Genomic DNA, 54,918 nt, shown 5'->3' with positions numbered 1-54,918 from the left:
CTGCCCGGCCACCCAATCCGTCTGAGGTGATCTCGGTCTGCATTCCCCGGACCAGATCCCCAGTGTCGCGGGGTGCCGTGCGCCGCATGTCGTCCACCACGTCGTTGGTTTCGTCGCGGACCGCCGCGCGTAGACCGTCCTGAACCTTGCCGGGTAGCTGCTTGAGGCGTTTCGACAGCAACCCCATGCCGTCCACGGTGACGGTTTGCCTGCGGGCCATCAGCGTGCCCGCCTCAGGTCGCGGCGCAGCTCGGCGAGGTCACCGGCGATGGCGAGCAGCGACCACATCACCGACCGGGCCACGTTGTCGGCGGCAGCACAGTCCGAGGCGAGGCGACGGCATTCGCTCGCAGCCGGCATCTCCCGCGTCGGCTCACCCATCGGCGGCACGCTCGGTGTTGGCCTTCGCTCGGGGTGCCCGCCGCTTGGCCGTGGCTGGCTTCTCCTGTGCTTCGATGGCGGCCGGCGACTTCACCTCCGCCTCCACGACTGGTACCGGGTCCGGGGCGGGCAGGTCGACGCGCATCGGCGTCCACAGGTCCGGGTTGTCGACCACCGCCGGGTGCGTCGAATGGGCGGTGGTGCGGCCACGGCGCAGCCGATACCGCTGACCGTCGCAGGCCAGCGTGCCGGAACGGGTGGCAACCATGACGTCAGGCATGTGTGTCTCCTCGAAGTCGGCGGACAGCCGCCGTGTCGGCGTGCAGACCGGACCGGCGCCACCGCTGGTATGTGCGGCGGTCGCGGGCGTACTGGTCGCGGCCGTTGACGCGCCGGTACTGGTCGTCGCTGTCGGCTTTGCCGGCAACCGGGTGCATGTGTTCGATCAGCACGTCGGGCAGGTAGCGGATGCAGTCGGCGGCGCGGCCGAGGTCCAACACGCTGTTGTCGCAATACAGGTGCTCGACGGGTGCGGGCACCATGCGGTCGAGCGTGCGGATGATGTCGGCGGTCATCGCCCACTGGGTGGGCAGGCGTTCACCCTGGTAGCCGTCGTCGCCGTACACGATCCCGGTGCCGAGGTCCGCCAACTCATGCAGATAGCGGTCCACCCAGCCCGGGGTACGCGGCAGATGGTCATCGCCCGCGAAACCCACCACGGGGTAGTCGCGTATCTCAGTGGTGGCCACCAAGTCGAGCTTGTGCACCATCGGCCGCCACGTCGGCGACTCGCCCAGCCACCACAGTTTGCCGTCGCCCTCCCGGTCGGCCGCATGCCGACGGTAGATGTCGATCGTCGGATCGTCACAGTCGACCGCGAACAGCAGCGCCGCGTGTTCCCACGCGCCGGTCGCATCCCACGCGTCGAGCAGGCGAGGCACCGACTGCGGCCGGTTACGCGACGGCACGATCACCAGCAGGTCAGCCACGGGCCGACTCCGGATGCCACACGAAATGTGGGTGGTCCACCTGCGGGCGGCGGAACCCCTGCCGGATCTTCTCCGGCCGCTGCCACGCCGACACATGCTCCGACCACAGATAGTGGTACATCACCTTGTCGACGTATTCCTCCGTGTGCACGTACGGGCGAACCTGCTTCACCCACGGCCGGTCCTCCGCCCGGCCCCGCCGGTGACGGCGGCGGAAGTCACCGCGCAACGCCAGATCACGCCGCAGCGGATCAATGTGGGTGAAATCCCGGTACAGGCCGTTCGCGTCGCGGTACCAGCGGCGATACCGCAGACTGTGATCCACCACCTCGCGTAGCTGACCCTCAACGAAGTAGTCGACCTTGAAACCGACGTGATCCGGCTCCGACTCCAACGCCCGCACGATCTCGGCCACGTAGTAGTCCGGAACCATGTCGTCGTCGTCGACAAAGCACACGTAGTCGGTGCCGGCCGCCTCCACCAGCGCCTGCCGGATCTCACCCAACGTCGGTGAGCCGTTGTTCCACCAGCCGAGCACCCGCACCCGCCCACCGAACGGGTCAAGCTGCGGCAGCAGCACATCCAACAGCCGCCGGAACAGCACCTCACGCTGCCCGATCGTCGGAATCAGAATCGACCACGACGGCCCGCTCACTGACCCTCCACGTCGACCAGATCGCAGTCAGCCCGCAAATAGGCGGGCTCCGACGGCACCACCGTGGCTTTCACCCGGTACACCTCGCCGTCGCCGCGCAGCTCGTCACCACGCCGCACATCCGCAGCAGGCTGCATGTACACGGCCAAGGTGAGCAGCGCACCCGCCTGCATCGCCGCGACCCGCTCCGCCGCAGTCGGCTGCGACACCCGGGCACGCACCGAACCCACCTGGGCGCGGGTCGACGTCTGCCCACCCGCCCCATCGGGGGCGGTGGTGGTGCGCCACACCGCGAACGTGCGTGGCAGCTCGTGCAACCCAACCGGTGTCACCATCCGGGCACACCCTCAACGTCGGCACCGCCGTACGGGGACACCAACGTCACCGACACGAACGAACTACCGGCCGCCGCCTTCCGCACCGACCGTTCCTCCGACGTGGTCAGGTACACGTCCTCGCCGCCCTCACGGCCGGTCCGGTCGTACGACTTCGCCGAGTCGCCGAGGGTGCGCTGGTTCAACGCCTCCGGGTTGGTGAACGCCCGGAACGCCGCCGCGACGCAGATGTTCTGCACCCGGTGCGGCACATCCACCACGGCATCTCCGGCGTCGTTGAGCCATGTGCGGCCGGCGACGTCACGGATCAGTTCGGATGCCTCAGCCAGCAGCCCCTCAGCCCGGTCCGCTTCCCCGCCGGTCGGCGTGTAGCCGATCTTCTTGCCCAACTGCCCCAGTGTGGCCAGGGGCGGACGGTCGGCCATCGTTCACCCCTCCCCGTCGTCCCCGGCATCGTCCGGGGGTGGCGGTTCAGCCAGCCGGGGTTCCTCCCACGGGATCGGGTCACCGCCGGATGCGTCGGGCACCAGATCGGCACCCGGGTCACGCCCTGCGGCACGACTGCGACGCAACTCGTCGGTGAGATCCCGACTGTCGCCGCCGGCCGCAGGGCCAACCTCGGTCACGAACCCTCGCTGATCTTCACCGCGCGGTGCATCGACACCGTCGACTCCGGGTCGGTCGGGTCGTCCGGGTCTTCCACGGCGGCGGTACCCACCCACGTGTTGACCAGCGACCGGTCAGTGGTGTTCGTGTAGTCGTAGTCCATGAGCCAGCGAACGGAGATGCCCCCGAAGCTGGCGGACGCACCCAACTGCTCGGCCTCGGCGAGCCCCCGGGTGGTGCCGAACGACACGCCCTGCGGGACGCGGGGTGCCCGCGCGGCGAGCACGAACGCGGTCCGGTGGTAGGCGTACGCCTCTTCCTCGTCCAGCGCCGAACTGGGCACCACGTTGAAACCGGCGATACGGCCGATGGTGGCCTCCCGCAGCGCATCCGACGCGTCCGGGCCGGTCGAGTCGAAGCGGGTGAACCGGTCGGAGTTGAGGATCTGCTCTTCCACCGCCGAACCGACCAGCAGCGTCCGGTTCGACCGGGGCACATGCTGGTCGTTGAGCAGCCGCCGCGCCCGCGTGGCCACCTTGTACCAGTCGGTGTCCGACATGTCGAGCAGGTCGGCGTCGGTCGGGTCGATGGTCATGCCGGCCGGGTAGTCGGCGGCGGTGATCTCGTCCACGATCTCGTCTTCGACGCCCTCGGCGACGGCCCGGATCTGCGGCATCAGCACCTGGGCGCCGAAGTCGGAGATGTCCAGCGTGAACTCTTCGTCGGTGATCGCCGCACCGTTGTACACGTCGGTGTCGAGCTTGACGTCCACGCCGTACTCGGCGGAGCTGTCGTTGACGATCGGCGTGCCGGCACGCAGCACCCGCTTGCGGGCGGTCCGCCGGGCCGGCACCCGCAGGGTGACGGTGTCGTTGAGGACACCGGTGAACTCGCCCGGGTTGACCGCGTCGGTCCACACGGTGCGGGCAACCACCAGCTCCCGGTACAGCAGGCCGATCGCCGTGCGGGCGATCGTGGTGGGCTTCAGGAACGTGTTCGCCACGTCGCTTCCTTCCTACGCGCGGCCGGGTGTTCCGTCCGCCGCTCGGTTAAAGTCGCGGCACCTTCGCCGCGAGCTTCATGGGGTCGGTTTCTTCCTCGCCGCCGGCCGGCACGGCGGCACCGGAACGCAGGGCCTCACGCGGGCGTCCCCGGGCTGCGCCCTGGTCGCCACCGGCCCGGCCGTTGCCGCCGCTGTCGTCGCTGCCGCCGCCGGATCCGCTGCCGGCGTCGCCGGCCGTGCCGAACGCCGACAGCAGGTCGTCTGCGTCGGCTTCCAACTCTTCGCGGGTGGCGCCGGTGAGCCGCTTCGCCTGGGCGGGCGTCAGCTTCTTGGCTGCCGCCACCTCCGTCACCAGTGCGCGACGTTCGGCGTCGGCGGCCTTCTGCTCCATCGCCGCCAGCTTTTCCATGACCTTGTCCATGTCGGACTTGCTGGTGTCGCTGGCCTGCTTGAGCTTGTCCAGCTCGGCGCGAGTGGTCTTGCTGTTGTCCTCGTGCTTGCGCGCGAGGGCCTTCCACTTTTCGGCTTCCGCCTGCCAGTCTTTGCCGCCCGTGCCGGCCGGTTCGCCCTGGTTGTCGGTGCCGTCGTTGTCCGCCATCGCGGTTCCCCTGTCGGGTCTGCCGGCCCCTGTCGGGCCGGTGGTCTATTGGCCGCCGAGGTGGCGGCGGAACGCGTTCAACGCGTCATTTGAGGTGCCCCGACGCAGATCACCGGTGTCCGCTGCCTGCCGCTGCGCGTTCTGCCACGCCTCAGCGAGTGCCGTGTTGCGGGCCAGCGCCTGCGAACCCTCGTAGAACGGTTCGGCCGAGCAGCCGCAGTGGTCGTGTGCCTCGAACCGGGCTGACCGGTCAGATTTGAACGCCGGACCACGCGAAGCGATCATGGCGCAGAACGCGCACGGGGAACCCGACGTGACCCGCTGCCAGCCGCGTGCCTGACGATCCGCGCGCACCGACTCGACCAGCGTGCGCCGACCGCCCCGCAACACCAGATTGGTGACCGCGCCGGCCACCCGCACCAGCCCGTTCCGGCTCGCCTGTACCGGCGTTTGCCCCGCCTGCAACGCGTTCGTCGCGCCCGCAAGGCCGGTCAGCCGCAGCGTCTCCCGCACCAGAGTCGGCGGCGGCGCATCCACCAGGCGTGCCGCCGCCGACCCTCCCACCCCTTCCGCCGCACGGAAGCGTTCAAAATAGGCCGCCGCCAGCCCAGCCGAGTCGCCGTGACGTTGCCGGATCAGGATTTCCGCCGCCGCCGCGAACCTGACGAACGTGGCCTCCACATCGCCGGTGTCGAACAGCGTCCACAGCCGGGTCAGATCCGCCAGCACATCGGCCCGCAGCGCAAGCTGTGCCTGCCGGTGCGCCTGGGTGAGTTGCGCGCCGACGGTCGTGCGGGCCACCTACGCCGCCACACCCGGCGGCAGGATCAGCCCGCCAGCCGAGACACGCTCACCGCCCCCGGCGGCCTGCCGCTCCAACAACGCCGTCAGATTCCCCAACGCGTCGCCCTGCGCGGCCACCGCCTTCCAACGGCGCACCGTCTGCTGCGTCACCCCCGGCACCCGATCCCACAACTCCTGCTGCGGGATACCGAGCATCTGCGCCAACTTGCCCAGCCCGTCAACGATCGCCCCGAACGCCCGCGCCGACGTGTCCCGCCACACCACCTGAATGTCGTCCGGCACGTCGACACCGAGCAGGTCACCGATCGCCTGGGCGGTCTGCTCGTGCGACTCACCCAACCCGGTCTTCCGCAGCTCCACCTTCCGGTCGCGGCCCGCCTCGGCCGCAGCCAACGCCTCCGCCGACAGGTTGACCAGTTCGCCGATCAGCTCGTGCACGGGCGTCTGCGACAGGGTGGCCGCGTACTTGAGAACCGCCTCGCGGGACCGCAGATAGCCGTCAAGGGTGGTTTCGCTGAACTCGCCGAGCTTGACGTCCTCCGGGTTTTCCTCGAACGTCCACATCTGCGACGCGCCAGCCCGCATCTTGTCGGTGCGGTTCTCCGGCGTCCAACCCACAATCCACCGCTGCCGGAACGCGCTGTACCACTCGGCCGACTTGAGGGTGAACGTGGTGACGTCGGCCTGATCCTGCAACGTCATCAGCGGCGCCACCTGACCGGCCACCACCTGCGTTGCCCGGCCACCCCGCGCATCCGGCACCAGCGGCGGCGCCTCGTCCTCTTCGTCCAGATCCTCGGCGTCCCGATACCGGATCACCGGGCAGTACGACAGGCCGTGCTCTGCCGCCTCGGCCGCCAACTCCCAGCCGCCCCTGTCCGGGTCACGCTTGAGCGTGTGAACGTGCGTGTCGTCGTACAGCCGCCACAAGCCACCCCGCCGCCGCTCCAACGCGAACAGCGGCCAATCCGGATCGTCGCCGTACACCGCCGTCATCGCACGCGGCGACACCGGCCGCACCACCGGCACCGGACGGCCAGCAGTCACCACCATGTACGCGGTGCCGTACGTGAACGTCGCCCGATACAAACCGGCCTGCCCCCGGTCCAACCGGTTGGCCTGCCACACATCCCACACCGGCAGCGACACATCCTGCTGGTCGCCGGACTCGTCAACCTCCGTCGTCCGCAACCCGTCCAGGTACAGCGACTCCGTCAGGCTGTTCAACACGATGGCGACCAGATTGATGCGGGCGATCCGGGCCATCTCCCGCACCTCCGGCGGGGCGTCGGCGGGAATCACCAGCGGCAGCGGCTGCTTGCCGGTGGCGTACCGGCGCAACACGTCCAGTTCGACGCGCTCACGTTCCTGAATCCCGTACGCCTCGTTGACGACAGACAGCAGGTCGGCGGCAGCCAGCATCAGAACACCGCCCTTCCACGCTTACCGGCGGCACGCTGCCGCACCTTGCCGCTGTTCAACGCGATCCGCCAACCCATCCGGGCGCCCACCATGCACACCGCCAGGTCGACCAGCTTGTGGGAGTCGCGGGTGACCTTCCCCAACGAGACACCCCACGGGTTGGTGCGCCGCCGGGCCGCATGCGTGTGCATCCGCAGCGCCGCCGACCCGTCATGCGTCAACGTGCCGTGCTCGTCGATGTCGGCCGCGCACTGCATCGCCGCCAACGTGAACTGCTGGTTGCGGCGCACCCCACCCGGCGTTTTGATCCGCATGTCGAACAACACCGAATGGCCGACCTTCTGCCCGCCAGTCGCCCACACCCGCAGCTTCCGGCCGAAATCGCGGTGCCAACCGTCGATGATCGGCATCCAGTACAGCGACTCGTCTTCGTCGTCGCGGGCCGGGCTCGGGTCCACCCCGAACCACACCACCCGGAACCGGTCGAACGCGGCCCGCACCGTCGCATCCACCTCATGGCGCGGTGCCAGCCACCCTTTGCCCCGGTCGCCGTGCGGACGCTGCCACACACCGAGCACAAACACATGCCCGTCCGACACCCGACACGCCACCAGGCCGGTCGCGTCCGTCGACTTCGAGCAGTCCAGGAACATGACGATCTGCTCGGCGTCCGGGATCACCACATCGGCGCGGGCCAGATCATCGAAGCGGCGCGGATCAATCCACGCGTCCTCGGCCACCGCCAGGCCGTTCATGTAGAAGCGGATGCTGTCGGCTTCGCTGGTCGACGGGTCCAACACCTCATCGCTGAGCCGTTCCAGGTCCGCCCACGGCGCATCCATGTACGCGGCCCGCAGCCCAGCCATGCGCGACTCGTCGTCGTACAGGTCGGTGTCGGGTGGCGCTTCGATGGAGTCGTACAGGATGTCAACGCGGCCCTTGGTGTGCCCGCCCACCTGCGACTGCCACGCGTTGTACGACCGCTCACCCTCCGAGTCGTTGCCCGGAACATGCGCGTTCGTCATCTCGCACACCCGCGCCTGCAACTCCGCCGGACTCTTGCCGACGTTCCGCCGCGCCACCGCCGCGATCTTGTGACCGCCCGACGACGCCGTCATGTGGTGCGACTCGTTCAGCAGGATCGCGGTTGCCGGGTCACCCTCGGCTGTCTTCTCCGACGCGGTCAGGATCTCCATGCGCCCGCCGCCGTCGGTCAGGATCGTCCGCGTCTCCCCGCAGTCGATGCCGTAGAAGTCGCGGGTTTCCCTCGGCAGCATGGCGTTGGCGACCCGCAGCACATCCTTCGACTGCGCCTCCGAGTTCGACGCGATCTGCACCAGCGGCATCATGTGCCGCTCGCCCGTCCACCGCTGCGACTCTTCATCCCACACCAGGTGGGAAGGGCCGATCAGCTCGATGTTGCACCAGGCGCCGCCGAAAGGATCCTTGCCGGTGCCCTTCGCCCCACGCTTCACCCCACGCCGGTACAGCCACCGCCCCGTCTCCGGGTCGAACGCGTACCAGAGGTGCAGGAACCGGCGCTGGCCGGGCGTGAACTGCCACGGCTTGCCGGTCAGATAGTGGATCAGCCCCGGCTCGCCGGTCTGCTCGTACGTCCGCCACTCCGCCCACCCGATGACCTGCGGGCCGATCGACGGCGGCAGATCAGACAGGTCGCGCGGCCACGGCAGCGAACACCACGCCCTGGTGCCGTTCCACCGGTCCACGTAGTAGCCGGCAGGCAACTCCGCCGACACCGGCACATCGGGCAGGTCACCCGTAGAGGCTTCGGTAGTCATCGAGCTTCGTCACCCCCGCGCCCGCCGCGCCCGCCGGGCTGGCCGCCGGCTTCGGGTCGACATACCGGATCCGCAGATCACGGCGCGCGTCCAGCGTGGTGCCCAGCAGCTTTTCCCGGATCCGCAACTCCGTCGCCGAACCACCCTCCACGAACCGGGCATGCACCTCGGCCGTGTCCACCGCGAAATCCCAATCCGACGCCGTCCACAACACGCAATGCGGCATCTGGCACAGCGTCTCCCACCACGACTTCGTACGCGCAGGCCACGACACCCGAACCGGCGTCCCGTCCTCCGTCGACCGGTACCGGGTCGGCAACTTCGGCCGCTCACCCTGGTACGGGACGTTCGGAATTTCAGTCCAGTCATGCGTCGGCGGCATCCGGTTACGGCGCTGCCCCTCCGGCTTCGGCTTCCGACCAGCAACACCCATTACCGACGGTCACCTCCCGGCCCATCTCGATTCATACGCTGGCTGAGGCGCTAACCCCCGCCGCGCAGGGCCCCCCGGGGAGGGGGGCAGCCCCCACCCCGGTCGGTGACGGTCGGTTACCGCAAGCCTGGGTGGCGGCCGGTGGTGGGTCGCAGTCGTTTGGGTCGTGCGGCGTTGGCTGCTGCTGCGCCTTGCTGTCCGGTGCGGTGTGCGTGGCATGGCTGGCAGACGCCGCGCAGGTTGTTGTCGCTGTGGTCGGTTGGGTCGCCGATGTGGTCGACTTCTTGGCTGGCTGCGCCTCGGCAGTGGGTGCGGAGTTTGCAGGTGGGGTCGCGTCGGAGGATGCGTGGGCGGATGCGTGTGGCCCAGCCGGGGGGTAGGGGTGTGGTGCGCCAGGGGGTGTGTTTGGTGTGGGGGGTCATGGTGTGTGCACCCCCGGGTTCCCCCGGTCCCCTGGGGGTGTTGTGGTTCGGGTATGCGTACGGCCCGCCTGGGGAGGTTGGCGGGCCGTGCGGGTTGTGCGTTCGCATCTCGTCTCGGCTACGTAGGCCGCCGAGCGGGCCGGTGGGCGCAGTTCACCCGCTGCGCCAGTGTCACGTCATCGTATACCGGCCTCGATCATGGCGGCTACCTGCGCTGCGTCGTGTAGCCGGTAGTAGGTGTTGCCGGTGCGGGGGCCGGGGATGTGGATGGCGGGTAGCCGTCCGTGGAGGCGGTGGCCGGGTCGGCGGGATAGGTATGCCCAGTTGCGGATGCTGCCTGCGGTGACGCGCCGTTCGGGGCTGGTGAGTAGCGGGGCGAGTTGTCCGGCGGTGCCGTATTCGTAGCCGTCGTGGTCGCGGGGCAGAGCAGCCGGGGCGAGGGTCAGCCGCACAGGCACCTGCCTACGGCGCGCAGGCAGCCCCGGCAGCGCAGGGTGTAGCCGTCATGGTCGTACGCGCCGAGGTACGTCCTCCACCGCCCGCAGCCGCAGCGAGGCAGGGCGGACCGCTGCGTCAGTTCGTCGGCCAGTTCCTGGGTGGTCGCCTGCGACAGGTCGGTCATGCGCTGGCCTCCACGGTGGTCGCTTCCAGGTTGAGTGTGCCGACCAGCAGGGCACCCGGCCAGATGTGGGGTGTCCCCCTGAATTTGGTGACGGCGGGGCAGGGGCAGGTGTTGCCGGTGCAGCGGCAGCCGGCGGTGCAGATGATCGGCCAGGCGGCCCGGTTGGGGTTGCTGGTGCGGGCGCGCAGCATTCGGGTGCCGCAGCCGGGGCATTTCGGGTTGCCGGGTAGCGGCCACCAGTCGTCGCCGAGCCGGAGTGCGCGGCGGATGGCGGTGTCGGCCTGGTGGATGTGGTGGCTGACGTCGTGGGCGGTGGCCGGGTCGAGGTGGTCGATGACGTTGGTGAGTGCGGCGAGTGCCGGGCCGATGGGCATTCCGGTGTGGCGGAGCGCGGATGTGGCTAGCCATCGGGCGTTGTCGACGTGTTCGCGGACTTGTTCGGCGAGGTGGTTGCGGCGGGTGGTGGTGTCGGCGGTGTCGGCTACGGGGTCGCTGTGTCCACCGCCGCCACGGTGGCCGTAGGTGGTGGAGCGTAGGCCGTCGTTGGTGTCGCTGCTGTTGGTGTCGCGCCAGACAGCCCAGGATCGGCGCAGCGACCAGCAGTTGGCGGCGGCGGCCAGGTTGTGGGGGTGGTCGTTCATCGCGTGCTCCCAGCTTGTACGCGGTCAGGCTAGTTGTGTGGCGGCGTGGGTGCCTGCGACGGCCGGTCCGGGGTTTCGTTGCGGGCTGCGTGGAGTGCGGTGTCGAGCTGGTCGCGCATCTGGGTGAGTTCGGCAACCAGTTGACGGACCGCTTCGAGGCGACGCAGCTCGGTGGTGCGCCGGACGTTGGTGTGCGGCGGCCGGTAGGTGGTCCAGATGAGTGCGATGAACAGTGCCCAGAAGCCGCAGCCGGCGAAGAGGGTGACGATGTCGGCGGTGGTCACTGGTTGCTCCCGGTGGTGGCTGCGGTCAGGGCGGTGTTGAGGTTGTCTACCTGGGCGTTGACGCGGTCGAGGTCGTCGCCGAGGTGGCGGCGGGCGGCTGCGTTGAAGTGTTCGACGACCAGGGCGGTGTGCCGGCCGCACAAGACGACGTCGGCGGTTTCGTCCAGCGCCTCGCCGCTGCACTGGTTGCCGCTGGTGTTGAGGTATCGGCAGGTGATGATGCGGGGCTGGCCGGGCCGGTTGCGGCCGGGGCTGGTGGTGTCGGGGTCGGGTCGGGTGCTGAGCTTGCGGAGCATCTGTCCCATGGGGTTTCTCCTGGTGAAATGGCTATCGGCGAAATCGGGAATGGCTATCCGATCGGTGGTGCGATCGGTTGTCCGATGCGGCCTGGTGGCACGTCGGATCGGTGGGCGTCGCGGTGTGAGTTCGGCGTGAGTCACGGTGTGACTGGTTGCCAGATGGCAAACGCCTAGCAAGTGCCATGGCAACCGCCATCGGGGGTGTCACGACACCGGCCATCGCGGAGGGCATCTCCGTGGGCTGCGGGTGTCGGACCAGAGCGTGCGGCCGGACCGAGCCGGGCACCGAGAGATGCCCGGCCGCCGTGCCAGGGTCCGCGTGTCCGTGCCAGGGTCGCGGATTGACCCTGGCACGGCTGTTTTCGCAGGTCAGAGGCTGTGCGGGCGTGGGGTGTGCCAGGGTGCCAGGGTCTTTCCCTATCTTGGCCACCACTTCACCGCACTGTTTTTCTTCCTTAGGGTTACCTAACGAAGATGTTTTTTTCTGATTTTGTATGGCCAAGATGTAGTCAAAGACCCTGGCACACCCTGGTACGTGCAGGTCAGAGGCCGTTTTGGACCCTGGCACGACCCTGGCACGACCCTGGCACGGACCCTGGCACCCGGGCATAACGGACAGGATTCGGGTGTGGTGGAGGCTCACGCCCCACCGCCAAGCCACTTGTTCTTCGCGGCGAACGAGTCGGATTCCTGCGGTGCGAGCCCGTAGACCCACTGCTTCCGCTCGCCGTTGACCTTCTCCCGGCGGACGTCGATGGTGCCGTTGCCAGACGAGCGGAGATCGCGGGCGAACACCGACTTGTGTCCCACCCGGTCACGGCCTTCCTCTTCGGCGCACCACTCCCGAAAGGCGGCGTACAGGTCGTCGAGCAGGATCGGCTTGGCCTGCGGGTCGAGCACCGCCCGGTCGTCGATGAAGCCGTCGACCGGGGAGGTGTTGCGGCGGATCTCCCGGTCAGCGGCGATGCTGCTGGCGGGTTGGAGTAGCCGGCCGCGCCGGGTGAGCCGGTCGAGTCCGTCGAGCGCCCAGTTGAGGATGCCGGGCAGTTCCTCCATCAGGTTGCGGGTGAGGTTCGGGTCTTCCTTGCCGTAGAAGGATGTGCGGAACCGGATGTGGATCATCCGTCCGGCGAGCGCCCCGGAGGCGTCGTTGAACTTCGGCTCATCATTGCCGATGATCATGAACCGGACGCCCAGCTTGCCGTGCCACGTCTCCCGGTTCTTCCGGTTGACGTCCCGGGAGTCTTCGCCGCTGATCTTCTTCAACACCTCGACGGCTTCGCCAACCTCCCGAAAGTTCCAGTTGACGTCGGACAGCACCGCCAGCGACTTGCCGATCAGCGGCTGCTCACCGAACGTGCCGGCGAGGCTGGACAGGCTGGGTGCGGCCACCGCGTCGGGACCAAGCAGCGCCTCGGTGATCCGGGCGATGGTGCCCTTGCCGGACCGTCTCGCCCCGTACAGGTGGGCCATCTTCTGCAAGTCGGTACGGCCGGAAATCAGGTACCCGGTCCACTCCTGAAGGAACTGCCGGGCCTCTCCGTCGTCGGGGAGCACCTGGGCGAGAAACGCGAGCCATCGCGGGCAGGTGGCGCGCGGATCATAGGCGAACGGCAGGGACGTCAGGTTGAACCGGCGCGGGCTGTGCGGTTCCAGCCGTCGGGTGCTGGGGGCGACGACACCGTTGGTGACCGCCACGCACCGTTCGTCGTCTTCCTCCCACGGGCGGGCGAGCACCGCCGAACCGATGGCGTCACGCAGGTTGGCGATCTTCCCGGTGGTGGGTGCCCACCGCTTCACGTCGTCGCCGTTGTCGTAGACGGCGTTCTCCGTCTGTAGGTACAGCCACTGGTCGATGGTGGCGTCACGCTGAATGTCCCAGCGGCTGTCGCACCAGCGGTAGAAGTCGCCGCGCCACCAGGCGAGGTGGGGTGTGTCGTCGGTGTGCGGCAGGTGTTCGGTGAGTGCGCGGGCCACCGCCATCGGGTCGGCAGGGGACGGCAGCAGGCGGCCGGACGCCATCGCGGCGTCGACCCGCTCGGCGGCTTCCTGCCGGTGCCGCTCGGCGGCGGCAGCCTTCGCCTTCTCCTTCTGCGCCTTCCGTTCCTCCCGCACGATCGTGTCGAAGTCGAGCTTCGTCAGCTTCGGCAGCACCTTGCGGATGGCGTCGCGCCACTCCAACCGGGCGGCGGCGGGAAGCGCCGACACGCGCCGGATGACGTCCCGGGCGCGGTTCATCTTCTCGTCTTCGGGGGCGTCGGCGATGGCCGACATCTCGGTGTACAGGTCGAGCTGCTGTTCCTGCTCACTCACAGCGGCACCCCCTCGGCGTGGAAGCCACCTTCGATGGCGCGGCGGATGTCCCGTTCGGTCTGCTCGGCGCGGCGTCCGGCGTCGGTGAGCGCGGCCACCGCGTCGGCGGCGCTGATCGCACCCGCCGCCACCATCCGGGCCACACCCCGGGCGGAGCCGTACAGCACCACCCGCCTGCGGCCGGACGGCGCCCGGTCGACGGCGGCCAGGTGCGCGGCCAGCAGCCGATCCGGGCGTTTGATGTCGCCGCTGCTGGTGGTCGACGGGGTGGCCCCACCGGCAGGCAGCACAACAGCCGGCGGCGGCTGGCATGCCTCCACCAACGCGGGGGGCATCTCGGCGAGTGGGCCACGCTCCACCCAGACGTACGGGCGGCCGGTGCGCGGGTGAACCGACGGCGGGGCGACCGCGTAGCCGCCGTCACCGCGAACGTCGACACCCTGCCCGATGCGGGACTGGCTGCACGGCAGGTACCCGCCAGGGTGGGCGACGTGCACGTGGTAGCCGCCGCTGCCGGTCCGCACCCACGCGGTGGGTGGGATGTTCCAGCGTCGGATCAGGTCGGCGACGTCTCCGCCGTTGCCGAGGTCGACGTCGAGGACGACGATGCCGGAGGGTGCGCCGGTTCGGATGGCGAGGGTGCCGTTGGGTACGGTCCGGAACATGTCTCGGATGCGGTCGTGGTCGCGGTTGGCCCGGTAGAAGCCGTGGCAGGTGAGGCACGCGCACGCGGCGGGGTCGTGGCTGCTGTTCTTGCAGTCGGGGCAGTTGGCGACGGGCCGCTTGGATCGGCCGAGCCAGAAGACGTGGCGGCCTTCGTCGGCTAGCCGGTACGCCTCGTCGAGCAGCGCCGAGCGGGTGAGGGTGGCGGTCACGCGGCCCGCCGATCCTGGTCGATTCGTCGCGCGATCCACTCGTCAGCAACCGACCGCCGGTATTCGAAGCAGTCGGCCAAGTCGGGTCGGGTGGCCGCGATCAGTCTCGCCAGAAACGGGGCGAACACGTTATTGATCTTGAAGTCGGGGTCGCTGGTTGACATCGCGACGTGCCAGCGGACCTGCTCGACAAGCGCGTTGATGCCAAGCTTTCGGCTGCCCGTGCGGGCGATCCACTCATCGGCGAGCCGGATCATCTCTTCGGGTACCCGAGGGTTGTCGGCAACGAAAGCCTCGAACCTCTCGGCCACGGTTGCCGGCTGCTCGGCGGCGGGCTGCTGCTGGAACAGGTCGAACAGGTTCGGCGGTTCCTCGGTCGGCCGCATGTTCAGGGGGTCGACGTTGGGGCTGGTCGGGATGTTGCGGTCGTTCATGGTGGCACCGGATTCCTGTGCGTAGGTGTCGCTCCCCAGCGGTGCCTGCCGGGCCGTTGCAGCCCCGGTGCCGGCGTGGGTACCGGTCAGGCCAGCGCGAATGTTGGCGGTCAACGGCGACCACCAACCGGCTTCCGGCCTGCAACGGCGTGGGGTGTGACCTGCGCGTCACTGAAAATGTCGGCGCTGTGCCCTATCCTGGAAGACATAGGTGTTCGTCCCTTCGGGGTGTGTGAAGCCGGGCCGGTGGCTAGACCGAGCCCGGCTTTCTTATGCGGCGGCGGCGCGCTTCGGTTCCGGAGGTCCAGGACGGGTTCGCGGGCGCTGAACCTCAGTCCGGGTGAATGCGCCTCGGATGCGGTCGATCTGCTCGCCGGTGAGCGGCGGAGCCCCGGCAACGAGCACGGCCACCAAGTCGGCGGTGTCGCCGGGGATCATTTGCTTCCCACCAAGTCGGAGTGGTCCCGCATCAGCGCCACGACCGGCACGCGGAGCGCGTTCGCCAGGGCGGCGATGAGCGCGGGGGACGCGTTCTTGCGCTGGAGTTCGAGGTTGCGGACGTGCTGCGGATGAACGGAGACGTCTTCGTGTTCTGCGGTGAGCCGGACGAGGGCCTGAACGCTCAGGCCGGACCGCTCGCGAATCGCCCGGAGGGCCGCCCCGTTGACGGGCACTGATCGGCGTGGCATGCACCCATGATCGGACGCAACAGGACTCATGTCAAGCTCAGAAAGCCTTAGTTGAGTCTAGATGTCCTGACCTGCGGTTACATCACTCTGATCCGAACACCCGTTTCAGGCCCAGGTGCCGCCAAAACAAGCCTGTATCGATCAACATGAGCGTTGATCGCTTCTACTCTCGTCCGCTAGCCTCATGCCGTGGACGACCAAAGCAAGCTGCGGGCGCTCGCCGACGCCGTGATCGCCCGCCGCAACGAACTCGGCTACACCCAGGCGGAATTAGCCTCATCAGGCGGAATATCCCTCGCAACGGTCCAAGGCATCGAAAACGCTCGCGGCGGGGCAACCCTGCGGGCGAAGACTGCGGCCGGCTTGGAACGCGGACTGGCGTGGAAACCCGGAAGCGTCCTACGAATCCTTGACGGTGGTTCGCCCGCACCGATAACCGCAGAGCAGGCGGTGTGGGATCTGGCGATGATTCTGCGGGCCGGCGGCGGCAACCCCGAGCCGCTTCTCTGGCGGATCGGCGACGCTGAACAAAAGAACCCCGGTGCGCCCGCGAAAGCCATTCATCGGCTGCTGTCGGCTGAGCCGAGGTCCGCTGCTGAGACGCGAAACGTGGTCGAAGACGAGCTGGGGTGGGAGCGGGGAAGCATTCTCAAGATGCTGGCCGTGCCGCCGCCGCCTCTACCGGCGACGGAGCCTGCCGTCGAGCGGCTTGCGCAGCTTCAGCAACGAGAGGCCGAGGAAGAGACGCGGACACGGCACGGCTTGCGTCCGCGTGGACTCAACTACGCGGATGCGGACCTGATCGCCGATGCCGGGTTGCCGCAGGCGGATGCCGACCGCCTGATCGCGCATGTGATGCAGCGACGGGAGCAGTTTGAACGCCAACTGTCTGAGGAGTTGGCGTTCATCATTGCGATGCTGCGATCACGGCGCGGGTGACGTCAGCCCGCCCCACCGCTCCGCCCAGGTGAGGTTGTCGCCAACCCACCGCGACCGGCCGAGCCTCGACGGGTCGAACTTCGGTCCGCTGCCCTTACTGCCCGGCGTCAACACGATGTCCGCCAGGGCGCACACCACCTCCCGACGTGCCCGCGCGTCAAGGTCATCCCATTCGGCGTCGACATCCACGCCAGCGAACCGGGACAGGGCCGGCGGTGTGGACAGTCGGCGTACCTTCGCGGCGGCAGCCTTGATCTGCGGCAGCGTCTCCTGCTCGATTGCCGCCAGCCCCTCGGGTGTGATGCCGGCGCCAGGCTTGCTGGCCAGCTTGTAGAAGCCGTCCAGGTGGGCGCGGAGTGCCTTTTCCTCCATCTTCGCCTGCTCCAACTCGGTGCTGTCGTCATCCGGCTCGAACACCGCCGCCGCGTCCGGCTGGCGCAGCCGCGCCCGGATCAACGGTTCGATGACACCTTCCAGACCACGCGCCGACGCCGACACGGCGAAGCAGTTCCGGCACTGGTAGGCGTTGTGGCCGGGCTTGCGGGAACCCGACCGCAGGCCGTGCATGCACTCGGAACACTTCACCGCCCCGGTCAGCCAGTGCGCCACCCGGGGATCGTTGCGCATGCCGCTGTTGGCGGTCAGCCGGTTGTAGGCGGTCTGCCACACCTTCGGGTCAACTAGCGGCTTCCACTTTCCGGCACCCACATCTTGGCCCTGGTGGACACGCCGACCGGCGTAGTGGGGTCGGATGGCGAGCTGCCGCACCTGCCGGTCGGTCCACTTCATGTCGGGCGGGAAGTGCCGGTGGTCGCGGTCGCAGTCCGGCTTGCACGGCTTCTGCGGGGTGGGGATACCGCGTTCGTTGAGGGAAGCCGCGATCTGCCCGGCCGGCTTGCCGTTGGCGATGTCGGTGATGATCTCGCGGACGATGGGCGCCTGCTCGGGGTGGGGAACCTGGTCGGCGAGCTTGCCGCGTTCGTCGTACACCCGCGTCCATCCGAAGGGCAGGCGACCGGTGGGGCGGCCTTCGCGGGCTGCTTTCCGTTTGCCGCGCCGGGTACGTTCGCTGATCTTCTCGGATTCGTCGGCGGAGTCCACGCCGTCATCGGCGAGGGTGCGCCAGTCGCGGCGGATCTTCATGTCGTAGGTGCGTTGGTGGCTGATGATGCGAATGAGGGTGCCGTGCTGTCGGCAGAGGTCAAGGAAGTCGACCCATTCGCCGAGTTTGCGGCTGCCTCGGGAGGATTCCCAGAGGCTGAGGATCTGGCAGTTGCCGGAGCGGATGTGCTCGACTAGCTGGGTGTAGTCCGGGCGTGGGCGGCGGGCGTAGCGGCTCGCGGACCGGTCGGGGTCGGCGAAGATGCGGCCGACTCTGTACCCCTGGTCTTCGCAGTCGTCTCGGAACTCGGTTTCCTGGCCGGCTACCGACTGACCTGCGTCGTTGTTGCTCTTGCGCCCGTAAAAATCTGCCGTTTCCACGCTTGCATAGTAGGCGCACGGTGGTTAGTCTTCAAGAAGTCGGTGATGAGCAGGGTGAAGATGAACATCAGCACGACCAGCCAACTGGCCCGCTCCCACGAGCCCAGCACGTTGAACTGCCCGAGCAGGGACAGGTCCGGAACGTCGAACGGGTTGCTGGGCAGCGTCGGGACGTTCAGCGACCAGCCCTTCGGGTTCGGCTCGCCGTTGACGAAGGACGGACCGATGTTGCCCACCGCCTCCACCACCATGGCCAACGCCGTGGAGGCGAGGATGCCGATCAGGATGGCGCCCTTCACCCGGCGTACCACAAGCACCAGGGTCACCAGCAGACCCACCACGAAGACCAGCATCGGCCAGCTGACGAGTTTCCCACCGATGCCCAGGCCGACCGGGACCGTGGTGTTCGCATCGTCCGGGATCCGCCTGACGAAACCGGCGTCCACCAGACCGATGATGGTGAGGAAGAGGCCGATGCCGACGCCGATCGCCGTCTTCATCTGGGTCGGCACCGAGCGGAACACGGCGGTACGCAGCCCGGTCAGCACCAGCACCGCGATGATCAGACCTTCGATCACCACCAGGCCCATCGCGTCGGCCCAGGTCATCTCGGGCGCGATCTCGTACGCCACCAGGGCGTTGACCCCGAGGCCGGCAGCGACCGCCAGCGGGAAGCGGCCGACCACGCCCATCAGGATGGTCATCAGGCCCGCGACCAGGGCGGTGGCCGCCGCGATCGCGGGAATCGGCAGGGTCTTGCCGTCACCGTCGACGGCGCTGCCGAGGATGAGCGGGTTGAGCACCACGATGTACGCCATCGTGAAGAAGGTGGCCAGGCCGCCGCGTACCTCGCGGGTGAGCGTCGAGCCGCGGGCGGAAATCTCGAAGTACCGGTCGAAGCCGTTGCGCGGCTGGCCGGAACCGGGTGGGGTGCCGTTGTCGGGCGGCGCTACTGCCATCAGGAACCTCACAGCGGATCATCGGGTTGTCGCGCGCATCGTCGCAGATGGCCGGCCCGCCGGAAAGCGGGGTCACGTACGCTGGCCGGGTGCCCGCCCCGCCGCCCCGCCCCGAGCCGCTCGACCCGCCGATGGTGCCGTTCGCACTCGCCGGGATGGCAGCCTGGGCCGTCGCCGGGTTGGTGCTGCTGCTCTTCCGCGACCGGCTGGCCGCCAATGGCCACGAGAACTGGCTCTGGATCTGCCTGGCCGGATTCCTGTGGGGTTTCCCCGGTCTGGCGGTGATGATGCGGCACGACGCCAATCGCCGCCGCCGTCGCGCCGCCGGTTGAGCCGGCGACGGTCGGCCACGGTCAGGAGTGCCCGTACGGCTCCGCCGGCTCGCCGCTCTCGACGGACCCGGACGCACGGCTGACCGCCATCGGCTCCACCGCACTGTCGTCGTAGACGGTGGGCATCTCGTCGACAGCCGTGTCCGCCTCGACCAACGTCTCCGAGTGGGCACCGCAGCCGTGGTCGGCGCTGACCACCCGGCCGTCGTCCGGCGCGTAGAAGTTGCCGCAGACACCGAAGCACTGCCGCAGCTTGCCCGCGAGTGGCAGATAGAAACCGCAGGTGCCGCAGCGGGCGGAGGCGGGCGCGGAGGCGGAGATCGGTGCCGAAGGGCCGTGATCGCCGTCGTACCAGCGCTGGGCCGTCTCGATGCGTCCCTCCCGCGACATCACCCGCGACCGACCGAGCCCCAACTCCCAGGCGATCTCCTCGACCGCCGGGTCGTCGGAGAGGAGGTAACCCGGCTGGAGCCGCTCGTCGTCCGACGGGGTCGGCAGCAGGTCACCGGGGCCCAGGTCGCCGGGCTTCAGTCGCTCCTGCCAGGGCAGCCAGCCGGGTGCCAGCAACGCGTCCGGCCCGGGCAGCAGGACGGTCTCACAGATCGTCACCGTACGGCTGCGCGGCACCCGGGTCACCGTGACCGCCCACCGCCAACCGCGGTAGCCGGCCAGCCGGCACTCGAAATAGTGGGTGACGAGCCGATCACCCTCGGCGACGGCCTGGAGGTGGTCGCCGACGTCGTCGGGGCCGACCTCGGTGATGCCGGCGCGCGCCACCTCGACGGCGGCGGCGCAGACCTGGTCAAGACGAGCGGCACGGGCGGAGGCGGGCCTGGTCACCCGACCATTGTTCCCCATCGGGTGGGTCGACTGTGAGGCACTCCCCAGAGGTGTTCTCCGCCGGTGGCGCAGCATCGTCCGGGCCGATGGGTCAGGATGGTTGCCATGCCGCTGTTCTCCCGCTCTGAGCGGTCCCTCCTCGGGCGGACCGTCGGCACCGGCATCCGCGCCACCCGGCTGATGCTGCGCGGTTCCCTGACCAGCGGTCGCTGGGTGACCCGCAGTGCCGCCCGGGCCCGCGCCCGGGGTGCCGGTGGGGAGACCGGCATGGTCCGCCTGTTCGACCTGCACGCGATCTCCTGCGCCGGTGACACGCTCATCGCGATCGGGCTGGCCGGGACGATCTTCTTCAACGTGCCGCTCGGCGAGGCACGGAGCAAGGTCGCGCTCTACCTGCTGGTGACCATGGTGCCCTTCGCCATGCTCGCTCCCGTGGTCGGGCCACTGCTCGACCACTTCCGGCACGGCCGTCGGTACGCCCTGGCCACGACCATGCTGGGCCGGGCGTTCCTGGCCTGGCTGATCTCCGACTACATCCACGGCTTCGGGCTCTATCCGGCGGCCTTCGGCGTGCTGGCGCTCTCCCGGGCGTACGGGGTGGCCCGTTCCGCGGCCGTACCCCGGTTGCTGCCGGAAGGGCTCGGCCTGTCCCAGGTCGGCGCGCGGGCCAGCGTCTACGGCACGGTCGCGGGAGCGCTTGTCGCCCCGATCGGCCTGGCCGCGTTCTGGTTCGGACCGCAGTGGCCGTTGCGGGTCGCTTCAGTGATCTTCCTGGTCGGCATGGTGATCTCCCTCCGGCTGCCGCCGAAGGCCGACTCCGAGCCGCCGGAGCGGGTACCGCGACCACTGCGGGCGCTGCGTCGGGGCACCGACGAACGACCACTGGGCCGGGGCAGACCCGCCGGGCGGCTGGTGATCTCGACCCTGATCGGCGCGGCCACGCTGCGCGCGGTCTATGGCTTCCTGCTGCTCTTCCTGGCCTTCACCATCAAGGCCGGCGACCTGACCACCGTGGTGTTCGGACGTGACCTCGGGGACGAGGGCGCACTCGGCCTGGTCGGTGGCGCGCTGGCCGTCGGCACCTTCCTCGCCACCGCGATCGGTACCCGGCTGCGCATCCACCGCCCGGCAGCCCTCCAGTCCAGCGGCATGGTGATCGTCGCCGGAGTGGCCGTACTCACCGTGCTGAGCTTCTCGCTGCCGATGGTCGCCCTGCTCTGCGTGGTCACGGCCATGATGAGCGGCATCGCCAAGCTGGCCGTGGACGCCTCGATCCAGGAACGCATCCCGGAACGGTTGCGAGCCAGTTCCTTCGCCCACTCCGAGACCGTGCTGATGCTCGCCTTCGTCGCCGGTGGCGGGTTGGGGCTCGTACCCTTCGACGGCCGGATCGGCATCGCCGTCGCCGCCGGTGTCGGTGCCCTCGCCGCCGCCCGCGCTCTGGTGATGGCCCGGCGGCTCCGGGCCGAGAAGCTGCGTGGACGGCCGCTCACCGACGACGAGCTGACCGCCGAGAAGCAGGCTGAGAAGGAACGCGCCGAGGAGGAACGCGTCACCGAGACCACGCCCACGTCCCCGGCACCCTTCCAGGGCGGGCGTGACCCTGAGGAACCGGACCTGGCCCCGCCGGGCTTCCACATCTACCGGCCGTCCTCCACGGTCACCGGTTCCGCTGGTGGCGACGATGAGACACGGCGCAGCTCACCGGGTTCGGTCACGTGAGCGGTCTGCTCGTGGTGACCGCGGTGCCGGCTGAGGCAGAGGCGATCCAGGCCGGCCTCGCCGACCCGACAGTGGCGGTGCTGCCGGTGGGGGTGGGCCCGGCGGTCGCTGGTGCGGCGACCGCCCGGCTGCTCGCGCTCGCCGAGATGGCTGGTCGCCCGTACCGGGCAGTGGTCAGTGCGGGGGTGGCCGGCGGCTTCGCCGCCCGGGTCGCCGTCGGTGCCACCGTGCTCGGTACCCGGGCCGTCGCCGCCGACCTGGGTGCAGAGTCACCCGACGGCTTCATTCCGATCGACGAACTCGGCATGCCTGCCGAACTGCTCGGCGGTGGCACGGCCATCGACGCCGACCCGGCGCTGCTGGCCGCCCTGCGCACGGCGCTGCCGGCCGCGACCGTGGGACCGGTGCTGACCGTCAGCACCGTGACCGGCACCACCGCCAGCACCGACGAACTGATCCGGCGCCACCCGGACGCGGTGGCCGAGGCCATGGAGGGGTACGGCGTGGCGGTCGCTGCCAGCCAGGCCGGCGTGCCCTTCGTCGAGCTGCGTACCGTCTCGAACCCGATCGGCCCCCGCGACCGCGACGCCTGGCGCATGCGCGACGCCCTCACCGCGCTCACCGCCGCCGCCACCGCCCTACGCTGACGCCCGGGCGCAGGGTCGGGCGGGGGCGGGGTCGGGCGGGAGGAGGTCGAGAAGGCGGGGTTACGGTGGGGGTGTGGCGCTCTCGCTGGCGATCTCGCCCTGCCCCAACGACACGTTCGTCTTCCACGCCCTGGTGCACGGACAGGTGCCCGGCGCACCGCCGGTCGAGGTGACGTACGCCGACGTCGACGTCACCAACACGGCCGCCGAGCGCGGCGCGTTCGACCTGGTGAAGGTGAGTTACGCGGCGCTGCCGTGGCTCCTGGCGGACTACCACCTGCTGCCCTGCGGGGGTGCGTTGGGTCGGGGATGCGGTCCGTTGGTGCTCACCCGGGCCGACCGCGACGGCGGGCCCGACCGCGACGACCTCAGCGGTGCCACCGTGGCGGTGCCTGGTGACCGGACCACGGCGTACCTGCTGTTCCGACTCTGGGCGGCCGGACGGACACCGCAACGGATCGAGGTGGTGCCGTTTCACGAGATCATGCCGGGGGTGGCCGCTGGGCGGTACGACGCCGGACTGGTGATCCACGAGGCCCGGTTCACCTATCCACGACACGGACTCACCGCCCTGGTCGACCTGGGCGAGTGGTGGGAGTCCGACACCGGGCTGCCGATCCCGCTCGGTGCCATCCTGGCCCGCCGTGGTGTGGTCGACCCGCAGGAGGCCGCCGGCTGGATCCGGGATTCCGTGCAGCGGGCCTGGGCCGATCCGGCGGCCAGCCGGGCGTACGTGTTGGCGCACGCCCAGGAGATGGAGCCCGACGTGGTGGACCAGCACATCGGCCTCTACGTCAACGAGTTCACCGCAGACCTGGGTGAGGCGGGTTTCGCTGCCGTCGAGGCGCTGCTCGGCCGGGCCGCCGACGCCGGGCTCGTGCCTCAGACCTCCAGCTCGCGGGCGACCGCGTGGACCAGCTGAGCGATCTTCTGCGCGGTCCTGCGGTCCGGGAAGCGGCCCCGACGCAGGTCCGGCTGGACCTTCGCCTCCAGCACCTTGATCATGTCCTCGACCAGGCCGTGCAGCTCCTCGGCGGGACGTCGGCGCAGCTCCGCCACGGACGGCGGAGCGTCCAGGAGCTTCACCCCCATCGCCTGGGTGCCCCGCCGGCTGTCCACCACGCTGAAATCAATGCGCTGGCCGCCCTTGAGTTCGGTGACACCCGCCGGTAGCGCGCCCTTCGGCAGGAACACGTCGCCACCCTCGTCACTGGTGACGAACCCGTATCCCTTGGCCGCGTCGTACCACTTCACTCGACCCGTAGGCACCTGAGAACCTCTGCTTCGCTTGAACCGTCTACTGCCTCAAGGCTAGCCGGATCATCCCGTCGAGCGCCGCCGGGAATCCGGTGAGATCCGCCAGCACCACCGCCGCCCCGGCGGCGCGTAGTTCGTCCGCCGTACACGGGCCGGTGGCCACCGCGATACCGGGCACCCCGGCCGCACCGGCGGCCACCATGTCCGCCACGTGGTCGCCGACGTAGTGGGTCGCGCCGTGCGCCCGCAACGCGGTCGCCTTCTCCTCGGCGAACAGGTCACCGGCCAGCTCGTCCACGGCCAGCCCCAGGTGGTCCAGGTGCAGCCGGGCCAGCCGACCGATCTTGGAGGTGACCACGAGCACCCGACCGCCCCGGTCACGGACCGCGGCGAGCGCCGCCACGGCACCGGGCAGCGGCACGGTCGGCGTGATCGCGTACGCCGGATACAGCTCGCGGTAGACGGCCACCGCCGCCTCGACCTGGTCCGGCGGGAACCAGCGGGCGATCTCGGTACGCAGCGGCGGCCCGAGCCGGGACACGGCGGCGTCGGCGTCGACGGGTACGCCCGTCCGCTCGGTCAAGGCGCGGTAGGTCGCGGCGATACCGGGACGCGAGTCGACAAGCGTCATGTCGAGATCGAATCCGACGGTCAACGAAGGCATCCTGGAAAGCTACCCGGCCAGCCGGACCGGCCGGGACGTCCGATGGGCGAGAGTGGCCCCCACCGGGCTAGCGTGGAACGACGATGAGCACCTCACTCGCCGACCACCTGCGGTCGCTGCCCGACGAGTCCCTCGCCGCGCTCCTTCAGCTGCGGCCCGACCTCGTCGTACCGGTCCCCGCCGACGTGGCCGCCCTCGCCATCCGGGCACAGTCCCGCGTCTCGGTGTCGCGTGCGCTCGACGGGCTGGACCAGTTCACGCTCCAGATCATGGACGCCGCCCGGTTGACCCGTGACCCGGCCGACGGCACCACCTCGGTCGACGGGGTCCTCGCCCTGGCCACCGCCGGCCCCAACCCGCCCGCGCCCACCGCCGTGCGGGCCGCCGTCGACCGGCTACGTGCCCGTTTCCTGTTGTACGGCACCGACAGCGCCCTGCACCTCGTCGGTGGCATCGACGAGATCTCCCCGTACCCTGCGGGGCTCGGCCGGCCGGCGACGGAGCTGGACCCGCGCACGGCCGCGCTCTGCGCGGACCCGGCGAAGCTGCGGCGGACGCTGCTCTCCGCGCCGCCGTCGGCCCGGGCGATCCTGGACCGGTTGGCCGCCGGTCCACCGGTCGGCAGCGTGCCGCCCGGCGCGTTGCAGGCACCGGCGGTCGGCGCGGACGACGACCTGCCGCCGGACGACACGAACGGTGGGGCGCCGACCGGGTCGCCGGTGCGCTGGCTGGTCGACCACCGGCTGCTGGTGCGGGTCTCCGGCGGCAAGGGCGGCACCACCGGCATGGTCGAGCTGCCCCGGGAGATCGGGCTGCTGCTGCGCCGCGACACCGGCCCGCTGGGCCCGCTGAGCAGCAGCCCGCCCCAGGTGGCCGCCACGCCGCGCGAACCGAAGGCGGCCGACTCCGCCGGAGCCGGGCAGACCATGGAGGTGGTACGCCACACCGAGGCGCTGCTGGAGCAGTTGGCCGCCGAGCCGGCGCCGGTACTGCGGTCGGGCGGGATCGGCGTGCGTGACCTCCGCCGGTTGGCGCGGGCCACCGGGTTGGACGAGTCGACGGCCGCGCTGCTGCTGGAGGTGGCGTACGCGGCCGGGCTGACCGGCGAGATGGAGCTGCCCGGCGTCGCCGGCCGGTACGGCGCCGACCAGCAGGTGCTGCCCACCGCCGGGTACGAGATGTGGCGGGCCGGTTCGCTGGCCCAACGCTGGGAGCAGTTGGCCCGGGCCTGGCTGACGATGACGCGACAGGTCGGACTTGTCGGCCAGCGCGACGATCGGGACCGTCCGATCACGGTGCTGTCGGCGGAGGCGGAACGGGCCGGTGCCCCGGCCGCCCGGCGGGCGGTGCTCGGCGTACTCGCGGATCTGGAAGCGGCCACCGCCCCCAGCGCCGAGGAGGTGCTGGCGTTGCTGGACTGGCGGGCACCCCGACGCAGCCGGGGCCGGGAGAACGCGCATCGGGAGGTGCTGGCCGAGGCGGCCACGCTGGGTGTGACCGGGTTGGGGGCGCTCACCTCGTACGGGCGGCTGCTGCTCGCCGAGGCGACGGCCAGCGAGGACGGCGTGCCGGACGATCCGCTGGGAGTTCGGGCCGACACCGAGGACGGCGCCGGCGGTGCGGTCCGGGCGCTGGACACGCTGCTGCCCGCCCCGGTGGACCACTTCCTCGTCCAGGCCGACCTGACCGTGGTGGTGCCCGGGCCTCCGGAGCCGGCGCTCGCCGCCGAACTGGAAGTGGTCGCCGAGCCCGAGTCCGCAGGTGGGGCGAGCGTGCACCGGATCACCACGGGCAGTGTGCGGCGGGCCCTGGACGTCGGCTACTCCGCGGACGACCTGCACGAACTGTTCCGTCGCCGGTCCCGCACGCCGGTACCGCAGGGACTGACGTACCTGGTCGACGACGTGGCCCGCAAGCACGGCGGGCTGCGTATCGGCTCCGCCGGGGCGTACCTGCGCAGCGACGACGAGGCGCTGCTGGCCGAGGTGCTGGCCGACCGGCGGGTCGAGACGCTGGCGCTGCGCCGGCTCGCGCCGACCGTGCTGATGACCCCGTACCAGGGCGGTCGACTGCTGAGCGTGCTGCGGGAGGCCGGTTACGCCCCGGTCGCCGAGGACGCCAGCGGGTCGACGGTGCTCACCCGGCCGAAGACCCGACGGGCGCCGGCCCGGGTGTCGGTGGCGACCCGGGCGCTGGATCCACTCGCCACCCCCCGCCTGCCACTGCCACGCCTGCTCGGTGTGGTGGAGCAGATCCGCCGGGGCGACGCGGCGGCGCGGGCGGCCCGACGGGCCCCGGCGGTGGTGCGGGGCGCGACGCCCGACCGGCCGGTTCCCGCGCACGGTCACCACGACGCCCTGGCCGTGTTGCAGCAGGCGGTACGCGACAAGGCGCTGGTCTGGGTCGGCTACGTCGACGCGCACGGGGCAACCGCCTCCCGGCTGGTGCGACCCGTCTCGCTCGGCGCGGGCTACCTACGCGCCGAGGACGAGCGCACCGAGATGCTGCACACTTTCGCGCTGCACCGGATCACCGCGGCGGTGCTGGAGAAGTGAGGCTCGGCGGGTCAGCGGCGGCTGCGCCGCACCGACCCGATGATCGCCACGATCAGGAGCAGGGCGAACCCGGTTCCGGCGGCTTCACCGACGGAGTCGATGAAGCCCTGCTGGAGCACGAGCCAGCCGAAGAGAAACCAGCCGAACAGGACGACACCGACGATCGCGTACGCGATCACCGTGGCGGTGGAGACGGGTTCGGTTGCCTCTGCCTGCTCGCGCTTGGGGACAACTTCCTGGTCAACGGTCATCTGCCCTCCCCGTACGGTCCGGCCCTGAACGTCAAGGGTGTCACCCTTGGCGGCTGTCGACCAGCACCATCGGGTACCGATCCGGCTCGGCTCCTACCCAGCGACGGCCGGCGGCGAACGGTGGGGTGGGGTCGCCGGTTCGGCCCGGGCGCGCCGCTCGCCCCCGTTGGCTGTCCACTGCGACGGGAACGGCCCCCGCTTCCTGGCCCGTCCGGCCGTGGATCGAACGCGCTACGCACCGGAACCGACCGGCATGACGACCGCGAGGGCGTACGGTGGCCCGTTCGCGACCCACCCGGGCCGCCGACCTCGACAACTCGTCCCCTACTGCTAGACGCGCAGAAGTACCAGCAGGGTTGCGCGGGGTCAGCACTTTCTCGCCACCCGCCCGCGCGTGCAACACTGGATGGTCGCCCGGTGGCAGGTCAGCCGCCTGCTCCGGCGGCCGGATCAGCCGTACGGACGAGAGGATTCGGCGTGAGTGGTGGACCGCTTATCGTGCAGTCGGACAAGACTCTCCTACTGGAGATCGACCATCCCGACGCACAGGCCTGCCGGATGGCCATCGCCCCCTTCGCCGAGTTGGAACGCTCACCCGAGCACGTGCACACGTACCGGCTGACCCCGCTCGGCCTGTGGAACGCCCGGGCCGCCGGCCACGACGCCGAGGGCGTGGTGGACGCCCTGATCAAGTATTCGCGGTACCCGGTGCCCCACGCCCTGCTCGTGGACGTGGCCGAGACGATGGACCGGTACGGGCGGCTCCAACTCGCCAACGATCCGGCGCACGGCCTCGTCCTGCGCGCCCTGGACCGGGTGGTGCTGGTCGAGGTGGCCAAGAGCAAGAAGCTCGCCGGTATGCTCGGCAACCGCATCGACGACGACACCATCGCCGTGCACCCGTCCGAGCGGGGACGACTCAAGCAGGCCCTGCTCAAGCTGGGCTGGCCGGCGGAGGACCTCGCCGGCTACGTCGACGGCGAGGCGCATCCGATCGAGCTGGCCGAGGCCGGCAAGGACGGCGGGAAACCGTGGACGCTGCGGTCGTACCAGCGGGAGGCGGTCGAGGCGTTCTGGGCCGGCGGGTCGGGCGTGGTGGTGCTGCCCTGCGGCGCCGGCAAGACGCTCGTGGGGGCGGCGGCGATGGCCGAGGCGAAGGCCACCACGCTGATCCTGGTCACCAACACGGTGGCCGGCCGGCAGTGGAAGCGCGAGTTGATCGCCCGTACCTCGCTCACCGAGGAGGAGATCGGCGAGTACTCGGGCGAACGCAAGGAGATCCGCCCGGTCACCATCGCCACGTACCAGGTGCTCACCTCGCGGCGCGGCGGCGCCTTCACCCACCTGGACCTGTTCGGTGCCCGCGACTGGGGCCTGGTCGTCTACGACGAGGTGCACCTGCTGCCCGCGCCGATCTTCCGCTTCACCGCGGACCTTCAGGCCCGCCGCCGGCTGGGCCTGACCGCCACCCTGGTACGCGAGGACGGCCGGGAGGGCGACGTGTTCAGCCTGATCGGCCCGAAGCGGTACGACGCGCCCTGGAAGGACATCGAGTCGCAGGGCTGGATCGCCCCCGCGGAGTGCGTCGAGGTCCGGGTCACCCTGACCGACGCCGAGCGGATGGCGTACGCGACGGCGGAGGCGGAGGAGCGCTACCGGATGGCGGCCACCGCCCGCACGAAGCTGCCGGTGGTTCGCGCGCTGGTGGAGCGGCACCCGGGCGAGCAGACGCTGGTGATCGGCGCATACATCGACCAGCTGCACCAGCTCGGCGAGTACCTGGACGCGCCGATCGTGCAGGGGTCCACGACCAACAAGGAGCGTGAACGCCTCTTCGACGCGTTCCGCACCGGGGAGATCCGCACGCTCGTCATCTCGAAGGTGGGCAACTTCTCGATCGACCTGCCTGAGGCTGCGGTGGCGATCCAGGTGTCCGGCACGTTCGGGTCGCGGCAGGAGGAGGCGCAACGGTTGGGCCGGGTGCTGCGGCCGAAGGCCGACGGCCGGCAGGCGCACTTCTACACGGTGGTCTCCCGGGACACCATCGACACCGAGTACGCCGCCCACCGGCAGCGCTTCCTGGCCGAGCAGGGGTACGCGTACACAATCGTCGACGCCGACGACGTCCTCGGCCCGAAGTTGCCCAGCGTCGACTGAGCCCGGTCGCCCGGGTGCCCGTGCCGAAGCGCTGACGCCGCTCGACGCGGTGGGCCGTCCCTGGACGGCCCACCGCGTCAGCGCCCGGTCAGGAGAAGTCGACCAGGAAGTAGTAGCTGGTCGGGTCGGTCCACTCCCCGTCGGCCGTACGCCCGCGCACCCGCATGGTGTGGGAGCCCGTCGAGGTCGGCGTGTAGCTCGTGGTCGCAACGCCGGCGGCGGTCGCCGCCACGATCACCGGCTCGCCACCGTCGATCGTGTACTCGAACTCCACGACGCCCGGGCTGCCCTGGGTGAAGGTGAACTCACCCGCCACGCCCACGCCACCGGCCCACTGGCTGGCCGGGTAGGTGCTCGACGACACCAGCGGCGCTGTGCCGACCAGGAAGGGGTGGTCCGTCTGTGGCGTGTACTCGCCCGCCTCGGTGCGGCCCCGCACAGAGAAGACGTTCGCGCCGTTGCGCTCCATGGTCACCGAGATGTCGGTCACCAGCGCGTTGGGAGTCTTCGGCACGCTCTGCCAGACGCCGCCGTTGAGCTGGTACTCGAAGGTCGTCACCTCGCTGATCTCGGTGTAGACCCCGAACCTGCCGATCGCGCCGAGCCCGCCGCGCGGGGTGTACTCGTCGTACGCGCTGCTCACATTCACCCGCGGATCGCGTACCCGGAAGTAGTACCGCCGTTCCGCGCTGGCCGTGCCGTCGGCCGCCCGGCTGGTGACCGTCAGCAGGGTGTACCCGGGATGCGTCGGGGTGATCTCGATCGTTGCCTTACCGTCCGGCCCGGCTGCCACGACCTGCTCTTCGCCGCTGTATTCCAGGACGTAGCGGTACTCCACCACGTCGGAGCGGCCCGGGTTGAAGGTGAACCGGCCCGGCTGGCCGGGCTGGCCGGCGGCGTTGTCCTCGGGGTAGTCGCTGGACGTCACCACCGGCGCATCGCTGACCACGAACGTGTAGGTCCGCGTCGGTGAGAAGGACCCGTCCAGGAATCGCGTGCGTACCGTCAGCGTATTGCTGCCGGAGCGGTCCGGGGCGAGCGTCACCCGAGCCCAGCTGTACTCCGGGTCGGCGATCTGCTCGGGCCCGTCGTTGAGCCGGTAGAGGTAGACGTCCACGTCCGGCATCGCGGTGTCGAAGTGGAACTCGCCGGGGATGCCCACGCCACCCCAGGCACCGAATTCGTAGTACGTGCCGGAGTAGACGGTCGGCTTGATGTCGATGACGTTGAACTCGTACTGCTCGGTCTCGGAGACGGTCCCGTCGGCGCTGATACTGCGCACTCTGAGCGCGTACCAGTTCGGCTCGGTCGGCGTCCAGGGCAGCACCGCGGTACCGTCCGCTGCCGCCTCGATCCGCTGCAGATCGTCGTAGTTGAAGGCGTACTCGTACGCCACCACGCCGGTACGGCCGGGCCGGAAGGTGAAGCTGCCCGGGCGATCGACCACGCCGCTGTGGTCCGGGAAGGCGAAGTCGGCCGACTCCACGAACGGGGTGTCCCGCACCCACACATCCTCGGTCCGTGCGCCGACGAACTCGGTCCCGACGTAGCTGCGCACCTGAACCCGCACGGACCCGGTCTGCGCGAACACCACCGCGACGTCGGTGGTGCCGTCGGCGTCCGCCGGGACCCGGACCTCGTCGCCGTCACCGATCCGGTAGCCGAACTCGGTGACCCCCTCGACATTTGTCGAGATCGCCAGTTGGCTGGGCAGACCGACGCCACCCACCGTAACCCGCACCTGTGGCGCGGTGGATCGGACACGGAACTCGTACTCGGTCACCGGAGACCGGTTCGAGGCGCTGTCCACACTGCGCACGCTGAGGTACTCGACGAACGAGGTGGGCGTGTATTCAAGCGTCACGTCCCCGCCCGGTTCGGGTGCCTCAATGTAGTTGTACGTGTCGCCGAAGCGCCCCCAGTAGTAGCCGACCACGTCCGGCGATCCGTTCGCCTTGAAGGTGAAGGTGCCCGGAACGCCCGAGCCACCATGCGGCTGGCCGTCGTTCGGATACTTCGCCGAGGTGACCACGGGTGCGGCCGGTGGGTCGGCGTCCACCTTCACATAGCACGGCTCGGCCCACGGCGAGTAGTCGTGACCGTCGTAGGCACGGGCAGTCCAGGCCACAACGGTGCCGTGTGGGTACTGCGACATCTCCCAGCCGACCTTGGCCAGGGTGCGTCCGTAACTCGATCCGAACCGCTCGGAACGCTGATCCTCCTGGCCGACCGGCCAGGCGGCGAACTGCCCGGTGAAATTCGAATCGTTGCTGTCCTCGTCCGCGCCCTGGACCATCAGGGTGTAGTTACGCGGCCCCACGGGCTGCGGGTTCTCCCTGGAGCCGCAGGCCCACGACGGAAACTCCAGCCCGAGTTTCGTCACCGTCGGCGCGTGGTTGGCCACACTCTGGATCACCGGGAACGGGCGGAGCTTACGGCCGTGTGCGAGCTTGCCTTCGTAGCGGTGCGGCAAGCGGATCTCGACGGTGAGGGTCTGCTCGTCCTGGTTCGCGAGCTTCTGCAACGCGGGCATGATGTCCCACACCAGATAGCCGGGGCAGGCGGCGGCGCCACCTGCCTGGACGGTACCGAGCAGCTCACGTTGGCGCGGCTTCGACTTCCAGCTCGTGGTCGCCGTGATCGGATCCGTGCGCCAGAGCTCGACCGGCTGGGCCGACGCGCAGTCAGCCGCCGACCGCTCCGCGATGACCAGGTCCGCCTTGTGGATGACGGCTGACCGGAAGCGCGAGATGTCGAAGCTGAAGTAGGACCGGGACTTGTGCTTGTTGCCGTCGGCGTCCACCCAGGCACCGATCGGCGCGTCGCCGGAGGGGTTGACGAACGACTGGTTCGGCAGGTACGAGTCGGTGTAGGCCCAGCCGGACTTGCTGACGTCCCGCTGCTCGTAGGCCTGTGCTGGCATCGCGATGCCGCCGACCAAACCCACCCCAAGCATGATCCCAAGTGATGCAGCCAGCAATCTTCGTGCGCCCACGAACGACGTACCTCCCCGTAAGCGGTGACTCGCTTGGCCACCAAGGCGCCAGAGCATATCGAGGTTCGGCAAGGTTCTGCGTGCCCGATTTGGCTTGCCTCCGACCGTCGATCGGCGGCTCTTCAACTGGAGCGGCTCCGGCAGGACCCGCACAATGGGTGAGCTGCCGGCCCGATCTGTCAGAGCACGCGGGTTACCTGCTCGGCGGCGGCGACGGCGTCTCGGTCGGCGGGGGCGAGGTTGGCGCAGAGCAGCACGGACGCTCCGACGGAGAGTGGGGCGAGGAGCCACTTCAGCGGCTGGTCGTGCTCGGCGACGTCGACGAGCAGCCGGTCACCGGCCCGCAGGTCGAGTTGCTCGGCCACCGCCCTGGCGATCGAGCCCCACTCGGCGTAGCTGGTGCCGTCCGGGCTGGCCGCGTCGTTCGCGTGCAGCACGGGCCGGTCGGTCGGGGCGACGCCGTGCCGCAGCACCTCCACCGACCAGTCGAGCCAGCCGACCGGCACGTCGGTCAGCGGCTCCGGTCCGGTGCCGACCAGGTATCGGTGCAGCCCGTCGGGTACGTCCTCCAGCCAGTCGTCGAGCCGCTCCGGGGTGACCAGGACCGCGTCGTACGGCCGGTCCGCGCCGGGCTCCAGCACCGGCAGCCCGGCGGTGGCGCGCGGCCGGAACGACACCTCCAGCCCCACCGCCCAGGCCCCCAACAGCACTGCGGCGGTACGCCAGTGCGGCGGCAGCAGCACCGCCACCCGGCTGCCCGGCGTCAGCCCGCACCCGTCCCGCAGCAGGCCGGCGGCCCGCGCCGACCACTCGCCCAGTTCGGCGGCGGTCAGCTGGTGACGGTCACCGGTCCGGTGGTCGAGGTAGGTGAGCAGCGGTTGGTCGCGCTCGGCGAGACCAACGGTGGACGGTACGGGAAGGGCAGCGCGCATACGTACGTCTTACTCCTGCCACCTCGGCCTGTCGAGCGATCCGTCCGCTCACTCCGGTGGTCGGCACGGTTTCGGCCCGACGCCGGGTTGCCGTAGTTTCCAGGTCCGCCGGGAATCCGATGTGGACCGGCGACTGGGGAGGTCGGGTCATGCGGGCTGGACGATGGCGAGCGGTGCTCCGCGCCGGAATGGCCGGGCTGGTGGTGGGCGCGGTGCTGGCCCCGCCGGCAGCCGCGGTGGGCGATCCGCTGCCCAACCTCGGGGTCGTCGCGACCGTCTGGGCGAACCAGCCGACCACGGCCGAGTACGTCGTCAACAACGGCTACAGCTGGTCCTCCACCGAGGGTGACATCGTCGTGCGGCGCACCGGTACGGGGGCCTACACCGTCGAGTTGCAGCACGCGGCGACCAGCACCGGGGTGGCGCACGTGGTGGCGTACGGCGGTGGGCCGGTGCACTGCACGGTGGCCAACTGGTACCGGAGCCTGCTGGGCGGCAACCACCTGCTGATCCAGGTGCGCTGCTTCGCGGCTACCGGCGCGCCGGTGGACAGCCGGTTCGTGGCGACCTTCACCAACCGGCAGCAGATCCACCAGGGCCGGCTGGCGTGGTTCACCACCGACCAGGCGGCACCGACGGGAGTGCACACGATCCCTGCCAGCCTGCGGTACGACTCCACCGGCGGCGAGATCCGCTACGAGCGCCTGGGCACCGGCCACTACAAGTTCTACGTGAACCGGCACCCGGAGGGCGAACGCGAGCATCCCTACTTCCCGATGACCCACGTCACCGCGCTCGGCAGCAGCGCGGTGAACTGCCAGATCTCCTGGCCGGACAGCTGGCACGTGCGCTGCACCAACGCCGCCGGCAACCCGGTCGACGCCCGTTTCGCGGTGACCTACGGAGTACGGATCGACCTGCTCGGCCACGCGGCCGGCCCACGTTTCGCCAGCGGCACCCTCTACGGCGAGGACTCGCGCGACGGCCGGATCTTCGGTGACGCGTACAACTCGACGCTGGGCACGTACGGCGGCGGCTGGGGCGTGCTGCTCGGCACCGGCCGCTACGAGATGACCTTCGAGGGCACCGGGGCCATGTTCGGCACCGCCTTCGTCAACGCGCACCTGCCGCACTTCGACCACCTGCCGAGCCGGGGGCACTGCGTCCTGGCGAGTTGGGGGCGCTCTGGCGCGGACACGGTCGTCCGGGTCAACTGCTACGCCTGGCTGGGCGTGCCGGCGAACCTGAACGCCCGGATCTCCTACACCACCTGGCCGGCGAGCTGACCGGACCCTCACCTGGGCAGCTCAGGGCCGCCGTCGAGGAGCGGGGCGAGCAGGTCACCGGATTTCTCCACCCGCTGGAGCACCTCGGTTGCGGTGTACGGCCTGGTCGACGGCCGCTTGCCGGCCGCGCCGGCGGAGACCTCGTCCCAGGTGAGCGGCGTGGACACGGACGGAACGGCCTGGGCCCGCAGCGAGTACGGCGCGACTGTTGTCTTCGCCGCGTTGTTCTGGCTCCAGTCGATGAAGATCTTGCCGGGTCGCAGGTTCTTCGCCATCTTCGACACGATCAGTTTCGGGTGCGCCTTCTCCAACTCCTGCGCGATCCGCTTGGCATAACCGGAGACGGAGTCGGAGTCCTGGGTGCCGGCGATCGGGCAGCAGAGCTGCATGCCCTTCTTGCCGGAGGTCTTCGGGTACGAGTCGATGCCGTCGTCGGCCAACCGGTCCCGCATCAGCAGCGCCACCTGGCAGCACTGCGTCAGTGTCGCGGGCGCACCCGGGTCCAGGTCGACGACCATCATGTCGGGTTGTTCGCCGACCTTCCACTGCGGCGTGTGCAGCTCCAACGCCGCGAGGTTGGCCAGCCAGACCAGGGTGGGCAGGTCGTCGGCGACCACGTAGTCGATGGTTTCCCGGCCCTTGGTCGAGCCGGGTGCGGGCAGCGTCTCGGTACGGACCCACTTCGGCGTGGCGGCGGGGGCGTTCTTCTCGAAGAACGAGCCGCCGTCCACGCCGTTCGGGTAGCGGATCCGGGTCAGCGCCCGGTCGGCCAGGTGCGGCAGCAGCACCGGGGCGATCCGGGTGTAGTAGTCGATCACTTCGCCCTTGGTGAAGCCGGCCGCCGGATAAAGGATCTTGTCCAGGTTGGACAGCTCCAGGGTGCGGCCGTGCACCTCGACCGGGAACCGGTCAGCTGGCATCGTCAACCTCCTCGGCCGGTTTGTCCGGGCGGATCCGCAGGATCCGGGGGAACCGCAGACGCCCGTCCGGGGTGCGCTGGCCGTACTTGACCTCCACCACGATCCGGGGAGTTACCCAGATCGCGCCCCGGGCATCCTCGCGGGGCACGTCACCGCTGAACGGAGCGGCGGTGGTGCGCAGGGGCTCCAACTCGCGCAGCAGCTCCCGTTCGAGGGCGGCGCCGATGCCACCGCCGACCCGGCCCCGGTAGATGAGACGGCCGTCGGCGCCGGGGACCCCGACCAGCAGGCCGCCGATCTTCCGCGCGCCGGGCCGCCAACCGCCGACCACGAAGTCGCCGGTCACCTCCAGCTTGACCTTCACCCAGTCCGGCGAGCGCACCCCGGGCCGGTAGGTCGACTCGATCCGCTTGGCCATCACCCCTTCGAGGCCGTGCTCACCGGCCGCCTCGTAGGTGGCCGGACCGTCGGAGAAGACCGGGGGCACCGCCCACCGCTCCGCGCCCAGCGCCAGGTCGTCGAGGGCCTCCCGGCGCCGGGCGTACGGCCAGCCGGTGAGGTCCTGACCGCCCAGCCGCAGCACGTCGAAGATCATGTACGTGACCGGTACGGTCGCCGCCAGTCGGGCGGCCTTCACCGCGTTGCGTACGTGCATCCGCTCGGCCAGGGCGGTGAACGAGGGCCGTCCGGCCTGGTCGAACAGGACCACCTCGCCGTCGAGCAGGACGTCGTCAACCTGCTCGCCGAGCGGGATCAGTTCGGGGTAGGCGGTGGTGATCTCCACGCCGGAGCGGGCGTACAGGCGCGGTCGTCCGGCGGCGATGTCGGCAAGCGCGCGTACGCCGTCCCACTTGAACTCGTACGCCCATTCGGGACCGGCCGGAAGCTGCCCGGTCATCGCGAGCATCGGCTTGAGCGGCGCGCCGGGCACAGGCCGACTGTAGTAGCAGGCCGAACACCTCGCGCCCGGTTCGCTGTGATGCGAGCATGGTCGATACCGGGGAAGGGAGCGCAGCATGCGGGCCATCTGGAAGGGTGCCGTGTCGTTCGGCCTGGTCTCGATCGCGGTGAAGCTGTATTCCGCGACGGAGGAGAAGGACATTCGGTTCCACCAGGTGCACCGGGCCGACGGCGGACGGATCCGGTACAAGCGCACCTGCCAGGTCTGTGGCGAGGAGGTCAGCTACGACGACATCGCCAAGGGCTACGACATCGGCGGCGGGGAGATGGTCATCCTCACCGACGAGGATTTCTCCGACCTGCCGTTGAGCACCTCCCACGCGATCGACGTACTGGAGTTCGTGCCGGCCGAGCAGGTCGACCCGATCCTCTACAACAAGGCGTACTTCCTAGAGCCGGAGGGCACCGCGACCAAGCCGTACCTGCTGTTGCGGGACGCGTTGACCGACTCGGAGCGGGTGGCGATCGTCAAGGTGGCGCTGCGCCAGCGGGAGCAGTTGGCCACCCTGCGGGTCCGTGAGGGTGTGCTGCTGCTGAACACGATGCTCTGGCCCGACGAGATCCGTAAGCCGGACTTCGGTTTCCTCGACGAGGACCTGAAGATCCGGCCACCGGAGTTGGCGATGGCCACCTCGCTCATCGACTCGATGGCCGGGGACTTTCATCCGGACGAGTTCACCGACGACTACCGGGCGGCGTTGCAGGAGGTCATCGACGCGAAGGTGGAGGGCCGCGAGGTGGTCCAGCCGGAGGAGGTGGAGGAGGCTCCCGCCGCGGCGGTAGACCTGATGGCCGCGCTGAAGGCGTCGGTGGAGCGGGCCCGGGCGGCTCGCGGCGAGGCACCGGCCGGTGGTGGCGCCGAGCCGACCCCGATCTCGTCGGCGCGCTCGGCACAGAAGAAGGCGGCGGAGAAGAAGGCCGCCAAGGCTCCGGCGAAGAAGGCACCCGCGAAGAAGGCCGCCGAGAAGAAGGCCACCGCCAAGAAGGCCCAGCCCGCCAAGAAGACGGCTGAGAAGAAAGCCACCAAGACCGCCAAGAAGACCACCCCGCGCAAGACCGCCTGACTTTCGCCGATCGTGCACTTCCTGTCGCTCCGCTGTGCGTTCTGGTGGTTCCGGCCCGGCCCGGACTCCATGATCGGCGCAGCCGTGCCTGCCAGTGGGGACCATCGATGGTCGGAAGTACGCCCGGTACCAGGTACCGTGTGTCGGCGACGGCTGCCCGTGGCCGGACCCACCCCACACCTCTCAGCAGGGAGTCGAGGACGTGAGCGAGCAGGAGACCAAGGCACGGCGGCGGCTGGCCGAGCAGTTGGCGGCTCAGAAGGCAGCCGAGGCGAAGCGCCGCCGACAGGCCTGGGCCGGCGCGTTCGCCGGGATCGCCGTCGTGGCGGTGCTGATCACCGTGTTCGTGATCGTGGGCCAGCGCGGTGGTGACGACGCCCCCGAGCAGGCCGCCGGCACCCCGTCCGCCCCGGCGGAGGCCACCAACGAGCCGGCCGCGCCGCCCGCGCCACAGCTGCCGGAGGGCGCGGATCCGGCCCTGGGCAGCAAGCCGACGGTCACCGCCGGTGAAGGCAAGTTGACCAAGCTGACGGTCACCCCGCTGATCGAGGGCACCGGGCCGAAGGTCGAGGCCGGCCAGTCGATCACCACCAACTACGTCGGCGTGTTCTACGAGAACGGCGAGGAGTTCGACTCCTCCTGGGAACGGGGACAGCCGGCCACCTTCCCGATCGGCGTCGGGCAGGTCATCCCGGGCTGGGACAAGGGCCTGGTCGGCGTGACCGTGGGCAGCCGGCTGCAGCTCGACATCCCGGCCGAGGACGCGTACGGCGAGGACGCTGGGGGCGGCCGCCCGGCAGGCCCGCTGCGCTTCGTGGTGGACGTGCTCGCCGCCGAGTGAACCTCGGGTCGGGCCGCCCGACAGCAACGAAACATCGATGCCGTTGACCACAGATGGCTTCCGAACGGTCACCGACCGGCAGTAGGTTCGGCAGCGTCCCGGGCAGCTCGCCCGGGACGCTCGTCGAAGCGAACGCGGAGGTGCACGTGACGGCAGTGGACGCCGACGGGCGGACCGCCCGGTTGATGTGGACGCACTACGAACCGGTGCACGCCGTCACCTATTTCCACCCGCGCGCCCGCGCCGCCTACGGGGCGGCCGGGCTACGCGGCTACTGGCGGGGTTACTTCGCCGGTCGGGCCGCCCCGCTCGGGCCGACCGGCCCGGCTCCGGTGATCGCCGCCTTCTACAACTTCGCGCCGCACATGGTGATCCGGGCCCTGCCGGCGGTGTGGCAGCTGGCCACGCCGGACCAGGCGCTGCGCGCCCGGCTGACCGGGGCGGTGCAGGCGCTCGCCGAGTTGACCTACGAGTTGCCCGAGCGGCACCTCGTGGAGGCCGCCGACCTGCTTGAGGCCGCTACTGACGGGCTCGGGACGGCCGGCCGGGTGCTCGGCGCGGCGAATGCCGCCCTGCCGCGTGGTGAGTACCCGCTGGCCCGGCTCTGGCAGGCCGCCACCACGTTGCGCGAGCATCGCGGCGACGGGCACGTGGCAGCGCTTGTCGCCGCCGATCTCGACCCGGTCGAGACGCTGGCCTGGCGGGTCGCGGTCGACATGCCGCCGGCCAATCTGCTCGGCCGGGGATGGTCGGAGCAGGACTGGTCCCAGGCGCGCGAGCGGCTCACGGTCCGTGGCTGGCTGGACGCCGACGGGAAGCCGACCGAGCGCGGAAGGTCGGCGTTCCAGGCGATCGAGGACGCCACCGACGTCGCCGCCGCCCGTCCCTGGCTGACCCTCGGCCCCGATCGGGCGCACCGCCTACGCGAACTGCTCGACCCCATCGCCCGCGCCGCCCACACGGTGATCCCCCCGGACAGCCCCATCGGCCTCCCGCCCCTGGCGAGTTGCCCAAGAGGTTTTCGTCTGATTTCTCGCCGACCCCCGACGCAAACTTCTTGATCAACGCGGGGTGTGTGGGACCGGGTGGGGAAGGATGGGGGGCGTGACGGTGGATGGGGTGGTCTTCGACCTTGACGGCGTGATCGTTGATTCCGAGCCGGTGTGGGAGGAGGTTCGGCGCGCCTATGTGGCCGAGCACGGGGGTGGGTGGCAGGACGACACTCAGCGACGGCTGATGGGGATGAGCACCGGCGAGTGGGCCCGGTATCTCAGCGACGAGCTGGGGGTGCGGCGCACCGCCGATCAGGTTGCCGCCGAGGTGGTCGAGGAGATGGCCCGCCGGTACGCGGCGCGGGTGCCGGTGATCGACGGTGCGGTTGACGTGGTCCGCCGGCTGGCCGCGCAGTGGCCCCTGGGGCTGGCCAGTTCCTCGCCGACCCGGCTGATCGCCGCGGCGCTGGCCGCCACCGACCTGACCGACGCGTTCCGCACCACCCTGTCGACCGAGGAGACCGAGCGTGGCAAGCCGGCGCCGGACGTCTACCTGAGCGTGGCCCGGCAGCTCGGCCTCGACCCGACGCGCTGCGTGGCGGTGGAGGATTCCTCCAACGGGGTCCGTTCGGCGGCTGCCGCCGGGATGGCGGTGGTGGCGGTGCCGCACGGTGCGTACCCGCTGGATCCCGACGCTCGGCGGCTGGCCGTGACGGTGCTGGACTCGATCGACGAGCTGACCCCGGAGGTCGTCGACGGGCTGGGCTGAACCGGCACCGGGCGGTCCCCGGCCCGCCTACGGTCGGTGGCATGAAGGCGATGGTGTACGAGCGCACCGGTGATCCCTCCGTACTTGAGTTGGTCGACCGGCCGGTGCCGCAACCCGGTCCGGGTGAGTTGCTGGTGCGGATCGCGGTGTCCGGGGTGAATCCGACGGACTGGAAGTCGCGCCGGCAGGGCCCGCTGCCGGCCGGCTGGCAGACGCCCGGCCAGGACGGCGCCGGGGTGGTCGAGGCGGTCGGCGAGGGCGTCGACCAGGAACTGATCGGCGAACGGGTGTGGGTCTGGGAGGCCGCCTGGCAGCGGCCCTGGGGGACCGCCGCCGAGTACACGCTGGTCCCGGTCCGCCAGGCGGTACGCCTCGGCGACGCTTCCTTCGAGTTGGGTGCCTGCCTGGGCATTCCGTTCCTGACCGCGCACCGGTGCCTGACCGCCGGTGAGTATCTGCCGGACAGCCTGCGCCCGGGTGCGCTGAGCGATCACACGGTGCTGGTGCAGGGCGGGGCCGGCGCCGTGGGCAACGCGGCGATCCAGCTGGCGGCCTGGGCCGACGCCTGTGTGATCGCCACGGTGAGCAGTGCCGAGAAGGCCCAGCTGGCTGCGGCGGCCGGCGCCTCGGCGGTGGTCAACTACCGGGAGCAGGACGTGGTGGAGGAGGTCCGCAAGCTCGCACCCGACGGGGTGCACGGCATCGTGGAGGTCTCCCCCGCGCGTAACGCGGCCACCGACGTGCGGTTGCTGCGCCCGGGCGGGGCGGTCTGCGTGTACGCCGACGACGGCGGCGACGAGGTGAGGTTGCCGGTCCGGCAGCTGATGGTGCCGAACGCCCGCTGGCAGTTCGTGCTTGTCTACACGATGCCGAAGGCGGCAAAGGCGCAGGCGGTGGTGGACGTGGCGGCGGCCGCCGCGCAGGGCGGCATCCGGGTGGGCGAGGAGGCGGGCCTGCCGTTGCACTCCTATCCGCTGTCGGCGACCGCCGCCGCGCATCAGGCGGTGGAGGACTCGGTGGTCGGCAAGGTGCTGCTCAGCGCCCGCGAATAAGCGGTCCGACCTGGGAGTTTTCGCCGTCCGCAGGACAGAGACGAACAAGTCTCGCAATACTGGCATTGCGGGTCGCCCCGCAAGGAACGGGCGGCCCCGGCGCGGTGCGAACGCCGGGGCCGCCCACCGGAGAGAGGTCTGTGCAGGCCACTACTCCCAACGGCGATGATGCGCCGAAAAACGTTACGGCGTGGCCAGTTCCCGTACATTCAGGTCGCCGTCGGCGTACCGGGAGCGCACCACCTTCTTGTCGAACTTGCCGACGCTCGTCTTCGGCACCGCCTCGATGAAGGCCCACCGCTCCGGCAACTGCCAGCGCGCCACCGACCCGGCCAGGAACTCGCGCAACTCCTCCGCGGTCGCCGAGGCACCCTCCCGGAGCACCACGGTCGCCAGCGGCCGTTCGTCCCACCGCTGGTCCGGTACGCCCACCACGCAGGCCTCCAGCACCGCCGGGTGGGCCATCAACGCGTTCTCCAGCTCCACCGAGGAGATCCACTCCCCACCGGACTTGATCACGTCCTTGGCCCGGTCGGTGAGCGTGATGTAGCCGTCCGCCGACAGGGTGCCCACGTCACCGGTACGCAGCCAGCCGTCGCGGAACTTCTCCGGGTCGGGCGCGTCGTCCCCGACGTACCGCTCGGTGATCCACGGCCCACGGACCTCCAGCTCACCCACGGAGGTTCCGTCGGCGGGCAGCGGCTCCCCGGCCGGGCCCACGATGCGGGCCTGCACCCCCGCCGGCACCCGGCCCTGCGTGTACCGGTAGCGCCAGGCATCCTCCCCGGTCGCCCCGGCGGGCGGGCGCGCCACCGAGCCCAACGGTGACATCTCGGTCATCCCCCAGGCGTGGATCACGTCGACGCCGTGCCGCTCGTCGAACGCGTGCATCAGCGACGGCGGGCAGGCCGAACCACCCACGATCACCTCCTTGAGCGAGGAGGTGTCGACGTCGTTGCTGTCCAGGTAGGACAGCAGATCGGTCCAGATGGTCGGCACCGCACCGGCCAGGGTCGGCCGCTCGGCGGCGATCATCTCGGCGATCGGAGCGGCCTGGAGGAAGCGGTCCGGCATCACCAGCGACGCGCCGGAGAGGAAGGCCGCGAACGGCAGCCCCCACGACATCGCGTGGAACATCGGCACGATGGCCAGCTCGCGGTCGGTCGGCCCGAGCCCGAACCCCTCCGGCATGCAGATCTGCAACGAGTGCAGGTAGATCGAGCGGTGCGAGTAGGCCACCCCCTTGGGGTTGCCGGTGGTGCCGGAGGTGTAGCAGAGGGCTGCGGCATCGCGCTCGTCCACCTCGGGCCAGTCGTACACCTCCGGCCGTCCGGCCAGCAGCGCGTCCCAGTGATGTACGACGATCCGGTCGCCGGCCGCCGCCACCAGGGGGGCGGGATCACCACCACCGACCACCACCACGTGTCGCACGCTTGTCATGCCACCGAGGGACTTCGCCAGCAGCGGGATCAGCGTCGAGTCGACGAGCACCACCCGGTCCTCGGCGTGGTTGGCGATGTAGGTGACCTGGTCGGGGAAGAGCCGGATGTTCAGCGTGTGCAGCACCGCGCCCATGCTGGGCACGGCGAAGTACGCCACCAGGTGCTCGGTGTTGTTCCACATGAAGGTGGCGACCCGCTCGTCGCCGGTCACCCCGCAATCCGCCCGCAGGCCGTGTGCGAGCCGGGCGGCGTCCCGGCCGACCTCCGCGTACGTGCTGCGGCGTGGCTCGGCACCGGTCCACGTCACCACCTCGGCCGTGCCGTGCACGGTGGCGCCGTGTTCGAGGATCCGGGAGACCTGAAGGGGGGCGTCCATCATCGTGCTACGCATGGGTAACAAATTAGTGTCGCCGGTCACACGTTGGGAACCCCCGTAAATTGTCCGGGTGAGCATCTCCTGGGCTGATTCGTACGTCGGGCAGCTGCGCGCCCTGGCCGGCGACCGGACACTGATGTTCGTCGGCGCGCGAGCCGTGGTGCGCGACAACTCGGCTCGCATCCTGCTGATCCGCCGCTCCGACAACGGGCAGTGGGCGCTGCCCGCCGGGGCGATGGAGCTGGGCGAGTCGATCGCGGACTGCGCCGTGCGGGAGGTACGCGAGGAAACCGGGCTCAGGGCGCTGCGGGTGAGCGCCTTCGCGCTCTACACCGGCCCGGACCGTACCCACACCAACATGTACGGCCACACCTATCAGATCTTCACCACCGCGTTCCGGGTCGAGGAGTGGGACGGCCGACTGGCCCGGGTCACCGACGAGACCAGCGACGCGGGCTTCTTCCACCGGGAGGCGATGCCTCAGCCACTCTCGGCCAGCGTCCTGGAGACCCTGGCCGACCTGGACGTCTTCGAGCAGACCAACCGCCTGATCCTGAAGTGACGAGCCGACCCGCCGGGAACGTGGCGGTGGCCTCGCCCGTACGGACGAGGCCACCTGACGATCAGTGCCGCAGGATCAGTGCCGTCCCTCGGCGAACTCCTCGACGATCTTGGCGCAGAAGGCCGGCAGGTCGTCGGGCTTACGGCTGCTGACCAGCCCGTTGTCGGTCACGACCTCCTCGTCGACCCATTCCGCGCCAGCGTTGACCAGGTCGGTACGCAGGCTCGGCCAGCTGGTCAACCGACGGCCCCGCACCACGTCGGCCTCGACAAGCGTCCACGGGCCGTGGCAGATCACCCCGACCGGCTTGCCGGCGTCGAAGAACGACCGCACGAACCGGACGGCGTCGGAATCGGTGCGCAGGAAGTCCGGGTTGGCCACCCCACCGGGCAGCACCAGCGCGTCATACCGGGCGGGGTCCGCGTCGGCCGCGCTCACATCCACCTCGTACGTGGTGGAGGGGTCCAGGTGTTCGAATGAGGTGATCTTCCCGGGCTTGATCGACACCAGCTCGGCGGTCGCGCCGGCCTGCTCGACGGCCTGACGCGGCTGGACGTACTCGACCTCCTCCACGCCGTCGGTGGCCAGGAAGGCGATCCGCTTACCCTGCAACGTCGCTGCCATCGTGCTCTCCTCTCCGGGGGTTTCGTCCATATCCGTTCCCGACACCGGCGTCACGAAACGCGGCGCAGCGGTGGCCCACCGCACGTCGCCGCAGCGGGTGCCCGGCCGGCAGGTTTGACCCCGCCAGCCGGAGGGGAACCGCCGGCATGGCACGAGCAGCAGCAGCGGAACAGCTCCGGCTCGCCGACGTCGTGCAGAGCTGGCTCGGGCGTCCGGTCCTGGTGATCGGTGACGCCATGCTCGACGAGTGGCGGTTCGCCGACTCCGACCGGTTGTGCCGGGAAGCCCCCGCCCCGGTCCTCACCCTGCGCCGCCGCATCTCGGCGGCGGGCGGCGCCGCCAACACCGCCGTCAACATCGCCACGCTGGGCGGGCGCTCGGTGCTCGTGGCACCCGTCGGAGCCGACGCCGCCGGCGACGAGCTGCACGACTGTCTCGACCGGGCCGGTGTCTGGGACCGCACGGTCAGCCAGGCCGGGCGCCCCACCCCGGTCAAGCGTCGAATGCTGGCCGGCGACCAGATCCTGCTGCGGGAGGACTCCGGCGACCCGGACGACCCGCTCAGCGACGTGGGAGTGGACTGCCTGCTCACCGCCCTGGACTGCGCGAGTGAGGAACTGCGGGCGGCCAGCGGAGGCGAAGCCCCGGCGCTTGTGGTCTGTGACTACGGCCTGGGCGCCCTCCCCGCGCCGGTACGCGCCTGGCTGGTCGAACACCGGGACCGGTACGCCACTGTCGCGCTCGACGCCCACGACCTCGCCGACTGGCGGGGCCTCGCCCCGACCGTGGTGACCCCGAGCTTCGCGGAAGCCACCCGACTGCTCGCCCGGGCGGGCATGGTCGGGCCGGCCACGAACCCGGCCACCCCCGCTGACCAGGCCGTCGCCGCGACCCCGTCGGCCGGCGACGGCACGTCGACCGGTGGCCGCGAGCTGCACCTGGAACATCCCGAGGTCGACCCGGCCGACGGGCCCTCCGAGATGACCGTGGGAACGGCACCGGGTGAGGCCGGGATGCGGCGTACCGACGGGCCCACCGGTGAACCCACCCCGGGCGAGAGCCGGGTGGCGATGACCCGCGACGGGCTCAGCGTGACCGGCACCGGGGTGACAGTCAACGCCGAGGTCGGCGCCGGCGTGGACCGTGCCGTCCTGGCCGAGTCCCGGCTCGCCGAGCTGCGGGCCCACACCGGCGCGGCAGTGGTAGCGGTGACGCTGGACACCGAGGGCGCGGTGGTCGGCGGGATCGACGGTGAGCCTGCCCGCAGCCACAGCACGCCCGTGCCCGCCAGCCACGCCGTCGGTGCCGGTGACGCGTACCTGGCGGCGATGACACTCGCGCTGGCCGCCGACGCTCCGCTGTCCACCGCCGCCCAACTCGCCCAGCTCGCGGCGACCAGCACCGTCGCCGGCACCGGCACCTGCGTGTGCCGCCGCGAGGACCTGCTGGCCGCGCTGGGCCGACCGACACCCGACGGCCGGCAGGTTCTTGTCGACACCGGGTACCTGACGGAGATCGTCGCCGAACACCGGCGCGCCGGCCGCTCGATCGTCTTCACGAACGGCTGCTTCGACGTGCTGCACCGGGGACACGTGCGGTACCTGGAACAGGCCCGCGCCCTCGGCGACCTGCTGGTGGTGGCGGTCAATTCCGACGGCAGCGTACGCCGGTTGAAGGGTGCGGACCGGCCGGTCAACCCGATCGAGGACCGTACCGCTCTGCTCGCCGCGCTGGCCTGCGTCGACCACGTGGTGGTGTTCGAGGAGGATTCACCGGCCACACTCATCGAAGCCGTCCGGCCGGACGTCTACGTCAAGGGCGGCGACTACCCACCGGAGCTGGTGCCGGAGGCGCCGCTGGTGCAGCGGCTGGGCGGCCAGGTACGCACCCTGGGGTACGTGCCGGACCGCTCCACCTCGGCGATCATCGACCGGATCCGCGCGTACGGCCAGGACGGCGTGACCGGCGCGGAGGCCGGGCCGACCGGGCCCGCGCCCGAGGTGGAGACCTCCGGCGCGGCCGGCACCACAGGTGCGGACGCACCGCCGCTGACCGGCAAGGCGCCGTGAACCGACCCCTCGACGCCGGCACGTCCGCGCAGTTCCGCGTCGACCGGCTGGTCGACGTGCTCGTCCCGACCCGCGACCGTCCCACCGAACTCGCCGTCACCCTCTCCGGGCTCGCCGCCCAGGAGGGGGTGCCGGGCTTCGGCGTGGTGGTCAGCGACCAGTCCGACGGCGAACCCGGGTACACCCACCCGGCGGCGGCCACCATGGTCCGGGCGCTGCGCCACCGGGGACATCCGGTGCTGCTGACCCGGCGGCTACCCCGCCGAGGGCTCGCCGAACACCGCAGCTACCTGCTCGCCAACTCCACCGCCCGGTTCGTGCTCTTCCTCGACGACGACGTCTGGCTGGAGCCGGGAACGCTGCGCCGGCTGGTGACCGCGATCGGCGAACTGGACTGCGGCTTCGTCGGCAACGCGGTGCACGGCCTGTCCTACCTGCACGACGTCCGGCCGGACACGCACCGGCACTACCAGGAGTGGCCGGGCCGGCCGGTGCCGGAGCGGGTCCGGCCGGGTACCCCCGAGTGGGACCGGGCGCAGATCCACTCCGCGGCGAACCTGCTGCACGTGACCGCGTCGCTGGCGCTGCCGGACGGCGACTGGCGGGCGTACCGGGTTTCCTGGGTCGGCGGCTGCGTGCTCTACGACCGGGCCAAGCTGGTCGACGCCGGCGGTTTCGACTTCTGGCGGCGGGTGCCGACGCGGCACCAGGGCGAGGACGTCGCCGCGCAGCTCGCCGTGCTGGCGCGCCACGGCGGTGCCGGCGTCCTGCCCAGCGGCGCGTACCACCTGGAGTCACCGACCACTGTCACCGAACGCGACGTGGAGGCGTGGGAGGTCGTCCTCGCCGACCCGGACCCGGACGCCTGAGCCGCCGGATCTCTCAGCGGAACAGCAGCTCGCGGGCGGCTTCGAGCACCTCGTCCAGCGGAACGTCGGTGACGAAGGAGTCGCGGTGCGGGCAGTCGCCGTCGCCCGGACGGTGCGGGTAGATGCCGGGGGTGCAGTCCACGCCGCAGACCGGGCAGTGCACAGTCCACGAGGTGATCGGCCGGTGCCGCCCCCGCAGCACGGGAGCTGTGGTGATCAGGTTGCCGACCCAGAAGATGCCGACGGTGGGGGTACCGACGGCGGCGGCCAGGTGCAGTGGGCCGGTGTCGTTGGAGACGACAAGCTCGCAGCCGGCGTAACAGCCGGCCAGCCCGCCCAGACCGAGGGTGCCCACCTGCGGCCGGACCGGCACACCGGCGGCGGCGACCACCTGGTCGACCACGTCCTGCTCGGCGGGGGTGCCGGTGACCAGTACCTCGTACCCGTCGGTGTGCAGCGTCCGGGCCACCTGCCCGAAGCGGTCGGCGGGCCAGCGACGGCGGGTGTCGGTCGCCCCGGGATGCAACGCCACCCGGGGACGTTCCGGCTCGCCGAGCACGCTCCGCGCCTCGGCCCGGTCGGAATCGGTGACCGTCAGGGCCGGGGTGATCGTGGTGGCCGGAGCACCCACAAGCGCCACCGCCTCCAGGTAGCGGATCACCTCATGCTGGTAGTAGACGTAGCGCAGCCAGCGGTCGAGCGGCGGGGCGTCCTCGGCCCGCAGGCCGGCGGTGACCCGGGCACCGAGCGCGGCCACCAGCGGGTTGGAGTTGGCACCGCCGCCGTGCAGTTGCAGCGCCACGTCGAAGCGTTCCGCGCGGGCAGCGGCCAGGAAGTCGACAATGCTGGTCTCGGGCTCGCCAGCGGTCGCCGTGCGGATCCCCGGTGCGGGCGGCACCACAAGTACCCGGTCGACCGGGCCCGGCCGGTCGCGCCACAGCTGCGCGTGCCAGGGCGCGCCGAGCAGCACGATCTCCGCCTGCGGATACGCGGCCCGCAGCGCCTCGAGCGCGGGCAGCACGAAGATGAAATCACCTAGCGCGTTGGCGCGCAGCACGGCGATCCGGGCCACGTCGGGCACCCGGTCGGCGGCCTCTTCCAGCAGGGCCACCGGGTCCGCTACCGGTCGGAATCGCCGGTGGCGACGTCCGGCTGGTGCAGTTCCCGATCGGCCGCCGGGTCGACGCTGCTCGGCACCCCACCGGAAGGGCCGGCCGACCGCGGACCGGTACGACCGACGGTGATGGTGCGCGGTTCGGGCCGGTTCGCCCGGGGCAGCCGCACCCGCAGCAGACCGTGGTCCATCAACGCGTCGATGGTCTCGGGGTCCACCCGCGACGGCAGCTGCACCCGGTACTCGAAGCCCCGGGTCTCGAACCCGCCGGGAATCCCATGGTCGGCGTTGACCTCGGCCTCCGTCCGCGCCCGTACGCACAGCTCGCGGTCGTCAAGTTCCACCGCGACCTCCTCCGGGGCGACGCCGGGCAGCCGGACGACCACCTCCCAACCGTCGCTGGTCTCGCCCAGCTCCACCTCGGGCGGCCCCGGTCGACCACCGACCAGGCGGCTCAACTCGGCCCGCAGCGACTGCAACTCGCCCATCGGGTCCCAGCCCTGCTGACCGCCCCGCCAACCGCGTCCCGGCCTGGTCATCGCGCATCTCCCATCCGTTGACTGGCGGCCGCCGGCCGCAAGGAACTCGGCGCGTCAAGGCCCGCGTCCCGGTCGACGCCGACGCCGAGCCGGTCGACGAGTTCACCGCCCAGCCAGCCGCCGATTCCGAGGATGCCGAGCGCCACCACCTCGATGGCGATCAGCGCCCCGCCCGCGCCCCGCGAGTCGGCGTTGAGGCGCACCACCCAGACGGCGGCGAAGAGCAGGATCACCGCGACGTTCGCGGCGGCGTGGGTCAGCGCCACCCGCTTGGCGCGGGTACCGGACGGGATGGCCAGCAGGTCGAACGTCCCGGCCGCCGCGGCCAGCAGGCCACCGATCAGGCCGACGGTGAGATTCCAGTACGCCACCTCGCCGAGGAAGTCCGGCCCGCCGACCGTGTCGACGACGTCGAAGAGCACGGCGGTGACGAGCAGGGCGAACGGAAACATCACAAGCATCGGATGGACGGGATGACCCAGGATCTTGAGCCGACTCTCCATCTCCGGGCCTCCACTGCTGTCCGAGGGCGCTCGTTGGGCCGGTACCCCGGTCACCGAGGGACAAACCTCGCGGGCGGGCGCGACTAGACTGACCGTGGCGGTTTCCCGCCCGGGTGCCGCCACCACGGTCAACTCCACGGGGAGGCACCCAGTGACGGTGGAGATCACATCCGCAGCCGAATTGACCGAGCTGCTCGGCACCCCCGCCCCCCGCGCGGTCGCCAAGGAGCGCACCCGGCTGCACGAGCGTGACCGGCAGTGGCTCGCCGCCTCGCCGTTCTGCCTGGTGGCCACCGCCGGAGCGGACGGCAGCTGCGACGTCTCCCCGAAGGGCGACCCCGCCGGTTTCGCCCTGGTGCTCGACGACCGGACCATCGCCATTCCGGAGCGCCCCGGTAACAAGCGGGCCGACGGCTACCGCAACATCCTGGCGAATCCGCACGTCGGCCTGATCTTCTTCATTCCCGGGCGCACCGACACCCTGCGGATCAACGGCCGGGCACGGCTGCTGCGTGACGCACAGTGGTTCGACGAGATGACGGTCAAGGGGCACCGTCCGGTGCTCGCCGTGGTGGTCGAGATCGAGCAGATCTTCTACCACTGCGCGAAGGCGTTCCTCCGGTCACAGCTGTGGCAGCCGGAGACCTGGCCGCAGGACCCGCTGCCCAGCCGGGCTCGGCTGATCAAGGAGGTCGAGGCTCCGGCGGAGACCCTCGCCGACCTCGAACGTCACTACGGCCCCCAGTACGCCGCCACCCTCTACACCTGACCCGCTCGCTCCTTCGGCGACGGTGCTGGTGCCTGCCCTACCGCCACCGCGAGATCCTCCGGTCAGGTGGTGGGCGGGGCGACGGCGACCATCCAGAGGTGACCGTCGGGGTCGGCGAAGGTGCCCGCGTACCCCCAGGGCTGCTGGCCTGGTTCGGTGACCACCTCCGCGCCGGCGGCCCGGGCCTGCTCGATCAGCGCGTCCACCTCGTCCGGACCCGTGACGGTCAGGCCGAGCACGCACTCGCTGTGCCGTGAGTCGGCCACCTCCCGACCACCGAGCACCCAGCCGAACCCGCCGGTGGGCACCAGCATCAACCGCAGCCCGCCGTTGACCTCGAACTGCAACGGCTCGGGCAGCCCGTCCTCGGCCAGCTCACCGACGCTGGCCAGACCGAGCGCGGCCCGGTAGAAGTCGTGGGAGACCTGTCGGTCGGCGATCGGCAGGCTGACGACAACCGGCGCAAAGTGCACAGGGACCTCCGGTGAGTTGTGGGTTCGCCATCGAACGCTCGCAACCTAACGCTGCCGTCCGACAGACAGCCCCCAACCCGCTGCCGGCGCGGGCCGGCGCCTGGACAGACGTCCTAGCTTCGGGGGATCACCGTGGTGGTGACGATGACACTGTTGACGACGGTCGCGGTCATGGTCCGGGTCACGGCTTCCGCTGCGGCGCCGGCTCCCCAGTTGCCCTGCTCAAGTTCCTTGGCACGGGTGATCACGGGTGAGGTCCAGGGAATGTCGCGGTAGAACTGGGGCAGGGTTCCGCTGCCTGACAGCAGCGCCGCGAGCGCGGCGACCCGGGTCGACGGTTCCGCGCCGTCCACGAGGACCTGCCGGACCTCCTCCAGCAGGCGCGTGCGGCGTCCGTTGCCACCGTCGCGCAGCGCTGTCGTACGGAACAGGCCGAGCATCCTGCGATCCTCTCGGGTGATGTCGCCGCGTTCGATGAGCCGCTCCAACACCGGCTTGCGCAGCTCGGGACCGATCGCGGCGAGCACCGTCTGCACGCCTCGGGGTTTCTCGGAGACGTAGTCCCACGCCGATCGGAGCAGGTCATCCGACGGTGCATGACCCTCGACGATCTTCACCTTGCGCCGGTCCGCCATTGTCACCTGATCGTTGAGCGCGAGATCCGCGAGTACGGCCCCCGCGAGGACGTAGAAGAGGGTGTTCTCTCCGGCGATGGTGCCCGACCTCGGCTGGAACAGCAGGAGCAGCAGGTCCTCCACCAGAGTCGGGGCTCCGGGTGGCGTCGTCTCGGCGGTCACGGTCACTCCTTCGTCGTACGTCTCTTCGGGCCGTGTGCATCTGGTCGAACGGACGGTCGGGTTCAAAGGCAGCGCGCTTGCCGCCTCAGCGGCGGGGTTCCCAGCTGAACAGGCGGCTGGCCAGCACGACGGCGACGATCACCCAGCCCAGCGTCGGTGCCAGCAGGAGCAGGGAGTCGGTCAGGGCGACGCCGCCGTTCCAGGCGTTCATCACCATCTCGGTGGCGGAACCACCGGGCAGCAGCCGCTTGAGCAGGGCGAGGTTCTCGGTGCCGCTGATACCCACCCAGCTGGCCACGCCGATCACGCCGAGGGTGACGGGCAGGGTGGTGACCTGGGCGTGCTCGGGTGAGTTCGTCAGGCCGGCGGTGGCCAGCCCCAGGCCGAGCAGCATGGCCACGGTCGCGACGATCGCCACCACCAGCAGGGGAATGTTGGCCGGACCGCCGGCAACCATGGCCAGCGCGGTCAGGATCGCGGCCACCTGCACCACGGCGACAACGGTGGCGGGTAGCAGCAGGCCGGCGAGGATGCCGGTGTCCCCGATGGCCGTGGAGCGCAGCCGTTTGAGGAAGAGGTTCTGTCGCCGGGACGCCAAGGTGGTCACGGTCGTGGCGTAGAGCCCGAACGCGGCCACGGTGAACAGCACGATCGCCGCGATGTAGCCGAGGCTGCCGAGGGCCGCGAAGGTCTCGTGCTGGCGGACGAAGTACCCGGAAACGACCACCGGGATGATGAAGCTGGTGACCAGCACCAGCCGGTTCCGGAAGATCTGGATCAACTCGCTGAAGGCGATGGGGAACACGGAAGAATTTCCTCTCGGGGAACGAGTCAGCTGCTGATGGCGCGGAAGACGTTGTCGAGGCGGGTCGGCCCGGCTTCCAGGTCCCGCAGCTCGACGGCGTGGTCCTGCGCCCAGGAGAGCAGGATGTGCAGGTCCTTCTGCAGGCCGAAGGTCTCGATCGCGACCTTGCCGCCGCCGTTCGTGACGGCCTGCAACGGCAGCGCCGGTGCCGTCGGCGGCAGCGAGAAGCGGATGACCGCCGGGAGCGTGCGGGTCAGCTCGGAGACCGTGCCCTCCCGGTGGAAGGTGCCCTCGTGCATCAGCCCGATCCGGTCGGCGCGCTGCTGCGCCTCCTCCAGGTAGTGCGTGGTGAGCACGATTGTCGCGCCGTTCTCGCGGAGCCGGTCCACGGTCGTCCACAGGTGGTCGCGCGACTGGACGTCCAGGCCGGTGGTCGGTTCGTCGAGGAAGATCAGCTCCGGGGTGCCGTAGACGGCGGTGGCGAAGTCCAGCCGCCGCTTCTCCCCGCCGGAGAGCTGGGACACCTTCCGGCCGGCCTTGCTGGTGAGGTCGACGACGTCGAGCACCCGGTCGACGTCGTCGGTCCGCCGGGTGAGGGTGCCGATCAGGCGGACCGACTCGCGGACCGTCAGATCCGGGGAGAAACCACTCTCCTGGAGCATGATCCCCATTCGGGGACGGACCACCCGGCGGTCACCGGGTTGGTGGCCGAACACACGTACGGTGCCGGAGGTCGGCGCCCGGTGTCCCTCGATGGTCTCCAGGGTCGAGGTCTTTCCCGCCCCGTTCGTGCCGAGCAGTGCATACAGTTCCCCACGCCGGACCTCGAAGGAAAGGTCCTTCACGGCGTGGAAGTCGCCGTACCTGACATTGAGACGTTCGACTTCGATCACTGGTGTCGTGGACATGTCCCAATGACAGCAGCGGCCGATCCAATCGGTCAGGGTCGCCATGTCACGACCACGTATGACGTGGTGTCACTGCTCGCCCCGCCTGGACGTGGGAATACTGGCTGGGTGACCGCGAGATCGCCGGGCTTCACCAAGACGACGCAGAAGCGCCTGCGCCGGATCAATCTCCTGACGTCACTCCCGCCCGTCGTGTTCGCCGCGGTGGTTCTCCTGGCCACCGACGCGCACACCTGGTGGCATCTCATCGTCCTGGTCCCGGGTGCCGTCGCGGCGGTGGTGGCCTTCGAACGCTGGACCGCGGACGACCTCGCTCGGGTCGCCCTGCCCTGCCTGATCGTCGCGGCTGCGGTGTGGCCGCTCGGGGTGCTGCTGACCGGCAGCCCCAACGCCTACTGGGGCGTCTGCGCCGTAGGGTCCCTCGCGCTACGCCAGGTACGGCGCCGTCGGACGCTGGTGGCGGTCGGGCTGTTCAGCTACGTCGCCGCCATCGGTGCGACGCGGCTTCTGGTGCAGCAGGACGACGTACGCGGCGTCCTGATCACCTACGTTCTCGTCCCGACGGTCCTCACCGTCGTGGTGACCGTCCTGACCGTCATCGGCGAGCGCTTCTACGATCTCATCCGGGAACTCGATCATGCCCGGGAGCGGGAAGCAGAGCTCGCGGTCATCCGCGAACGCGTCCGCTTCGCCAGCGACCTGCACGACATCCAGGGCCACACCCTGCACGTGGTCAAGTTGAAGATCGCGCTGGCGCAGAAGCTGGTGCTCCGCGACGCCGATCGAGCCGAGAAGGAACTGCGGGAGACATACGCTCTGGTGAGCGACACCATCACCCAGACCAAAGAGCTGGCGTACGCGCAGCGCCGGCTCAACCTCTCGGCGGAACTCGAAAATGCGAAGAACCTGTTCGAGGCGGCGGGCATCCGGGTGCGGGTGACCCGGGAGGCCGAGGTGGACGCGCGGAGCAGCGAACTGCTCGGCCAGGTCCTGCGCGAGACCACGACGAACATCCTGCGGCACGCACAGGCCACCCAGGTGCAGATCACGCTCTCCGAATCCGGCATCGCCATCGTCAACGACGGCGTGACCGGCGATACGCTTCCCGACCTCAGAGGGTTGTCCGTCCTCAGACAACGGGTGGCCGGCGACGGCGGCGAGCTGACCGTGGAACAGCAGGACGGACGCTTCCGCACGGCCGCGAGGTTCCCACCCGCTCGTGCCGCCGCGTCCCCCGGCACGCAGCGGAAGGATGACCGATGACCGCCATCGTGCTCGCCGACGACGAGGCCCTGCTCCGCAAGGCGCTGGCCGCGCTGCTTCCGCTCGAAGGCGACATCACAGTCCTCGCCGAGGCGTCCGACGGCGACACCGCCGTCGAGGCGACCCTGCGACACCAGCCTGACGTGTTGGTCATCGACCTGGAGATGCCCGGCGTGGACGGTCTCGGCGCCATCGCGCAGATCCGCCGCGTCCGGCCGGAGCAGGTGGTCCTCATGCTGACCCGGCACGCGCGGCCCGGCGTGCTGCGCAAGGCACTGAAACTCGGCGTGCAGGGCTTCGTCAGCAAGTCGGCGGAGCCGGCCCACATCGCCTCGGTGATCACCACCCTGCACGAGGGCAAACGCTGGATCGACCCGGACGTCTCCGCGCTCGCCATCGTCGACGACTGCCCACTGACCGAGCGCGAACTCGACGTGTTGCGGGTGACAAGCGAGGGCTACTCGGTCGCCGACATCGCCGCCCGGCTGCACCTCGCGCAGGGCACCGTACGCAACTACCTCTCCAACGCGATGCAGAAGACCCAGACCCACACCCGCCACGAAGCCGCGCGCTACGCCCGCGAGC

Annotated in this window: 60 protein-coding genes and 1 pseudogene (2 of these 61 only partly in view); 19 read left to right on the top strand and 42 right to left on the bottom strand. The window is 70.5% G+C overall.

The window, feature by feature from the left end; all coding sequences use genetic code 11:
- The 23 genes from AB0I71_RS01115 to AB0I71_RS01005 form a co-directional block, all read right to left on the bottom strand.
- Positions 1-220, bottom strand: partial view of an HK97-gp10 family putative phage morphogenesis protein gene (locus tag AB0I71_RS01115; RefSeq protein ID WP_357581208.1) — the 5' portion only. The gene continues 155 nt to the left of window position 1, outside the view; the window shows 220 of its 375 coding nt (coding positions 1-220); the start codon lies at positions 218-220; its stop codon lies off the left edge, out of view.
- Positions 220-381, bottom strand: coding sequence for a hypothetical protein (locus AB0I71_RS01110; protein ID WP_357581207.1), 162 nt, complete (start codon positions 379-381; stop codon positions 220-222). Before AB0I71_RS01110 ends, AB0I71_RS01115 begins: the two co-directional genes overlap by 1 nt.
- Positions 374-661 (bottom strand): hypothetical protein, encoded by a 288-nt coding sequence (locus AB0I71_RS01105; protein ID WP_357581206.1) that lies wholly within the window; start codon positions 659-661, stop codon positions 374-376. The genes AB0I71_RS01110 and AB0I71_RS01105 overlap by 8 nt, the downstream gene beginning before the upstream one ends.
- Positions 654-1,370, bottom strand: coding sequence for a hypothetical protein (locus AB0I71_RS01100; RefSeq protein ID WP_357581205.1), 717 nt, complete (start codon positions 1,368-1,370; stop codon positions 654-656). The genes AB0I71_RS01105 and AB0I71_RS01100 overlap by 8 nt, the downstream gene beginning before the upstream one ends.
- Positions 1,363-2,025 carry a glycosyltransferase family A protein gene (locus AB0I71_RS01095; protein WP_357581204.1) on the bottom strand — a complete coding sequence of 221 codons (663 nt, stop codon included), beginning with the start codon at positions 2,023-2,025 and terminating at the stop codon, positions 1,363-1,365. Before AB0I71_RS01095 ends, AB0I71_RS01100 begins: the two co-directional genes overlap by 8 nt.
- Positions 2,022-2,360, bottom strand: coding sequence for a phage head closure protein (locus AB0I71_RS01090; protein ID WP_357581203.1), 339 nt, complete (start codon positions 2,358-2,360; stop codon positions 2,022-2,024). The genes AB0I71_RS01095 and AB0I71_RS01090 overlap by 4 nt, the downstream gene beginning before the upstream one ends.
- Complete coding sequence (locus tag AB0I71_RS01085) at positions 2,354-2,785, bottom strand: hypothetical protein (protein WP_357581202.1); 432 nt, start codon at positions 2,783-2,785, stop codon at positions 2,354-2,356. Before AB0I71_RS01085 ends, AB0I71_RS01090 begins: the two co-directional genes overlap by 7 nt.
- Before the next feature lie 3 nt (positions 2,786-2,788).
- A complete protein-coding gene (locus AB0I71_RS01080; RefSeq protein ID WP_357581201.1) occupies positions 2,789-2,986 on the bottom strand; it encodes a hypothetical protein in 198 nt (65 codons plus the stop codon).
- Positions 2,983-3,969 (bottom strand): P22 phage major capsid protein family protein, encoded by a 987-nt coding sequence (locus tag AB0I71_RS01075; RefSeq protein ID WP_357581200.1) that lies wholly within the window; start codon positions 3,967-3,969, stop codon positions 2,983-2,985. The genes AB0I71_RS01080 and AB0I71_RS01075 overlap by 4 nt, the downstream gene beginning before the upstream one ends.
- 46 nt (positions 3,970-4,015) lie before the next feature.
- Entirely contained in the window at positions 4,016-4,567 is a 552-nt protein-coding gene (locus tag AB0I71_RS01070) for a hypothetical protein (RefSeq protein ID WP_357581199.1), read from the bottom strand.
- Positions 4,568-4,612: 45 nt separating this feature from the next.
- Entirely contained in the window at positions 4,613-5,368 is a 756-nt protein-coding gene (locus AB0I71_RS01065; protein WP_357581198.1) for a hypothetical protein, read from the bottom strand.
- Positions 5,369-6,793, bottom strand: coding sequence for a phage portal protein (locus tag AB0I71_RS01060; RefSeq protein ID WP_357581197.1), 1,425 nt, complete (start codon positions 6,791-6,793; stop codon positions 5,369-5,371).
- Entirely contained in the window at positions 6,793-8,592 is a 1,800-nt protein-coding gene (locus tag AB0I71_RS01055; RefSeq protein ID WP_357581196.1) for a hypothetical protein, read from the bottom strand. The genes AB0I71_RS01060 and AB0I71_RS01055 overlap by 1 nt, the downstream gene beginning before the upstream one ends.
- Positions 8,567-8,773 carry a hypothetical protein gene (locus AB0I71_RS01050; protein ID WP_357581195.1) on the bottom strand — a complete coding sequence of 69 codons (207 nt, stop codon included), beginning with the start codon at positions 8,771-8,773 and terminating at the stop codon, positions 8,567-8,569. Before AB0I71_RS01050 ends, AB0I71_RS01055 begins: the two co-directional genes overlap by 26 nt.
- 850 nt (positions 8,774-9,623) lie before the next feature.
- Positions 9,624-9,899, bottom strand: a complete 276-nt coding sequence (locus AB0I71_RS01045) for a hypothetical protein (protein ID WP_357581194.1) — start codon at positions 9,897-9,899, stop codon at positions 9,624-9,626.
- Positions 9,890-10,069, bottom strand: a complete 180-nt coding sequence (locus tag AB0I71_RS01040; protein WP_357581193.1) for a hypothetical protein — start codon at positions 10,067-10,069, stop codon at positions 9,890-9,892. Before AB0I71_RS01040 ends, AB0I71_RS01045 begins: the two co-directional genes overlap by 10 nt.
- Entirely contained in the window at positions 10,066-10,710 is a 645-nt protein-coding gene (locus AB0I71_RS01035) for a hypothetical protein (protein ID WP_357581192.1), read from the bottom strand. The genes AB0I71_RS01040 and AB0I71_RS01035 overlap by 4 nt, the downstream gene beginning before the upstream one ends.
- Before the next feature lie 29 nt (positions 10,711-10,739).
- Positions 10,740-10,994, bottom strand: coding sequence for a hypothetical protein (locus AB0I71_RS01030; protein WP_357581191.1), 255 nt, complete (start codon positions 10,992-10,994; stop codon positions 10,740-10,742).
- Positions 10,991-11,299, bottom strand: coding sequence for a hypothetical protein (locus AB0I71_RS01025; RefSeq protein ID WP_357581190.1), 309 nt, complete (start codon positions 11,297-11,299; stop codon positions 10,991-10,993). Before AB0I71_RS01025 ends, AB0I71_RS01030 begins: the two co-directional genes overlap by 4 nt.
- A 633-nt stretch (positions 11,300-11,932) precedes the next feature.
- Positions 11,933-13,606 carry a phage/plasmid primase, P4 family gene (locus AB0I71_RS01020; protein ID WP_357581189.1) on the bottom strand — a complete coding sequence of 558 codons (1,674 nt, stop codon included), beginning with the start codon at positions 13,604-13,606 and terminating at the stop codon, positions 11,933-11,935.
- Positions 13,603-14,481 (bottom strand): bifunctional DNA primase/polymerase, encoded by an 879-nt coding sequence (locus AB0I71_RS01015; RefSeq protein ID WP_357581188.1) that lies wholly within the window; start codon positions 14,479-14,481, stop codon positions 13,603-13,605. The genes AB0I71_RS01020 and AB0I71_RS01015 overlap by 4 nt, the downstream gene beginning before the upstream one ends.
- Complete coding sequence (locus AB0I71_RS01010; RefSeq protein ID WP_357581187.1) at positions 14,478-15,029, bottom strand: hypothetical protein; 552 nt, start codon at positions 15,027-15,029, stop codon at positions 14,478-14,480. The genes AB0I71_RS01015 and AB0I71_RS01010 overlap by 4 nt, the downstream gene beginning before the upstream one ends.
- A gap of 320 nt (positions 15,030-15,349) precedes the next feature.
- The gene (locus tag AB0I71_RS01005) at positions 15,350-15,604 is read right to left on the bottom strand and encodes a helix-turn-helix domain-containing protein (RefSeq protein ID WP_357581186.1); all 255 of its coding nucleotides are present in this window, start codon (positions 15,602-15,604) and stop codon (positions 15,350-15,352) included.
- 189 nt (positions 15,605-15,793) lie between these two features.
- Between AB0I71_RS01005 and AB0I71_RS01000 the strand changes: the two genes are divergently transcribed.
- Positions 15,794-16,543 carry a helix-turn-helix domain-containing protein gene (locus tag AB0I71_RS01000; protein WP_357581185.1) on the top strand — a complete coding sequence of 250 codons (750 nt, stop codon included), beginning with the start codon at positions 15,794-15,796 and terminating at the stop codon, positions 16,541-16,543.
- On the opposite strand, the gene AB0I71_RS00995 is transcribed toward AB0I71_RS01000, so the two are convergent.
- Together AB0I71_RS00995 and AB0I71_RS00990 are read right to left on the bottom strand one after the other, a co-directional pair.
- Entirely contained in the window at positions 16,529-18,025 is a 1,497-nt protein-coding gene (locus AB0I71_RS00995) for a recombinase family protein (RefSeq protein WP_357581184.1), read from the bottom strand. The two genes, AB0I71_RS01000 and AB0I71_RS00995, sit on opposite strands and share 15 nt — an antisense overlap.
- A gap of 35 nt (positions 18,026-18,060) precedes the next feature.
- Positions 18,061-18,984 (bottom strand): annotated as a pseudogene (locus AB0I71_RS00990) (solute carrier family 23 protein); the annotation flags it as partial.
- Between the two features lie 89 nt (positions 18,985-19,073).
- Between AB0I71_RS00990 and AB0I71_RS00985 the strand changes: the two are divergent.
- On the top strand, positions 19,074-19,316 hold the full coding sequence (locus tag AB0I71_RS00985; protein ID WP_357581183.1) for a DUF2530 domain-containing protein: 243 nt from the start codon (positions 19,074-19,076) through the stop codon (positions 19,314-19,316).
- Positions 19,317-19,337: 21 nt separating this feature from the next.
- Here the strand turns inward: AB0I71_RS00985 and AB0I71_RS00980 are convergent, their stop codons facing one another.
- The gene (locus AB0I71_RS00980) at positions 19,338-20,174 is read right to left on the bottom strand and encodes a DUF3027 domain-containing protein (protein WP_357581182.1); all 837 of its coding nucleotides are present in this window, start codon (positions 20,172-20,174) and stop codon (positions 19,338-19,340) included.
- A gap of 87 nt (positions 20,175-20,261) precedes the next feature.
- On the opposite strand from AB0I71_RS00980, the gene AB0I71_RS00975 reads away from it, so the two are divergent.
- The 3 genes from AB0I71_RS00975 to AB0I71_RS00965 all read left to right on the top strand — a co-directional run bounded on the left by AB0I71_RS00975 (position 20,262) and on the right by AB0I71_RS00965 (position 23,447).
- Positions 20,262-21,878: an MFS transporter gene (locus AB0I71_RS00975; RefSeq protein WP_357581181.1), complete on the top strand. Its 1,617-nt coding sequence runs from the start codon at positions 20,262-20,264 to the stop codon at positions 21,876-21,878.
- Positions 21,875-22,525, top strand: a complete 651-nt coding sequence (locus tag AB0I71_RS00970) for a futalosine hydrolase (RefSeq protein ID WP_357581180.1) — start codon at positions 21,875-21,877, stop codon at positions 22,523-22,525. Before AB0I71_RS00975 ends, AB0I71_RS00970 begins: the two co-directional genes overlap by 4 nt.
- Positions 22,526-22,598: 73 nt before the next feature.
- Positions 22,599-23,447 (top strand): 1,4-dihydroxy-6-naphthoate synthase, encoded by an 849-nt coding sequence (locus AB0I71_RS00965; protein ID WP_357581179.1) that lies wholly within the window; start codon positions 22,599-22,601, stop codon positions 23,445-23,447.
- Here AB0I71_RS00965 and AB0I71_RS00960 read toward each other — a convergent pair.
- Both AB0I71_RS00960 and AB0I71_RS00955 read right to left on the bottom strand, forming a co-directional pair.
- The gene (locus AB0I71_RS00960) at positions 23,408-23,794 is read right to left on the bottom strand and encodes a cold shock domain-containing protein (protein WP_099847833.1); all 387 of its coding nucleotides are present in this window, start codon (positions 23,792-23,794) and stop codon (positions 23,408-23,410) included. The genes AB0I71_RS00965 and AB0I71_RS00960 overlap by 40 nt on opposite strands.
- 28 nt (positions 23,795-23,822) lie before the next feature.
- The gene (locus AB0I71_RS00955) at positions 23,823-24,446 is read right to left on the bottom strand and encodes an HAD family hydrolase (protein ID WP_357581178.1); all 624 of its coding nucleotides are present in this window, start codon (positions 24,444-24,446) and stop codon (positions 23,823-23,825) included.
- Between the two features lie 83 nt (positions 24,447-24,529).
- On the opposite strand from AB0I71_RS00955, the gene AB0I71_RS00950 reads away from it, so the two are divergent.
- A complete protein-coding gene (locus AB0I71_RS00950; protein ID WP_357581177.1) occupies positions 24,530-27,001 on the top strand; it encodes a helicase-associated domain-containing protein in 2,472 nt (823 codons plus the stop codon).
- An 11-nt stretch (positions 27,002-27,012) separates the two neighbouring features.
- Here the strand turns inward: AB0I71_RS00950 and AB0I71_RS00945 are convergent, their stop codons facing one another.
- Positions 27,013-27,252, bottom strand: a complete 240-nt coding sequence (locus tag AB0I71_RS00945; RefSeq protein ID WP_357581176.1) for a hypothetical protein — start codon at positions 27,250-27,252, stop codon at positions 27,013-27,015.
- Between the two features lie 477 nt (positions 27,253-27,729).
- On the opposite strand from AB0I71_RS00945, the gene AB0I71_RS00940 reads away from it, so the two are divergent.
- Positions 27,730-29,409 carry a DNA repair helicase XPB gene (locus tag AB0I71_RS00940; RefSeq protein WP_357581175.1) on the top strand — a complete coding sequence of 560 codons (1,680 nt, stop codon included), beginning with the start codon at positions 27,730-27,732 and terminating at the stop codon, positions 29,407-29,409.
- 88 nt (positions 29,410-29,497) lie between these two features.
- Here the strand turns inward: AB0I71_RS00940 and AB0I71_RS00935 are convergent, their stop codons facing one another.
- Both AB0I71_RS00935 and AB0I71_RS00930 read right to left on the bottom strand, forming a co-directional pair.
- Entirely contained in the window at positions 29,498-32,365 is a 2,868-nt protein-coding gene (locus AB0I71_RS00935; RefSeq protein ID WP_357581174.1) for a hypothetical protein, read from the bottom strand.
- Positions 32,366-32,583: 218 nt separating this feature from the next.
- On the bottom strand, positions 32,584-33,336 hold the full coding sequence (locus tag AB0I71_RS00930; RefSeq protein WP_357581173.1) for a TIGR03089 family protein: 753 nt from the start codon (positions 33,334-33,336) through the stop codon (positions 32,584-32,586).
- Between the two features lie 149 nt (positions 33,337-33,485).
- Here AB0I71_RS00930 and AB0I71_RS00925 point away from each other — a divergent pair, with 149 nt between their 5' ends.
- A complete protein-coding gene (locus AB0I71_RS00925) occupies positions 33,486-34,622 on the top strand; it encodes a hypothetical protein (protein WP_357581172.1) in 1,137 nt (378 codons plus the stop codon).
- 8 nt (positions 34,623-34,630) lie between these two features.
- Here the strand turns inward: AB0I71_RS00925 and ligD (AB0I71_RS00920) are convergent, their stop codons facing one another.
- Together ligD (AB0I71_RS00920) and ligD (AB0I71_RS00915) are read right to left on the bottom strand one after the other, a co-directional pair.
- Entirely contained in the window at positions 34,631-35,542 is a 912-nt protein-coding gene (ligD, locus tag AB0I71_RS00920; protein ID WP_357581171.1) for a non-homologous end-joining DNA ligase, read from the bottom strand.
- On the bottom strand, positions 35,532-36,473 hold the full coding sequence (ligD, locus tag AB0I71_RS00915; RefSeq protein WP_357581170.1) for a non-homologous end-joining DNA ligase: 942 nt from the start codon (positions 36,471-36,473) through the stop codon (positions 35,532-35,534). The genes ligD (AB0I71_RS00920) and ligD (AB0I71_RS00915) overlap by 11 nt, the downstream gene beginning before the upstream one ends.
- 85 nt (positions 36,474-36,558) lie before the next feature.
- Between ligD (AB0I71_RS00915) and AB0I71_RS00910 the strand changes: the two genes are divergently transcribed.
- The 5 genes from AB0I71_RS00910 to AB0I71_RS00890 all read left to right on the top strand — a co-directional run bounded on the left by AB0I71_RS00910 (position 36,559) and on the right by AB0I71_RS00890 (position 41,220).
- Entirely contained in the window at positions 36,559-37,566 is a 1,008-nt protein-coding gene (locus tag AB0I71_RS00910; RefSeq protein WP_357581169.1) for a Ku protein, read from the top strand.
- Between the two features lie 202 nt (positions 37,567-37,768).
- A complete protein-coding gene (locus tag AB0I71_RS00905) occupies positions 37,769-38,407 on the top strand; it encodes an FKBP-type peptidyl-prolyl cis-trans isomerase (protein WP_357581168.1) in 639 nt (212 codons plus the stop codon).
- Between the two features lie 185 nt (positions 38,408-38,592).
- Positions 38,593-39,468: a hypothetical protein gene (locus AB0I71_RS00900; RefSeq protein WP_357581602.1), complete on the top strand. Its 876-nt coding sequence runs from the start codon at positions 38,593-38,595 to the stop codon at positions 39,466-39,468.
- Positions 39,469-39,502: 34 nt separating this feature from the next.
- Positions 39,503-40,168 carry an HAD family phosphatase gene (locus AB0I71_RS00895; RefSeq protein ID WP_357581167.1) on the top strand — a complete coding sequence of 222 codons (666 nt, stop codon included), beginning with the start codon at positions 39,503-39,505 and terminating at the stop codon, positions 40,166-40,168.
- A gap of 41 nt (positions 40,169-40,209) precedes the next feature.
- Positions 40,210-41,220, top strand: coding sequence for an NADPH:quinone reductase (locus AB0I71_RS00890; protein WP_357581166.1), 1,011 nt, complete (start codon positions 40,210-40,212; stop codon positions 41,218-41,220).
- 183 nt (positions 41,221-41,403) lie between these two features.
- Here the strand turns inward: AB0I71_RS00890 and AB0I71_RS00885 are convergent, their stop codons facing one another.
- Positions 41,404-43,053, bottom strand: a complete 1,650-nt coding sequence (locus tag AB0I71_RS00885) for a fatty acid--CoA ligase (RefSeq protein ID WP_357581165.1) — start codon at positions 43,051-43,053, stop codon at positions 41,404-41,406.
- A 55-nt stretch (positions 43,054-43,108) separates the two neighbouring features.
- Between AB0I71_RS00885 and AB0I71_RS00880 the strand changes: the two genes are divergently transcribed.
- On the top strand, positions 43,109-43,600 hold the full coding sequence (locus AB0I71_RS00880) for an NUDIX domain-containing protein (RefSeq protein ID WP_357581164.1): 492 nt from the start codon (positions 43,109-43,111) through the stop codon (positions 43,598-43,600).
- Positions 43,601-43,675: 75 nt separating this feature from the next.
- Here AB0I71_RS00880 and AB0I71_RS00875 read toward each other — a convergent pair whose 3' ends face one another.
- Entirely contained in the window at positions 43,676-44,224 is a 549-nt protein-coding gene (locus AB0I71_RS00875; protein ID WP_357581163.1) for a type 1 glutamine amidotransferase domain-containing protein, read from the bottom strand.
- A 146-nt stretch (positions 44,225-44,370) separates the two neighbouring features.
- Here AB0I71_RS00875 and rfaE2 point away from each other — a divergent pair, with 146 nt between their 5' ends.
- The gene (rfaE2, locus tag AB0I71_RS00870; RefSeq protein ID WP_357581162.1) at positions 44,371-46,293 is read left to right on the top strand and encodes a D-glycero-beta-D-manno-heptose 1-phosphate adenylyltransferase; all 1,923 of its coding nucleotides are present in this window, start codon (positions 44,371-44,373) and stop codon (positions 46,291-46,293) included.
- A complete protein-coding gene (locus AB0I71_RS00865; RefSeq protein ID WP_357581161.1) occupies positions 46,290-47,162 on the top strand; it encodes a glycosyltransferase family A protein in 873 nt (290 codons plus the stop codon). Before rfaE2 ends, AB0I71_RS00865 begins: the two co-directional genes overlap by 4 nt.
- 13 nt (positions 47,163-47,175) lie before the next feature.
- On the opposite strand, the gene AB0I71_RS00860 is transcribed toward AB0I71_RS00865, so the two are convergent.
- Genes AB0I71_RS00860 through AB0I71_RS00850 form a run of 3 tightly spaced genes read right to left on the bottom strand, consistent with a single transcriptional unit; the run spans position 47,176 to position 49,318 of the window.
- Positions 47,176-48,273 (bottom strand): glycosyltransferase family 9 protein, encoded by a 1,098-nt coding sequence (locus AB0I71_RS00860; protein ID WP_357581160.1) that lies wholly within the window; start codon positions 48,271-48,273, stop codon positions 47,176-47,178.
- Positions 48,274-48,281: 8 nt separating this feature from the next.
- Positions 48,282-48,815 carry an Hsp20/alpha crystallin family protein gene (locus AB0I71_RS00855; RefSeq protein WP_357581159.1) on the bottom strand — a complete coding sequence of 178 codons (534 nt, stop codon included), beginning with the start codon at positions 48,813-48,815 and terminating at the stop codon, positions 48,282-48,284.
- Complete coding sequence (locus tag AB0I71_RS00850; protein ID WP_357581158.1) at positions 48,812-49,318, bottom strand: DUF2231 domain-containing protein; 507 nt, start codon at positions 49,316-49,318, stop codon at positions 48,812-48,814. The genes AB0I71_RS00855 and AB0I71_RS00850 overlap by 4 nt, the downstream gene beginning before the upstream one ends.
- Positions 49,319-49,469: 151 nt before the next feature.
- Between AB0I71_RS00850 and AB0I71_RS00845 the strand changes: the two genes are divergently transcribed.
- The gene (locus tag AB0I71_RS00845) at positions 49,470-50,087 is read left to right on the top strand and encodes a pyridoxamine 5'-phosphate oxidase family protein (RefSeq protein WP_357581157.1); all 618 of its coding nucleotides are present in this window, start codon (positions 49,470-49,472) and stop codon (positions 50,085-50,087) included.
- 62 nt (positions 50,088-50,149) lie between these two features.
- Here AB0I71_RS00845 and AB0I71_RS00840 read toward each other — a convergent pair whose 3' ends face one another.
- The 4 genes from AB0I71_RS00840 to AB0I71_RS00825 all read right to left on the bottom strand — a co-directional run bounded on the left by AB0I71_RS00840 (position 50,150) and on the right by AB0I71_RS00825 (position 53,070).
- Complete coding sequence (locus AB0I71_RS00840; protein WP_357581156.1) at positions 50,150-50,560, bottom strand: VOC family protein; 411 nt, start codon at positions 50,558-50,560, stop codon at positions 50,150-50,152.
- A gap of 113 nt (positions 50,561-50,673) precedes the next feature.
- The gene (locus AB0I71_RS00835) at positions 50,674-51,357 is read right to left on the bottom strand and encodes a GPP34 family phosphoprotein (protein WP_357581155.1); all 684 of its coding nucleotides are present in this window, start codon (positions 51,355-51,357) and stop codon (positions 50,674-50,676) included.
- An 85-nt stretch (positions 51,358-51,442) separates the two neighbouring features.
- Positions 51,443-52,162, bottom strand: coding sequence for an ABC transporter permease (locus tag AB0I71_RS00830; protein WP_357581154.1), 720 nt, complete (start codon positions 52,160-52,162; stop codon positions 51,443-51,445).
- 26 nt (positions 52,163-52,188) lie between these two features.
- Positions 52,189-53,070 carry an ABC transporter ATP-binding protein gene (locus AB0I71_RS00825; protein WP_357581153.1) on the bottom strand — a complete coding sequence of 294 codons (882 nt, stop codon included), beginning with the start codon at positions 53,068-53,070 and terminating at the stop codon, positions 52,189-52,191.
- A gap of 108 nt (positions 53,071-53,178) precedes the next feature.
- On the opposite strand from AB0I71_RS00825, the gene AB0I71_RS00820 reads away from it, so the two are divergent.
- Both AB0I71_RS00820 and AB0I71_RS00815 read left to right on the top strand, forming a co-directional pair.
- Complete coding sequence (locus tag AB0I71_RS00820; protein ID WP_357581152.1) at positions 53,179-54,333, top strand: histidine kinase; 1,155 nt, start codon at positions 53,179-53,181, stop codon at positions 54,331-54,333.
- Positions 54,330-54,918, top strand: the 5' portion of a protein-coding gene (locus AB0I71_RS00815; protein WP_357581151.1) for a response regulator transcription factor. The gene runs 14 nt beyond the window's last position; only the first 589 of its 603 coding nucleotides appear in the window; it begins with the start codon at positions 54,330-54,332; its stop codon lies beyond the right edge, outside the window. Before AB0I71_RS00820 ends, AB0I71_RS00815 begins: the two co-directional genes overlap by 4 nt.

Source organism: Micromonospora sp. NPDC049891 (assembly GCF_040660295.1).
Classification (GTDB): domain Bacteria; phylum Actinomycetota; class Actinomycetes; order Mycobacteriales; family Micromonosporaceae; genus Micromonospora.
Note: the sequence above shows the minus strand (reverse complement) of the source record. Positions and strands in the feature narration are given on the sequence as shown.

Excerpts from the sequence above, each read along its gene's own strand:
- AB0I71_RS01110 (WP_357581207.1), bottom strand. The coding sequence starts at position 381 with ATGGGTGAGCCGACGCGGGAGATGCCGGCTGCGAGCGAATGCCGTCGC.
- AB0I71_RS01105 (WP_357581206.1), bottom strand. The coding sequence starts at position 661 with ATGCCTGACGTCATGGTTGCCACCCGTTCCGGCACGCTGGCCTGCGAC.
- AB0I71_RS01090 (WP_357581203.1), bottom strand. The coding sequence starts at position 2,360 with ATGGTGACACCGGTTGGGTTGCACGAGCTGCCACGCACGTTCGCGGTG.
- AB0I71_RS01085 (WP_357581202.1), bottom strand. The coding sequence starts at position 2,785 with ATGGCCGACCGTCCGCCCCTGGCCACACTGGGGCAGTTGGGCAAGAAG.
- AB0I71_RS01070 (WP_357581199.1), bottom strand. The coding sequence starts at position 4,567 with ATGGCGGACAACGACGGCACCGACAACCAGGGCGAACCGGCCGGCACG.
- AB0I71_RS01060 (WP_357581197.1), bottom strand. The coding sequence starts at position 6,793 with ATGCTGGCTGCCGCCGACCTGCTGTCTGTCGTCAACGAGGCGTACGGG.
- AB0I71_RS01055 (WP_357581196.1), bottom strand. The coding sequence starts at position 8,592 with ATGACTACCGAAGCCTCTACGGGTGACCTGCCCGATGTGCCGGTGTCG.
- AB0I71_RS01040 (WP_357581193.1), bottom strand. The coding sequence starts at position 10,069 with ATGACCGACCTGTCGCAGGCGACCACCCAGGAACTGGCCGACGAACTG.
- AB0I71_RS01035 (WP_357581192.1), bottom strand. The coding sequence starts at position 10,710 with ATGAACGACCACCCCCACAACCTGGCCGCCGCCGCCAACTGCTGGTCG.
- AB0I71_RS01025 (WP_357581190.1), bottom strand. The coding sequence starts at position 11,299 with ATGGGACAGATGCTCCGCAAGCTCAGCACCCGACCCGACCCCGACACC.
- AB0I71_RS01005 (WP_357581186.1), bottom strand. The coding sequence starts at position 15,604 with ATGCCACGCCGATCAGTGCCCGTCAACGGGGCGGCCCTCCGGGCGATT.
- AB0I71_RS00980 (WP_357581182.1), bottom strand. The coding sequence starts at position 20,174 with ATGGGGAACAATGGTCGGGTGACCAGGCCCGCCTCCGCCCGTGCCGCT.
- AB0I71_RS00975 (WP_357581181.1), top strand. The coding sequence starts at position 20,262 with ATGCCGCTGTTCTCCCGCTCTGAGCGGTCCCTCCTCGGGCGGACCGTC.
- AB0I71_RS00955 (WP_357581178.1), bottom strand. The coding sequence starts at position 24,446 with ATGCCTTCGTTGACCGTCGGATTCGATCTCGACATGACGCTTGTCGAC.
- AB0I71_RS00950 (WP_357581177.1), top strand. The coding sequence starts at position 24,530 with ATGAGCACCTCACTCGCCGACCACCTGCGGTCGCTGCCCGACGAGTCC.
- AB0I71_RS00945 (WP_357581176.1), bottom strand. The coding sequence starts at position 27,252 with ATGACCGTTGACCAGGAAGTTGTCCCCAAGCGCGAGCAGGCAGAGGCA.
- AB0I71_RS00935 (WP_357581174.1), bottom strand. The coding sequence starts at position 32,365 with ATGCTTGGGGTGGGTTTGGTCGGCGGCATCGCGATGCCAGCACAGGCC.
- AB0I71_RS00930 (WP_357581173.1), bottom strand. The coding sequence starts at position 33,336 with ATGCGCGCTGCCCTTCCCGTACCGTCCACCGTTGGTCTCGCCGAGCGC.
- AB0I71_RS00925 (WP_357581172.1), top strand. The coding sequence starts at position 33,486 with ATGCGGGCTGGACGATGGCGAGCGGTGCTCCGCGCCGGAATGGCCGGG.
- ligD (WP_357581171.1), bottom strand. The coding sequence starts at position 35,542 with ATGCCAGCTGACCGGTTCCCGGTCGAGGTGCACGGCCGCACCCTGGAG.
- AB0I71_RS00910 (WP_357581169.1), top strand. The coding sequence starts at position 36,559 with ATGCGGGCCATCTGGAAGGGTGCCGTGTCGTTCGGCCTGGTCTCGATC.
- AB0I71_RS00900 (WP_357581602.1), top strand. The coding sequence starts at position 38,593 with ATGTGGACGCACTACGAACCGGTGCACGCCGTCACCTATTTCCACCCG.
- AB0I71_RS00895 (WP_357581167.1), top strand. The coding sequence starts at position 39,503 with ATGGGGGGCGTGACGGTGGATGGGGTGGTCTTCGACCTTGACGGCGTG.
- AB0I71_RS00890 (WP_357581166.1), top strand. The coding sequence starts at position 40,210 with ATGAAGGCGATGGTGTACGAGCGCACCGGTGATCCCTCCGTACTTGAG.
- AB0I71_RS00885 (WP_357581165.1), bottom strand. The coding sequence starts at position 43,053 with ATGCGTAGCACGATGATGGACGCCCCCCTTCAGGTCTCCCGGATCCTC.
- AB0I71_RS00875 (WP_357581163.1), bottom strand. The coding sequence starts at position 44,224 with ATGGCAGCGACGTTGCAGGGTAAGCGGATCGCCTTCCTGGCCACCGAC.
- rfaE2 (WP_357581162.1), top strand. The coding sequence starts at position 44,371 with ATGGCACGAGCAGCAGCAGCGGAACAGCTCCGGCTCGCCGACGTCGTG.
- AB0I71_RS00855 (WP_357581159.1), bottom strand. The coding sequence starts at position 48,815 with ATGACCAGGCCGGGACGCGGTTGGCGGGGCGGTCAGCAGGGCTGGGAC.
- AB0I71_RS00850 (WP_357581158.1), bottom strand. The coding sequence starts at position 49,318 with ATGGAGAGTCGGCTCAAGATCCTGGGTCATCCCGTCCATCCGATGCTT.
- AB0I71_RS00825 (WP_357581153.1), bottom strand. The coding sequence starts at position 53,070 with ATGTCCACGACACCAGTGATCGAAGTCGAACGTCTCAATGTCAGGTAC.